Annotated in this window: 55 protein-coding genes and 1 pseudogene (1 of these 56 only partly in view); 40 read left to right on the forward strand and 16 right to left on the reverse strand. The window is 75.2% G+C overall.

What is annotated here, in order from left to right:
• Positions 1-188: 188 nt before the first annotated feature.
• From V9U69_RS03465 to V9U69_RS03475, 3 genes are read left to right on the forward strand one after another with little or no spacing between them, the layout of a single operon-like run.
• Complete coding sequence (locus V9U69_RS03465; RefSeq protein ID WP_337059906.1) at positions 189-1,121, forward strand: carbohydrate ABC transporter permease; 933 nt, start codon at positions 189-191, stop codon at positions 1,119-1,121.
• 7 nt (positions 1,122-1,128) lie between these two features.
• Complete coding sequence (locus V9U69_RS03470; RefSeq protein ID WP_337059907.1) at positions 1,129-2,049, forward strand: carbohydrate ABC transporter permease; 921 nt, start codon at positions 1,129-1,131, stop codon at positions 2,047-2,049.
• Entirely contained in the window at positions 2,046-3,110 is a 1,065-nt protein-coding gene (locus V9U69_RS03475; RefSeq protein ID WP_337059908.1) for a LacI family DNA-binding transcriptional regulator, read from the forward strand. The genes V9U69_RS03470 and V9U69_RS03475 overlap by 4 nt, the downstream gene beginning before the upstream one ends.
• A 70-nt stretch (positions 3,111-3,180) precedes the next feature.
• On the opposite strand, the gene V9U69_RS03480 is transcribed toward V9U69_RS03475, so the two are convergent.
• A complete protein-coding gene (locus tag V9U69_RS03480; RefSeq protein ID WP_337059909.1) occupies positions 3,181-3,750 on the reverse strand; it encodes an ATP-binding protein in 570 nt (189 codons plus the stop codon).
• Positions 3,751-3,935: 185 nt separating this feature from the next.
• Positions 3,936-4,946: a zinc-dependent alcohol dehydrogenase gene (locus V9U69_RS03485; protein ID WP_337059910.1), complete on the reverse strand. Its 1,011-nt coding sequence runs from the start codon at positions 4,944-4,946 to the stop codon at positions 3,936-3,938.
• A 177-nt stretch (positions 4,947-5,123) separates the two neighbouring features.
• Here V9U69_RS03485 and V9U69_RS03490 point away from each other — a divergent pair, with 177 nt between their 5' ends.
• The 7 genes from V9U69_RS03490 to V9U69_RS03520 all read left to right on the forward strand — a co-directional run bounded on the left by V9U69_RS03490 (position 5,124) and on the right by V9U69_RS03520 (position 13,462).
• The gene (locus tag V9U69_RS03490; RefSeq protein WP_337059911.1) at positions 5,124-5,585 is read left to right on the forward strand and encodes a pyridoxamine 5'-phosphate oxidase family protein; all 462 of its coding nucleotides are present in this window, start codon (positions 5,124-5,126) and stop codon (positions 5,583-5,585) included.
• Positions 5,582-6,064 carry a pyridoxamine 5'-phosphate oxidase family protein gene (locus V9U69_RS03495; RefSeq protein WP_337059912.1) on the forward strand — a complete coding sequence of 161 codons (483 nt, stop codon included), beginning with the start codon at positions 5,582-5,584 and terminating at the stop codon, positions 6,062-6,064. Before V9U69_RS03490 ends, V9U69_RS03495 begins: the two co-directional genes overlap by 4 nt.
• 81 nt (positions 6,065-6,145) lie before the next feature.
• Positions 6,146-7,270: a hypothetical protein gene (locus V9U69_RS03500; RefSeq protein WP_337059913.1), complete on the forward strand. Its 1,125-nt coding sequence runs from the start codon at positions 6,146-6,148 to the stop codon at positions 7,268-7,270.
• A gap of 99 nt (positions 7,271-7,369) precedes the next feature.
• Complete coding sequence (locus V9U69_RS03505) at positions 7,370-9,700, forward strand: EAL domain-containing protein (protein WP_337059914.1); 2,331 nt, start codon at positions 7,370-7,372, stop codon at positions 9,698-9,700.
• Positions 9,701-9,874: 174 nt separating this feature from the next.
• Positions 9,875-11,062 carry an L-2-hydroxyglutarate oxidase gene (gene lhgO / locus V9U69_RS03510; protein WP_337059915.1) on the forward strand — a complete coding sequence of 396 codons (1,188 nt, stop codon included), beginning with the start codon at positions 9,875-9,877 and terminating at the stop codon, positions 11,060-11,062.
• A gap of 175 nt (positions 11,063-11,237) precedes the next feature.
• Positions 11,238-11,864, forward strand: coding sequence for a TetR/AcrR family transcriptional regulator (locus V9U69_RS03515; RefSeq protein ID WP_337059916.1), 627 nt, complete (start codon positions 11,238-11,240; stop codon positions 11,862-11,864).
• 56 nt (positions 11,865-11,920) lie between these two features.
• Positions 11,921-13,462 carry a glycoside hydrolase family 43 protein gene (locus tag V9U69_RS03520; protein WP_337059917.1) on the forward strand — a complete coding sequence of 514 codons (1,542 nt, stop codon included), beginning with the start codon at positions 11,921-11,923 and terminating at the stop codon, positions 13,460-13,462.
• Between the two features lie 48 nt (positions 13,463-13,510).
• Here V9U69_RS03520 and V9U69_RS03525 read toward each other — a convergent pair whose 3' ends face one another.
• A complete protein-coding gene (locus V9U69_RS03525) occupies positions 13,511-14,140 on the reverse strand; it encodes a helix-turn-helix domain-containing protein (RefSeq protein WP_337059918.1) in 630 nt (209 codons plus the stop codon).
• A gap of 107 nt (positions 14,141-14,247) precedes the next feature.
• Here V9U69_RS03525 and V9U69_RS03530 point away from each other — a divergent pair, with 107 nt between their 5' ends.
• The 9 genes from V9U69_RS03530 (at position 14,248) to V9U69_RS03570 (ending at position 23,284) form a co-directional block, all read left to right on the forward strand.
• Complete coding sequence (locus tag V9U69_RS03530; RefSeq protein ID WP_337059919.1) at positions 14,248-15,777, forward strand: ABC transporter substrate-binding protein; 1,530 nt, start codon at positions 14,248-14,250, stop codon at positions 15,775-15,777.
• Between the two features lie 62 nt (positions 15,778-15,839).
• Positions 15,840-16,781 (forward strand): ABC transporter permease, encoded by a 942-nt coding sequence (locus V9U69_RS03535; RefSeq protein WP_337059920.1) that lies wholly within the window; start codon positions 15,840-15,842, stop codon positions 16,779-16,781.
• Entirely contained in the window at positions 16,778-18,577 is a 1,800-nt protein-coding gene (locus V9U69_RS03540) for a dipeptide/oligopeptide/nickel ABC transporter permease/ATP-binding protein (RefSeq protein WP_337059921.1), read from the forward strand. Before V9U69_RS03535 ends, V9U69_RS03540 begins: the two co-directional genes overlap by 4 nt.
• Positions 18,574-19,434: an ATP-binding cassette domain-containing protein gene (locus tag V9U69_RS03545; RefSeq protein ID WP_337059922.1), complete on the forward strand. Its 861-nt coding sequence runs from the start codon at positions 18,574-18,576 to the stop codon at positions 19,432-19,434. The genes V9U69_RS03540 and V9U69_RS03545 overlap by 4 nt, the downstream gene beginning before the upstream one ends.
• Positions 19,435-19,473: 39 nt before the next feature.
• Positions 19,474-19,950 (forward strand): J-domain-containing protein, encoded by a 477-nt coding sequence (locus V9U69_RS03550; protein ID WP_337059923.1) that lies wholly within the window; start codon positions 19,474-19,476, stop codon positions 19,948-19,950.
• 58 nt (positions 19,951-20,008) lie between these two features.
• Entirely contained in the window at positions 20,009-20,368 is a 360-nt protein-coding gene (locus V9U69_RS03555; RefSeq protein ID WP_337059924.1) for a PadR family transcriptional regulator, read from the forward strand.
• Positions 20,365-21,228 carry a hypothetical protein gene (locus tag V9U69_RS03560; protein ID WP_337059925.1) on the forward strand — a complete coding sequence of 288 codons (864 nt, stop codon included), beginning with the start codon at positions 20,365-20,367 and terminating at the stop codon, positions 21,226-21,228. The genes V9U69_RS03555 and V9U69_RS03560 overlap by 4 nt, the downstream gene beginning before the upstream one ends.
• A gap of 67 nt (positions 21,229-21,295) precedes the next feature.
• Positions 21,296-22,162: an LLM class flavin-dependent oxidoreductase gene (locus V9U69_RS03565; protein WP_337059926.1), complete on the forward strand. Its 867-nt coding sequence runs from the start codon at positions 21,296-21,298 to the stop codon at positions 22,160-22,162.
• A gap of 120 nt (positions 22,163-22,282) precedes the next feature.
• Positions 22,283-23,284 (forward strand): LLM class flavin-dependent oxidoreductase, encoded by a 1,002-nt coding sequence (locus tag V9U69_RS03570; protein WP_442907570.1) that lies wholly within the window; start codon positions 22,283-22,285, stop codon positions 23,282-23,284.
• Positions 23,285-23,350: 66 nt separating this feature from the next.
• Here the strand turns inward: V9U69_RS03570 and V9U69_RS03575 are convergent, their stop codons facing one another.
• The 3 genes from V9U69_RS03575 to V9U69_RS03585 are packed head-to-tail and all read right to left on the reverse strand — an operon-like array spanning position 23,351 to position 26,496.
• Entirely contained in the window at positions 23,351-24,265 is a 915-nt protein-coding gene (locus V9U69_RS03575) for a carbohydrate ABC transporter permease (protein ID WP_337059928.1), read from the reverse strand.
• 1 nt (position 24,266) lies between these two features.
• Entirely contained in the window at positions 24,267-25,208 is a 942-nt protein-coding gene (locus V9U69_RS03580) for a carbohydrate ABC transporter permease (protein ID WP_337059929.1), read from the reverse strand.
• Positions 25,209-25,251: 43 nt separating this feature from the next.
• On the reverse strand, positions 25,252-26,496 hold the full coding sequence (locus V9U69_RS03585; protein WP_337059930.1) for an extracellular solute-binding protein: 1,245 nt from the start codon (positions 26,494-26,496) through the stop codon (positions 25,252-25,254).
• 284 nt (positions 26,497-26,780) lie between these two features.
• Between V9U69_RS03585 and V9U69_RS03590 the strand changes: the two genes are divergently transcribed.
• Both V9U69_RS03590 and V9U69_RS03595 read left to right on the forward strand, forming a co-directional pair.
• Positions 26,781-28,676: a glycoside hydrolase family 2 protein gene (locus tag V9U69_RS03590; protein WP_337059931.1), complete on the forward strand. Its 1,896-nt coding sequence runs from the start codon at positions 26,781-26,783 to the stop codon at positions 28,674-28,676.
• A 10-nt stretch (positions 28,677-28,686) separates the two neighbouring features.
• Complete coding sequence (locus V9U69_RS03595) at positions 28,687-29,739, forward strand: aldo/keto reductase (RefSeq protein ID WP_337059932.1); 1,053 nt, start codon at positions 28,687-28,689, stop codon at positions 29,737-29,739.
• 30 nt (positions 29,740-29,769) lie between these two features.
• Here the strand turns inward: V9U69_RS03595 and V9U69_RS03600 are convergent, their stop codons facing one another.
• Both V9U69_RS03600 and V9U69_RS03605 read right to left on the reverse strand, forming a co-directional pair.
• Entirely contained in the window at positions 29,770-31,515 is a 1,746-nt protein-coding gene (locus V9U69_RS03600; protein WP_337059933.1) for a diguanylate cyclase domain-containing protein, read from the reverse strand.
• 96 nt (positions 31,516-31,611) lie between these two features.
• Complete coding sequence (locus V9U69_RS03605; RefSeq protein ID WP_337059934.1) at positions 31,612-32,388, reverse strand: endonuclease/exonuclease/phosphatase family protein; 777 nt, start codon at positions 32,386-32,388, stop codon at positions 31,612-31,614.
• A 36-nt stretch (positions 32,389-32,424) separates the two neighbouring features.
• On the opposite strand from V9U69_RS03605, the gene V9U69_RS03610 reads away from it, so the two are divergent.
• Both V9U69_RS03610 and V9U69_RS03615 read left to right on the forward strand, forming a co-directional pair.
• Positions 32,425-33,042: a nucleotidyltransferase gene (locus tag V9U69_RS03610; protein WP_337059935.1), complete on the forward strand. Its 618-nt coding sequence runs from the start codon at positions 32,425-32,427 to the stop codon at positions 33,040-33,042.
• A gap of 93 nt (positions 33,043-33,135) precedes the next feature.
• A pseudogene (locus V9U69_RS03615) lies at positions 33,136-33,870 on the forward strand (sigma-70 family RNA polymerase sigma factor); the annotation flags it as partial.
• A 104-nt stretch (positions 33,871-33,974) separates the two neighbouring features.
• Here the strand turns inward: V9U69_RS03615 and V9U69_RS03620 are convergent.
• Both V9U69_RS03620 and V9U69_RS03625 read right to left on the reverse strand, forming a co-directional pair.
• Complete coding sequence (locus V9U69_RS03620) at positions 33,975-35,039, reverse strand: NAD-dependent epimerase/dehydratase family protein (RefSeq protein WP_337059936.1); 1,065 nt, start codon at positions 35,037-35,039, stop codon at positions 33,975-33,977.
• A 3-nt stretch (positions 35,040-35,042) separates the two neighbouring features.
• The gene (locus V9U69_RS03625; RefSeq protein ID WP_337059937.1) at positions 35,043-36,413 is read right to left on the reverse strand and encodes a cytochrome P450; all 1,371 of its coding nucleotides are present in this window, start codon (positions 36,411-36,413) and stop codon (positions 35,043-35,045) included.
• A gap of 158 nt (positions 36,414-36,571) precedes the next feature.
• Here V9U69_RS03625 and V9U69_RS03630 point away from each other — a divergent pair, with 158 nt between their 5' ends.
• Positions 36,572-37,453, forward strand: coding sequence for a Rieske (2Fe-2S) protein (locus tag V9U69_RS03630; RefSeq protein ID WP_337059938.1), 882 nt, complete (start codon positions 36,572-36,574; stop codon positions 37,451-37,453).
• Between the two features lie 22 nt (positions 37,454-37,475).
• On the opposite strand, the gene V9U69_RS03635 is transcribed toward V9U69_RS03630, so the two are convergent.
• Positions 37,476-37,739, reverse strand: a complete 264-nt coding sequence (locus tag V9U69_RS03635; protein ID WP_337059939.1) for a hypothetical protein — start codon at positions 37,737-37,739, stop codon at positions 37,476-37,478.
• A gap of 198 nt (positions 37,740-37,937) precedes the next feature.
• On the opposite strand from V9U69_RS03635, the gene V9U69_RS03640 reads away from it, so the two are divergent.
• Together V9U69_RS03640 and V9U69_RS03645 are read left to right on the forward strand one after the other, a co-directional pair.
• A complete protein-coding gene (locus tag V9U69_RS03640; protein WP_337059940.1) occupies positions 37,938-38,573 on the forward strand; it encodes a biliverdin-producing heme oxygenase in 636 nt (211 codons plus the stop codon).
• The gene (locus V9U69_RS03645; protein ID WP_337059941.1) at positions 38,570-40,903 is read left to right on the forward strand and encodes a SpoIIE family protein phosphatase; all 2,334 of its coding nucleotides are present in this window, start codon (positions 38,570-38,572) and stop codon (positions 40,901-40,903) included. The genes V9U69_RS03640 and V9U69_RS03645 overlap by 4 nt, the downstream gene beginning before the upstream one ends.
• A 157-nt stretch (positions 40,904-41,060) precedes the next feature.
• On the opposite strand, the gene V9U69_RS03650 is transcribed toward V9U69_RS03645, so the two are convergent.
• A complete protein-coding gene (locus V9U69_RS03650) occupies positions 41,061-42,335 on the reverse strand; it encodes an APC family permease (protein WP_337059942.1) in 1,275 nt (424 codons plus the stop codon).
• A complete protein-coding gene (locus V9U69_RS03655; protein WP_337059943.1) occupies positions 42,332-42,703 on the reverse strand; it encodes an ArsR/SmtB family transcription factor in 372 nt (123 codons plus the stop codon). The genes V9U69_RS03650 and V9U69_RS03655 overlap by 4 nt, the downstream gene beginning before the upstream one ends.
• 104 nt (positions 42,704-42,807) lie before the next feature.
• On the opposite strand from V9U69_RS03655, the gene arsB reads away from it, so the two are divergent.
• The 3 genes from arsB to V9U69_RS03670 are packed head-to-tail and all read left to right on the forward strand — an operon-like array spanning position 42,808 to position 45,740.
• The gene (gene arsB / locus V9U69_RS03660) at positions 42,808-43,923 is read left to right on the forward strand and encodes an ACR3 family arsenite efflux transporter (RefSeq protein ID WP_337059944.1); all 1,116 of its coding nucleotides are present in this window, start codon (positions 42,808-42,810) and stop codon (positions 43,921-43,923) included.
• Positions 43,924-43,936: 13 nt separating this feature from the next.
• The gene (locus tag V9U69_RS03665; protein WP_337059945.1) at positions 43,937-45,310 is read left to right on the forward strand and encodes an FAD-dependent oxidoreductase; all 1,374 of its coding nucleotides are present in this window, start codon (positions 43,937-43,939) and stop codon (positions 45,308-45,310) included.
• Positions 45,311-45,335: 25 nt separating this feature from the next.
• Positions 45,336-45,740, forward strand: a complete 405-nt coding sequence (locus V9U69_RS03670; RefSeq protein ID WP_337059946.1) for an arsenate reductase ArsC — start codon at positions 45,336-45,338, stop codon at positions 45,738-45,740.
• Positions 45,741-45,759: 19 nt separating this feature from the next.
• On the opposite strand, the gene V9U69_RS03675 is transcribed toward V9U69_RS03670, so the two are convergent.
• Complete coding sequence (locus V9U69_RS03675) at positions 45,760-46,809, reverse strand: LacI family DNA-binding transcriptional regulator (RefSeq protein WP_337059947.1); 1,050 nt, start codon at positions 46,807-46,809, stop codon at positions 45,760-45,762.
• A 372-nt stretch (positions 46,810-47,181) separates the two neighbouring features.
• Here V9U69_RS03675 and V9U69_RS03680 point away from each other — a divergent pair, with 372 nt between their 5' ends.
• The 11 genes from V9U69_RS03680 (at position 47,182) to V9U69_RS03730 (ending at position 55,870) form a co-directional block, all read left to right on the forward strand.
• The gene (locus V9U69_RS03680) at positions 47,182-48,471 is read left to right on the forward strand and encodes an extracellular solute-binding protein (protein ID WP_337059948.1); all 1,290 of its coding nucleotides are present in this window, start codon (positions 47,182-47,184) and stop codon (positions 48,469-48,471) included.
• Positions 48,472-48,566: 95 nt separating this feature from the next.
• Positions 48,567-49,412 carry a carbohydrate ABC transporter permease gene (locus V9U69_RS03685; protein ID WP_442907571.1) on the forward strand — a complete coding sequence of 282 codons (846 nt, stop codon included), beginning with the start codon at positions 48,567-48,569 and terminating at the stop codon, positions 49,410-49,412.
• 3 nt (positions 49,413-49,415) lie between these two features.
• Positions 49,416-50,306, forward strand: coding sequence for a carbohydrate ABC transporter permease (locus V9U69_RS03690; RefSeq protein ID WP_337059950.1), 891 nt, complete (start codon positions 49,416-49,418; stop codon positions 50,304-50,306).
• Positions 50,307-50,343: 37 nt separating this feature from the next.
• Positions 50,344-51,039, forward strand: a complete 696-nt coding sequence (locus V9U69_RS03695; RefSeq protein WP_337059951.1) for a ThuA domain-containing protein — start codon at positions 50,344-50,346, stop codon at positions 51,037-51,039.
• A complete protein-coding gene (locus tag V9U69_RS03700) occupies positions 51,024-52,163 on the forward strand; it encodes a Gfo/Idh/MocA family protein (RefSeq protein WP_337059952.1) in 1,140 nt (379 codons plus the stop codon). Before V9U69_RS03695 ends, V9U69_RS03700 begins: the two co-directional genes overlap by 16 nt.
• Positions 52,164-52,216: 53 nt before the next feature.
• A complete protein-coding gene (locus tag V9U69_RS03705) occupies positions 52,217-52,666 on the forward strand; it encodes a RidA family protein (protein ID WP_337059953.1) in 450 nt (149 codons plus the stop codon).
• A complete protein-coding gene (locus V9U69_RS03710; protein WP_337059954.1) occupies positions 52,663-53,712 on the forward strand; it encodes a hypothetical protein in 1,050 nt (349 codons plus the stop codon). The genes V9U69_RS03705 and V9U69_RS03710 overlap by 4 nt, the downstream gene beginning before the upstream one ends.
• A 47-nt stretch (positions 53,713-53,759) precedes the next feature.
• Positions 53,760-54,260 (forward strand): RNA polymerase sigma factor, encoded by a 501-nt coding sequence (locus V9U69_RS03715; protein WP_337059955.1) that lies wholly within the window; start codon positions 53,760-53,762, stop codon positions 54,258-54,260.
• A 17-nt stretch (positions 54,261-54,277) separates the two neighbouring features.
• Complete coding sequence (locus V9U69_RS03720; protein WP_337059956.1) at positions 54,278-54,904, forward strand: methylated-DNA--[protein]-cysteine S-methyltransferase; 627 nt, start codon at positions 54,278-54,280, stop codon at positions 54,902-54,904.
• Complete coding sequence (locus V9U69_RS03725) at positions 54,901-55,113, forward strand: hypothetical protein (RefSeq protein ID WP_337059957.1); 213 nt, start codon at positions 54,901-54,903, stop codon at positions 55,111-55,113. The genes V9U69_RS03720 and V9U69_RS03725 overlap by 4 nt, the downstream gene beginning before the upstream one ends.
• Positions 55,114-55,291: 178 nt before the next feature.
• Positions 55,292-55,870: a DUF6328 family protein gene (locus tag V9U69_RS03730; RefSeq protein WP_337059958.1), complete on the forward strand. Its 579-nt coding sequence runs from the start codon at positions 55,292-55,294 to the stop codon at positions 55,868-55,870.
• On the opposite strand, the gene V9U69_RS03735 is transcribed toward V9U69_RS03730, so the two are convergent.
• Together V9U69_RS03735 and V9U69_RS03740 are read right to left on the reverse strand one after the other, a co-directional pair.
• Complete coding sequence (locus V9U69_RS03735) at positions 55,760-56,626, reverse strand: ABC transporter ATP-binding protein (protein ID WP_337059959.1); 867 nt, start codon at positions 56,624-56,626, stop codon at positions 55,760-55,762. The two genes, V9U69_RS03730 and V9U69_RS03735, sit on opposite strands and share 111 nt — an antisense overlap.
• Positions 56,623-56,925, reverse strand: partial view of an ABC transporter substrate-binding protein gene (locus V9U69_RS03740; RefSeq protein WP_337059960.1) — the 3' portion only. It continues 723 nt past the right edge of the window; only the last 303 of its 1,026 coding nucleotides appear in the window; the start codon falls outside the window, past its right edge — the gene reads right to left on this strand; the stop codon is at positions 56,623-56,625. Before V9U69_RS03740 ends, V9U69_RS03735 begins: the two co-directional genes overlap by 4 nt.

The following is a 56,925-nucleotide window of genomic DNA, read 5'->3' on the forward strand; positions in this document are numbered from 1 at the left end:
CGTTCGGGAAGGCCGCCGAGCAGCGGTCCGCCGAGGCGTTCACGCAGGCCCTGCAGGTCATGCAGGCCACCACCGTCGAGGACCTGGAGAACACCGGCTTCACCGTCGCCGACTGAACCCCGCGGTGCGGCGCGGCCACCTCCCGCGCCGCACCGCCCACCCCCGGAACCCCACCCAGGAGCCCCGACATGGCCGTCCAGACCGCCCCCGCCCCCGTGCGCCGGCCTCGCCGGTCACCGGCGCCCTACGGCTTCCTCGCCCCGGCGGTGCTGTTCTTCACCGCGTTCCTCGCCGCACCCATCGTCTACGCGTTCTACCTCAGCTTCCGCAAGGAGGAGGTGCAGGGCCTCGGTCTCGGGTCGGCCGGCCGCACCGAGGTCTGGGCCGGGCTGGGCAACTACGCCCGCGCCCTGAGCGACCCGGAGTTCCTCGCCAGCGTGGGCCGCGTCGCCCTCTACGGCCTGGTGCTCGTGCCCGTGATGATGGCGCTCGCCCTGACGCTGGCGCTGCTGCTGGACTCCGGGCGCACCCGGGTCGGCGGCTTCGCCCGCACCTCGATCTTCCTGCCCTACGCGGTGCCCGCGGTCGTGGCCTCCCTGCTGTGGGGCTTCCTGTACCTGCCTCGCGTCAGCCCGCTGGTGGACGTGCTGGAGGCCGTGGGCCTGCCCGCACCGGACCTGCTGTCCTCGCGCCTGGTCATCGTCGCCGTGGCGAACATCGCCCTGTGGGGCGGCGTCGGCTTCAACATGATCGTCCTGTACACGGCGCTGCGGTCGGTCCCGCAGGAGATCTACGAGGCCGCCCGCATCGACGGCGCGAGCGACCTGCAGATCGCGTTGCGCATCAAGGTGCCGATCGTGGTGCCCTCCCTGGTCATGACCGTCATCTTCTCGATGATCGCCACCCTGCAGGTGTTCGCGGAACCCACCACGCTCAGCCCGCTGAGCAACTCCATCTCCTCGACGTGGACGCCGCTCATGAAGGTGTACCGCGACGCCTTCGTCCGCAACGACGTCTACTCCGCCGCGGCCACCTCCGTGGTCATCGCCCTCGTGATGCTCGTGCTGTCCTTCGGGTTCCTCAAGCTCGTCGGGAACCGCGCCTTCGACCAGGAGAAGTGAACCTGCCGTGCCCCCCACCTCCCTGATCCCGCCGGCCCCGGTGCGCGCGACGGGTCCCCGCAGCGCCCCGCGGCGCCGCGGCCGTGCCCGCACGACGAGCACCCGCCCCAGCGCGGCCGTCACCGTCCCGCTGCTGCTGGGGGCCGCCTACTGCCTGCTGCCGGTGCTGTGGGTGCTCGTCGCCTCCACCAAGAGCGCCGCGGAACTGTTCTCCACGTTCACCCTGGCGCCCAGCACCCACCTGCTGGACAACGTCGCCGACCTCGCCGCCTACCGCGACGGGCTGTTCTGGCGGTGGATGCTCAACACGGCCGTGTACGCCGGGGTGGGGGCGGCGGCGTCCACGCTGGTCTCGGCGATGGCCGGGTTCGCGCTGGCGAAGTACTCCTTCCCCGGCAAGAAGCTGGTCTTCGACGTGCTGCTGGCCGGTGTGCTGGTGCCCGGTGTCGTGCTGGCCGTCCCGCAGTACCTGCTGCTGGCGCAGGTGGACCTGACGAACACCTACTGGTCGGTGCTCCTGCCCAGCGTCATCAGCCCCTACGGCATCTACCTGGCGCGCATCTTCGCCGCGGCCGCCGTCCCCGACGACGTCGTGGAGGCCGCCCGCGTCGACGGCGCCGGCGACGCGCGCGTGTTCGCGACCATCGCCCTGCCGATGATGCGCACCGGGCTCGTCACCGTGTTCCTGTTCCAGTTCGTGGCGATCTGGAACAACTTCATGCTTCCCTACATCATGCTCGGCAACGACAGGCTCTTCCCCGTCACCGTGGGCCTCAACGGCCTGCTCAACCAGGGCGCGTCCCAGCCCGCCATGTACACCTCCGTGGTGACCGGTTCCCTGCTGTCCATCCTCCCGCTCGTGGCGCTCTTCCTGTGCCTGCAGCGCTACTGGCAGGTCGACCTGTCCAGCGGCGCGGTCAAGGGGTGAGCGTGCCCGACCCCGCCGCCGCCCGCACCCCCGCGCCCCGCGCCCCCGCCGCCCGCAAGCGGCCCACCATCCGCGACGTCGCCCGCGAGGCGGGGGTGTCGTACGCCACCGTCTCGCGGGTGCTCAACGGGCACGAGTGGGTCAGCCCGGAGTCGGCGCGCGCCGTGCGCGAGGCCGTGGCCCGCACCGGGTACACGGCCAACCCGCACGCCCGCTCCCTGGTCACCGGCCGCTCCGGGTCCGTCGCGTTCCTGCTCACCGAGCCGCAGCACCTGCTGTTCGAGGACCCCGTCTTCCCCGTGCTGCTGCGCGGCGTGGCGCAGGCGCTGTCCGAGCGGAGCCTGACGCCCGTCCTCCTCATCGCCGGCACCGCCGACGAGCGCAGCCGCGTGCTCGCGTACCTGCAGGGCGGGCACGTCGACGGCGTGCTGCTGGTCTCCTCCCACGCCGGTGACCCGCTGCCCGGCCAGCTCGCCGCCACCGAGGTGCCCGTGGTGGCCTGCGGGCGGGTGCTGGGCATGGAGGGGCGCATCAGCTCCGTCTCCGCCGACGACCGCGGCGGGGCGCGCGCGGCGGTGGAGCACCTCCTCGCCGCCGGCCGGCGGCGCGTGGCCACCATCACGGGGCCGCTGGACACCCCCGGCGGGGTCGACCGCCTCGAGGGCTACCGGGACGTGCTGCGCAGCGCCGGCGGCGAGCCGGCGCCGTCCCTGGTGCGCCACGGGGACTGGAGCCGGGACAGCGGCGCCGCGGCGATGCGGGCGCTGCTGGAGGTGGAACCGGAGCTCGACGCCGTCTTCGTCGCCTCCGACCTGATGGCTTCCGGGGCGCTGGCGGTGCTGCGCGCGGCGGGGCGCTCGGTCCCCGGTGACGTGGCCGTCGTCGGCTTCGACGACACGGGCCTGGCGGCCACCCTCGACCCGCCGCTGACGAGCGTGCGACAGCCGCTGGACCGCATCGGCCGGGAGATGGTGCGTCTCGTCGTCGACGGCATCGACGGCGCCGAACCGCTCACGGCGAGCGTGCCGACCTCCCTGGTGGTGCGCGACTCCGCCCCCTGAACCCCGCGGGTCACCGCGCGAGCGCCCCGCCCGGCACCGCCGGCGCGGGGCGCCGCCGCGCCCGCCGCCCTCAGGCCGGCCGGGGCGGGCACGCGGCCGCGCCCACGGTGAACCACACCCGCTTGCCCGCGGCGTGCTGCTCGACGCCCCAGTCGCTGGAGAGCAGGTCGACCAGGGCCACGCCGCGCCCGCCCGTGGCCTCCGGCCCGACCGTGCGCCGCACGGGCGGGGTGCTGTCGGCGTCGTCCACGGCGACCCGCACGAGCCCGGGGGTGCAGCGGACGTCCAGGCGCACCGGGGGGCGGCCGTGCAGGACGGCGTTGGCGGTCAGCTCGGCGGTCAGCAGCTCCACGACCGTCAGCGCCGCGGGCGCAACCCGCGCGTCGGCGCAGCGCTGCACGACCCAGTGACGGGCCAGCGGCACCGACGACAGGTGGTGCTCCAGGTCCAGGTGCCACCGGCCAGCGCCGTCCGGGTGCTCGCCACCGGGGGCGGCACCACCGGCCGGAGCGTCGGCCCGCGCGTCGGCCGGAGCGCCGGCCCGCGCGTCGGCCGAGGTGCCGTCGGGGGTGCCGGGAGCACCGCCGGAGGCGCTGTCCGGGCGGCTGGGCTGGGTGCGCTGCTGCGTGCCGTCGTCCATGGTCCCGCGCGTCGTCTCCCCGCTGTCCGTCGCGGTTCCCGTCGTGCTCGGACCCCGCCGTGCCGCTGCCCAGCTTCCCACCCGCCGTGCCCGGACGCTCGGCGGCCCCGGTGCGCGCAGTCGCGCACCGGGGCCGCCGAGGCCCCCGCGGGCCCCGTTCCGGGCCCTCGCCCGGGCCCGCCGTGTCAGGGTTCGAACACCACGCGGGCGGGCACCCGCCCGGCCAGGACGTCGGCGAAGGACTCGTTGACGCTCTCCAGCGGCCGGGACTCCACCACCACCCGGGTGCGGCCCGCGGCGTGCAGGGCGAACACGTCCGCCAGGTCGTTGCGGGTGCCGACGATCGAGCCGATGACCGACTTGCCCTGCAGGACGGTCTCGAAGATCGGCAGGGTGATGGTGCCGTCCGCCGGCAGCGCCACGCACACCAGCCGGCCGCCGGGGCGCAGCGCCCGGTACGCCTGGTCGAAGGAGGCCGGGGAGGCCGCCAGGGCGATGCTCACGTCCGCGCCGCCGAGGGCGCGCACCGCCTCGGCCGGGTCGCTCTCGCGGGCGTTGACCAGGTGGTCGGCGCCCAGCTCCTTCGCCAGCTGCAGCTTGTCCTCCTGCACGTCCACCGCCACCGTGAAGGCGCCGGCGATGCGGGCGTACTGCAGCGCCAGGTGCCCCAGGCCGCCGACGCCGAAGACGGCGACGGTCTCCGCCGGCGCCACCCGGGCGACCTTGACCGCCTTGTAGGTGGTCACGCCCGCGCAGGTCAGCGGTGCGGCCTCCAGCGGGGAGATGCCCTCCGGCACGGGGTTGGCGAACGCCGCCGCGACGACGGCGTGCTCGGCGAAGGCGCCGTCGACGGAGTACCCGGAGTTGCGCTGCTGCGCGCACAGCGTCTCCCACCCGCCCACGCAGTGGCGGCACGTCCCGCACGCCGAGCCCAGCCAGGCGATCGCGACCCGCTCGCCGACGCGGCGGGAGGTGACCTCCGCACCGACGGCCTCGACGACCCCGACGCCCTCGTGGCCGGGCACGAACGGCGGGTTCGGCTTGACCGGCCAGTCGCCGCGCGCGGCGTGGATGTCCGTGTGGCACAGCCCGCTGGCCTCGATGCGCACCAGGACGTCCTGCGGCCCCGGCACGGGCACGGGCACCTCCCGCACCTGCAGCGGGGCGGTGAACTCGGTGACGACGGCTGCTCTCACGGTGTCCTCCCGGACTCGGGGCCGGGGCGACCGACCGCCCCGGGAACACCACCAGCCTCGTGCGCGGCCGGCCGCACCGGCAGGGCCGGACGTCCCCGGCAGCGGGGACCTCCGACGGGACCCCGGGAGGGACCTCCGTCCCTGGTGGGTCGCGCACCGCTCGCGCACCGTGGCGGGATGAGCCACCTCACCGCACTCTCGCCGGCCGAGTGCCGGGCGCTCCTCGGGGACCGGGGCACCGGCCGGGCCGTCTACAGCGAGCACGCCCTGCCCGCGGTCGCGACGCTGAACTACGCCGTCGTCGGCGACCACCTGTACTTCCGCACCGGCGCCGGCACCGCGCTGGCGCGCGCCGTGGGCGACGCGGTCGTCGCCTTCAACGTCGACCACGTCGACGCCGCCGCCCGCAGCGGGTGGAGCGTGACCGCCACCGGCCGCTGCCGCCGCGTCGGCGACCCCGAGCCGACGAGCCTGGCGGGCCGCCTGGACACGTGGGCACCGGGGGTCCGCCAGGAGCTGTTCCGGCTGGACCTGTCGCGCCTGACCGGCCGCCGCCTCGGCCCGCCGCCGGGCGCGGAGCGCGTGGTCGACGTGACGGCGGACCTGACGGGCGACCGCGCGGCGGCGGTGACCCGGTGAGCGCCCCGAGCGGCACCACCGGCGTGCCCGCCCCCGGCGTGGAGCTCCTCGACGAGCCCACCTGCTGGCAGCTGCTGCGCGACGCCGGCCTCGGCCGCTTCGTGGTCGTCGACGCCGACGGGCGCCCGGACGTCTTCCCCGTCAACCACGCCGTCGACCACGGCAGCGTCCTCTTCCGCACCGCCGACGGCAGCAAGCTGGCCGCCGTCGCCTCCGGCTCGCCCGTCGCGTTCGAGGCCGACGGCGTGCACGACGGGGTGGCGTGGAGCGTCGTGCTGCGCGGCGTGGCCCACCAGGTCACGCGCGTGGCGGAGCTGCTGGACACCGCCTCGGTGCACCTGGCGCCGTGGCAGGCCGGCGGCAAGGGCCGCTTCGTGCGGGTGCGCGGCGACGTCACCGGCCGCCGCTTCCCCGTCACCGGTTCCGGCTGGTGGGAGGCGCGTCCCGCTGCGCACGGCGGTGACCGGCCCGCGCGGTGATCACCCGCTCCACCACACGTCCACCGGCGGCCACGCTCGGTAGGGTGCCCAGGGACCGCCCCCGACGCCGAGGTGCCCGCCGTGCCCAAGAAGAAGAAGCCCGCCCGCCGCACCACCGGCCCCCGGCCCGCCCCCGGCCTCTCGCCGCTGCGGGCCGGTGGTCGCGCGCTCGGCGACCTGCAGGTGGAGTACCGCGCCTTCCTGGAGACCGAGGAGGACGAGGCCGTCCTCGAGCCCGGCGACCTCGAGGCGCGCCTGATGGAGTCGCTGGGCTGGCTGCTGCTGGACACCGGTGAACCCGTCGAGCGCAGCTCCGCCACGTACTTCAGCGCCGCCGAGCTGCGCGCGCTGTTCACCGAGCTCGTGCCCGCCGTCGCCGAGCACAACGACCTGGACGCGCAGGAGCTCGTCGACGAGGTGCGCGTGGCGTGGACGACGTACCTGATGTTCCTGGGCGAGTCCGGCGCCTGGCGGGGCGCGCCGGAGGAGCTCGCCGACTGCCTGGACGTCGCCTCCGGCGGCATCGCCGGCACCGCCTCGGACCAGCGCAGCGTCCTGGACGCGCTGGAGGCGGCGGCCCTGGCCGTGCCCGCCGAGGACGAGCTGCGCGACCTGCGGACCGTGCCCGTGGTCACGGGGGCGCTGGAGGCGCTGGACGCCCTGCGCGCCGGGATCCCGGTCGGTGAGGAACCCGTCGTGGACGGGCCCGTCGTCGACGCCCTGCGCGCCGGGGTCGGCGAGGCCCTCGACCCGGTGGCGCTGTGGCTGGACTGGACCGCCTCCGGGGTGGTGGAGGTCGTCGACGGCCGCACCCACGTGCCCGGCCCCGTCGACGCCCTGCACGACGTCGACAACCGCCGCGACGTGGCCGCCGGTGTCCTGTCCACCGCGGTGACGAACGTGCTGGCGGCCTCCTCGACGCCGGCCGCGGTCGTCGGCGGGCTCAGCGTCGTCACGGCCTCCGTGCTGGACCCCATGACGACCCCCCAGCTGCGGGCGGTGCTGGAGTCCACCGGGGACGGCGACGAGCTGCCCGCGGCCCTGGAGACGGTGCGGGCCCTGGGCGAGCTGGGGGTGCTCTCGACGGTGGAGCCGTGGACGGCCCGCCCCGGCGTGGCCGGTGCCGTGCACGACGTGGTGTCGGTGTTCTTCGCCGAGGACCGCGACGACGAGGACGAGGGTGTGGGCGTCGGCGCGCACGCCTGAGCCCGGTGCCCCCGCCCCGGTGGGCGTGGGGCCGGGGGGCGCGGCCTCAAGGAACCCGGCCGTCGTGCCGACCACCGGCGGGTGACGCAGGAGGTGAGCGTGGGGATCCGCGAACTGCTGGACGGCCACGGGGTGCGCAGCGTGTTCCAGCCGATCGTGGACCTGGACAGCGGCGACGTCGTCGCCTACGAGGCGCTGGCCCGCGGCCCGGTCGGGCCGCTGGAGCGCCCCGACCTGCTGTTCGCCGCCGCCCGCGCCGAGGGCCTGCTCGCCGAGCTGGACGAGGCGTGCCGCGCCGCGGCGTTCCGCGGGGCGCTCGCCTCCGGGCTGCTGGCCCCGCTGACGCTGTTCGTCAACGTCGAGCCGGAGGTCCTCGACAGCGCCCCCCTGGACGACCTGCTGGCCCTGGCCGCGGGCGCCCCCGGTGAGCTGCGCGTCGTCGTGGAGATCACCGAGCGGGCCATCGCCGCCCGGCCCGCGGAGCTGCTGCGCACCGTCGCCCGGGTGCGCGAGCTCGGCTGGGGCGTCGCCCTGGACGACGTGGGCGCCGACGCGATGTCGCTGGCGTTCATGCCGCTGCTGCGGCCGGACGTGGTGAAGCTGGACCTGCGGCTGGTGCAGGAGCGTCCCGGCGCCGCCGTCGCCGAGATCATGCACGCCGTCAACGCGTACGCCCAGGAGAGCGGGGCGACCGTGCTGGCCGAGGGCATCGAGGACGAGCGGCACCTGGTGATGGCGCGCGCCCTGGGCGCCCACCTGGGGCAGGGCTGGCTGTTCGGCCGGCCCGGGCCGGCGCCCGTGGCCGGTCTGCGCACCGGTGAGCTGCGCCTGCCCGCCCCGCCGGCCGTCGCCCGGTTCGCGGAGTCCTCGCCGTTCGCGCTGCTGCCGCCGGGCACCGCGCTGCGGCGCTCGCCGAAGTCGCTGCTCATCGAGCTGTCCAAGCAGCTGGAGCGCGAGGCGCTGCGCATCGGCTCCACGTGCGTGGTCGCCGCCACCTTCCAGGAGGCGCGGCACTTCACCCCCGCCACCACCGGCCGCTACCGGGACCTGGTCGAGCGCACCGGGTTCGTGTGCGCGCTGGGGGAGGGGCTGCCCGCCGAGCCGCTGCCGGGGCTGCGCGGGGCGGCGCTCGACCGCCGAGACGCGGTGCGCGGGGAGTGGGACGTGGTCGTCCTCGGCCCGCACTTCGCCGTGGCGCTGCTGGCGCGCGACCTCGGCGACAGCGGGCCGGACGCCCGCCGCACCTTCGAGTACGCCCTGACGTACGAGCGCGCGACGGTCGTGGCCGCCGCCCACTCCCTGCTGTCCCGGGTGGCGCCGCGGGTCGCGGCCCCCGCGTCCCCCGCACTCGCACCGGCACCGGCACCGGCACCGGCACCGGCACCGGCACCGACGGCCGGGGTCGCCGGGGTCGCCGGGGCCGCCGCTCCGGACGTCGCGGCCGCCGTCGGGGCGGCCGCGGTGGCCGCGGGCGTCGCCGGGCCGGGCGCCGACGCCTCCGTCGCCGAGCGCGTCCTGCACCGCGTGCTGGGCACCACCTCGCACGGGGTGACGATCGCCGACGTCACCCGTCCCGACCAGCCGCTGGTGTACGTCAACGCCGCCTTCGAGGCGCTGTCCGGGCTGCGCTCGGAGCAGGTGCTGGGGCGCAACTGCCGCTTCCTGCAGGGGCCGGACACGGACCCGGCGGTGGTGGCGCAGGTGCGGGCGGCGATCGACGCGGGCCGGGAGTGGCGCGGGGTCGTGCTGAACCACCGCGGTCCGGAGCGCACCCCGTGGTGGAACGAGATCCAGCTGGCTCCGGTGCGCGACGCCGACGGGCGCGTGGTGCGCTACGTCGGCCTGCAGAACGACGTCACCGCGCGCGTGGAGGCCCAGCGGGCGCTGGAGGTGGAGCGCGACCGCACCCGCGCGCACCTGCGGCGCATCGAGGACCTGGCCCGCACCGACGCCCTGACGGGGCTGCCGAACCGCCGCCACCTGGCCGACCGGGTGGCCGCCGCGCTGGCCGCGGGGGACGCGGTGGCGCTGCTGTTCTGCGACCTCGACGGCTTCAAGGCCGTCAACGACCGCTTCGGCCACGGCGCGGGCGACGAGCTGCTCGTGGTGGTGGGCGGGCGGCTGCGCGAGGCCCTGCCGCCCGGCGGCCTGGCGGCGCGCCTGGGGGGCGACGAGTTCATCGTCGCGCTCACCGCCCCGGGTGGGCGCGCGGTGCTCGCCGACGCCGGGGAGGTCGCGGCCCGGCTCGCGCGCGCGGTGGCCGACCCGGTCGGCCTGGGTGGGGTCGACGTGTCGATCTCCGCCAGCGTCGGGGTGGCCGTGGCGGCGCCGGGGGACGACGTCGAGGACCTGCTGCGCCGGGCCGACGAGGCGATGTACGAGCGCAAGCGGCTCCACCGCGCGGGCTCCCGCTCCCTGCCGCTGGGCTGACGCCCGGCCCCTCGCCCTGCGTGCCCGCCCGCTCACGCGCAGCCCGCGGCTGACCGGTGTGGAGCAGCGATCCGCCGAGGTGGTCGCCGGGCGCGGCGGTGATGGTGGACACTCCTGCGGGGGTTCCGCGCCCGGGTGCGCGGGAGCACAGCACCAGCAGGGGGAGGAACACGCATGGGTAGCCACGTCGTCGTCGCCGGTGGGGGCATCGTCGGCCTGTCCACGGCCCGCGAGCTCAGCGCGCGCGGCCACCGGGTCACGGTCCTGGAGAAGGAGGACCGGCTCGCCGAGCACCAGACGGGCAACAACTCCGGCGTCATCCACTCCGGTCTCTACTACGCGCCCGGCAGCCTGAAGGCGCAGCTGGGCACCGCCGGCGCCCGCTCGATGCGCGAGTTCGCCGAGGAGCACGGCATCGCCGTCGACATCTGCGGCAAGCTCGTCGTGGCCACCACCCCCAAGCAGGTCCCGGCGCTGCGCCGCCTGCTGGAGCGCGGCCTGGCCAACGGCGTGCCGGTGCGGCTGATCTCCCCGGAGGAGGCGCGCGAGTTCGAGCCGCACGTGAACTGCGTGGCCGCCCTGCGCGTGGAGAGCACCGGCATCGTCGACTACCGCGGCGTGTGCGACACCCTGGCGCAGCTGGTGGAGAAGGACGGCGGTGAGATCCGCACCGGCTCGGAGATCGTCGGCATCTCCTCCACGTTCCGGTCCGTCACCGTGCAGACCACCACCGGCGAGGTCACCGGCGACGTGTTCGTCAACTGCACCGGCCTGCACTCCGACCGCATCGCCCGCCTGGCCGGCCTGGAGCCGGAGGTGCGCATCGTGCCGTTCCGCGGGGAGTACTTCGAGCTCACCCCGCAGCAGTCGCACCTCGTCAAGGGCCTCATCTACCCGGTGCCGGACCCGACCCTGCCGTTCCTCGGCGTGCACCTGACGAAGATGGTCGGCGGCGGCGTGCACGCCGGCCCCAACGCGGTGCTCGCCCTCAAGCGCGAGGGCTACACCTGGGGCGACGTCTCGCCCGCCGACCTGCTCGACACGTTCCGCTGGCCCGGCACCTGGAAGCTGGGGATGCGCTACTGGCGCACCGGCATCGACGAGGTGCTGCGCTCCGCCTCGCGCGCCCGGTTCCTCGCCAGCCTGCGCGAGCTGGTCCCCGCGCTGGCCGACGACGCGCTCGTGCCCACCCACGCCGGGGTGCGCGCGCAGGCCCTGCACCGCAGCGGCGCCCTCGTGGACGACTTCTACTTCGAGCGCGGCATCCGCCAGGTGCACGTCCTCAACGCCCCCTCGCCCGCGGCGACCGCCTCGCTGGAGATCGGCCGGCGCATCGCCGACGAGATCGACACCGAGGTCTGACGGGCACCTCCCGCAGCACCCGCTCGCCCGGTCCCGCACCCGCGGGGCCGGACGCCGCGGCACCACCCACCGCCTGGGCGGTACGACTGCACTGCTCTTCCGGTACAGTCGTACTGGAAGGGGGCGCTGCGCAGCCGGGAGGGCTGCGGACGACGCCGTCCCCGGAGGAGCGGACGTGCCACTCGGCGGCGACACCCCGGTCAAGCGCCGCGCCGGCAAGCGCGACGAGGACGTGGCGCTGCGCCGCCGGTCGATCCTGGACGCCGCGGTGCTCTGCTTCGGTGAGCACGGCTACCACGGGACCTCCCTGCGGGACGTGGCCTCCCGCGCGCAGGTCTCCCTGGGCGGGCTCGTGCACCACTACCCGGAGAAGGCGGCGCTGCTGGAGGCGGTGCTGGACCGGCGCGACGAACGGCGCGCCGACGTCTACGCCTGGGACGTCGTCGACGGCCTCACCTTCCTCCGGAACGTCCTCGCCGTCGCCGAGGACGACCTGACGGACCGGGCGCAGGTGGCGATGAACGCCGTCCTGACCGCTGAGGCCAGCGCCGCCGACCACCCGGCCCACGAGTACATCGCCCGCCGCTACCGCAAGCTGCGCTCCGGCATCGAGCGCGCCCTGCAGGACCTGGCCGAGCGCGGGCTGCTGCGCGACCCCTCGGTCCCCGTCGGCGTGCAGGCCAGCCGCCTGCTCGCCGCCAGCGACGGCTCCCTGCTGCAGTGGCTGCACGAACCCGGGGCCGTGGACCACGTCGCAGCGCTGCGCGCCCACATCGACTCCTACCTCACCACCGCGCTCTGAACCCCCGCACCGGCTCGCCCGCGGCCGCAGTGCCCGCGACGCCAGGAAAGGCACCCGTGACCAGCACCCGCACCGCCTCCAGCGACACCGCTCCGGTCATCGCCGGCTCCTTCCCCGACCCGACCGCCTGCCGGGTGGGGGACGACTACTACCTGGCCGCCTCCAGCTTCGAGCACTTCCCGGGCGCCCCGGTCTTCCACAGCCGCGACCTGGTCTCCTGGCAGCAGATCGGCAACGTCCTCACCACCCGCCGGCAGTTCCCCCGCGGCGACGGCCGCCCCTCCGGAGGCGTCTTCGGTTCCACGCTGCGCCACCACGACGGACGCTTCTGGTTCATCACCACGAACATGAGCACCCTGGGCGCCGGGCACACCATCGTCACCGCCACCGACCCGGCCGGTCCGTGGAGCGAGCCGGTGCACGTCAGCGGCGCCGTCGGACTGGACCCCGACCTCGCGTGGGACCGCGACGGCCAGTGCTACTTGACCTACGTCGGCTTCGGCGGCCCCGGTGGGGCCGCCATCGTGCAGGCCCGCCTGGACCCGGACGCCGGCACGCTGCTGGAGGAGCCGTACCCGGTGTGGCAGGGCACCGGCCTGGCGTTCCCCGAAGGTCCGCACCTGTACCTCGTCGACGACACCTGGTACCTGCTGCTGGCCGAGGGGGGCACCGAACGCGGTCACGCGGTGACCATCGCCCGCGGTCCCTCGCCGGCGGGCCCCTTCGAGGCGTGCCCGGGCAACCCTGTCCTGACCCACCGCAGCACCGCCCACCCGGTGCAGAACGTCGGTCACGCGGACCTCGTCCAGCGCGCCGACGGCACCTGGGTCGCCGTCCACCTCGGCGTGCGACCCCGTGGCACCGCGCCCGGTTTCCACGTCCTGGGACGGGAGACCTTCCTGCGCCCGGTGTCGTGGGAGGACGGCTGGCCGAACCTGCAGGGTCCGCCCCTCGACGTCCCCGTCCGGTCCCACGTCGTGCGGGAGTCCTTCACCACCGCTGCGCTGCACCCGCGCTGGGTCGTGCCCGCCGGCGACGCCGCCGAGTTCACGACCGCCACCCCCGACGGGCTGCTGCTGCGGGCGGCGCCGGACGAGGAGCGGTGGAGCAGCCACCTGCTGTGCAGCCGGGTCACCGACCTGCACTGGTCCGCGACCGCCACGGTGGACGTGGCGCCCGGGTCCGTCGCCCGCTTCGTGCTGCGACTGGACGATCGCCACTGGTACGCCGTGCAGACCGACGGCAGCACGGTCAGCGCCCGTGGGCGGATCGGTGACTTCGTCCACGACGTCCCGAGCCGCCCCGCGCCCGGTGGTGCGGTGCGGCTGCACCTGCGTTCGGAGCCGGATCCCGCTGCGCACCGCCCGGGGGCCAACAGCGGGCCCGATCGAGTGGTCCTGGGGGTGTGGGCACCGGACGGCTCCCTCGTCCGGCTGGCCTCCTGGGACGGGCGCTACCTCTCCGGGGAGGTCGCCGCCGGCTTCAACGGTCGCGTGCTGGGCGTCGCCGCACTGCGGGGCGAGGCGACGCTGCTCGCCTTCGAGTACGACGGGAACGATCTCGAGGGTGCGTCCGGGCACGTGCCCGGCCGGGAGTGAGCGCACCGCCCCGGAACCCGGCCGCGCCCCCTCGTGCGGGGCGGGGCCTCAGAGAGCGGCGGCCACCGGCAGCGGCGAGCCCTGGACGGGCAGCGGCTCGACGAGGTAGCGGTTGATGGAGTTCCTCGTCTGCTCGACGAGGTCGATCTCGTCGAACCCCTGCAACCACAGCAGTTGCAGGCCCTCGGCGAAGGCGGTCGATTCGAGCGCCGCCTGGTGCGGGTCCGTGCCCGGCCGCAGGAGGCCCTTGGCGCGAGCCTGCTCGAAGGCGCGCGAGGTGCCGTCGACGATCATGCGGAAGCGGCGCTCGAAGTACTCGTGCGCCGGGTGGGAGCGGTTGGTCGCCTCGGCGGCGAGGATGGCGTAGAGCTGCACGACACCGCGTTCGCGCTGGTTCCTCCCGGCGATCTCGACGAGCGCGCTGAGGAAGTCGATGTCCGTGCGCGCCCCGATCGTCTCGAGCGCGAACAGGTCGCGGCGCTCCAGGACGGCCTGCAGGAGTGCGAGCTTGCCGTCGAAGTGGTGCAGCAGCCCGGGCTGCGTCATGCCGACCTCGCGGGCGATCTCGCTGACCGAGGTGGCGACGTAACCGCGCTGGGAGAAGACCTTGAACGCGGCGTCCAGGATCGCCTCCCGCCGCTGCGCGGACTTCCTGTACTCGCCCCGTCGCGCTGCCATGGCGGTGAGGTTACCAGGCTGCGATCCGGATACCTTATGCGTCTAAGGATTTCGTGTTAGTGTCCCCCGCACGTCACAGCTGACGCGCACCTAGGAGGACAGCAACGATGCTCCGGACCACCAAGCTCGCCGCTCTGGCGGCCGCTGCCGCGCTCTCGCTCACCGCGTGCTCGTCCTCTCCGGAGGACGCGGGCGGCTCGGGCGGCGGCGCCTCCGACGAGCTGCGCTACGGCGCGGTCGTCGACGTCGCCACCTGGAGCGCCGCCGACGCCTCCTGGGGCAACACGGCGCTCTACTACTCCGCCGTCTACGACACCCTGCTGCGCACCGCGGCGGACGGCACCGTCGAACCCGGTCTCGCCGAGGCGTGGGAGTACGACGAGCCCCGGACCCACCTCACGCTCGACCTGCGCGACGGTGTGACCTTCACCGACGGCACCGAGCTCACGGCGGAGGTGGCGGCCCAGAACCTCGAGCGCTTCCGCGACGGCGCCTCGGAGAACCGCGCGAACCTCTCCTCCGTCACCCAGGTCGAGGCGACGGACGAGGACACCGTCGTCATCACCCTCTCCCAGCCGGACCCGGCCCTGCTCACCTACCTCAGCCAGAACTCCGGCCTCGTCGCATCGCCGGCGACGTTCGACGCGGCCGACGCGCAGGCCACGCCCATCGGGTCCGGCCCCTACGTCCTCGACGCCGCCGCGAGCACACCCGGATCGACCTACCGGTTCACGGCCAACGAGGACTACTGGGACCCGGAGATCCAGCACTACGACGCCATCACCATCAACTACTACGCCGACGCGTCAGCACTGCTCAACGCCCTGCGCGACCAGCAGGTCGACGCCGCCAACCTGAACTCGGTGACCCAGGTGCCCGACGCCGAGGCCGCCGGTTACACCGTCAACAGCCACACGCTGAACTGGAAGGGCCTGATCATCGCCGACCGGTGGGGCGTGAAGAACGAGGCGCTCGCCGACGTCCGCGTCCGGCAGGCGATCAACCACGCCATCGACCGGAAGGGCCTGCTGCAGGCGCTCGAGGACGGTTACGGCGAGCCGACCACCCAGATCTTCGGCCCGGACACCGCGGCCTACGACGCGGACCTGGAGGACGCCTACCCGTACGACCCGGAGCGGGCCAAGGCGCTGCTCGCCGAGGCCGGCTACCCGGACGGCGTGACCATCACCATGCCGCAGACCTCGTTCGTGCCCCCGGCGGAACCGGAACTGATCGCGGGCGTGCTCGCGAAGTCGAACATCTTCGTCGAGTACGAGCAGGCCGGTGAGAGCTTCATCGGGGACCTGCTCGGCGGCGAGTGGGGGATGTTCTCCTTCGGTCTCAACCAGGAACCGCTCGCGTGGATGTCCTACGTGCTCGCCGTGGCGCCGGACTCGGCGTGGAACGTCTACCACCAGAGCGACGAGACCGTCGAGGCGCTGGCGGCCCGGATGCGCCTGGGCGGTGAGGACGGCGACGCCGCCGCGCAGGAGCTCAACGAGCACCTCGTCGAGCAGGCCTGGTTCGCGCCCTTCTACCGGGTGCTCGGAGTCGTCGTCACGCGCGAGGGCACCTCGCTGACCCTCAAGGACGGCCAGGCGCTCCCGAACCTCTGGGACATCACCCCCACCGCCTGACCACCCACCTCGTGGGGGGCGGGTTCCCCCGCCCCCCACCGGCCACCGACTGGAGAGGCACCGTGCTCAAGTTCGTCGGGAAGAGGCTCGCCACGGGTGTCGGCCTGATCGCCGCGCTGAGCGTGCTGACGTTCTTCCTCCTGCAGTTCGGCGCCGCCGGGACCGCCCAGCGCATCGCCGGGCAGTCCGCCTCGCCCGAGGCCGTCGCGGTCGTCGAGGAGCGGCTCGGCCTCGACCGCCCGCCCCTCGAGCGCTTCGGCTCGTGGGTGGCCGACGCGCTCGGCGGCGACCTCGGCCGCTCGTGGTTCGGGGGGCAGCCGGTCGTGGACACCGTGACCAGCCGCATGGCGGTCACCGTCACCCTGGCGGTCGGCTCCGTCGTCCTCACCGCGGTGATCGCCGTCGTCCTGGGGGCGCTCGCGGCCGCCCGCCGCGGCTGGCTGGACCGTCTCGTGCAGCTCCTCGGGGTCATCGGCCAGGCGATCCCCGGCTTCCTCATGGCGCTCGCGCTGGTCCTCGTCTTCGCCATCGAGCTCGACTGGTTCCCGGCGACCGGCTACACGCGCCCCTCGGAGTCCATCGGCGGGTGGCTGCTGTCGATCGCCCTGCCGGTGGTGGCCCTCACGGTCGGATCGATCGGCGGCGTCGCCCAGCAGGTCCGGGGGTCCATGATCGACGCCTTCTCGCGCGACTACGTCCGCACGCTGCGCAGCCGGGGCCTCTCACGCCGCCGGGTGGTGTACCGGCACGTGCTGCGCAACGCGGCGGGGCCGGCGCTGAGCATCCTCGGCCTGCAGTTCGTCATCCTCCTCGGCGGTGCCGTCATCGTCGAGACCCTCTTCTCCATCCCCGGTCTCGGGCCGGCTGCGCTGTCGAGCACGTCGCAGGGCGACATCCCTGTGGTCATGGGCATCGTCGTGGTGACCGGCGTCGTCGTCGTCCTCGTCAACACGCTCGTCGACGTCGCCCAGGCCTGGGTCAACCCGAAGGTCCGTCTCTCATGAGCAGCGCACACCGGCTCCCCGCCTCCACCCCGACCCGCGCGCCGCGCGCCGGCCTGCTCCGGCGCCTCCTCGCCCACCCCCTCGGCGGCGTGTCCCTCGTCCTCCTCGCGGTCATCGGCGCCGTCGCCGTCGCGGCGCCGTGGGTGGCGCCGCACGACCCCACCGCGACGGACCTCCGGATGATCTTCGCCGAGCCGGGTGGCGGGTACGCCCTGGGCGGCGACAGCGCCGGGCGCGACGTCCTGTCCCGGCTGCTCGTCGCCACGGCCTGCTCGATCGCCGGCGGCCTGCTCGTCGCCGGGGTCGCAGCGCTCGTCGGCGTGACCGCGGGTCTGGTCGCCGGCTTCTTCGGCGGGTGGATCGACACGCTCGGGGCGTGGTTCACAGCGCTCACCATGTCGCTCCCGTCGATCATCGTGCTCATCGCGGCGCGCTCCGTCATGGGGCCGTCGATGTGGTGGACCATGGCGATCTTCGGCGCGCTGGTCTCCCCGGTGTACTACCGCGTCGTCTACAACGCGGTCCGTGGCGTCCGCGGCGAGCTGTACATCGACGCCGCGCGCACCTCGGGGCTGTCGAACACCCGGATCATCGGTCGCCACGTCCTGATGGCGGTCCGGGCCCCGGTCGTCCTGCTGACCGCCGGGGTCGTCGCGGCCGGCATCGGCATGCAGGCCGGGTTCGACTTCCTCGGTCTGGGCGACCCGACCACCCCCACCTGGGGGCAGATGCTCAACGAGGGCTTCTACAACATCAACCGCTCGCGGCTCCTGGTGCTCTGGCCGGCGCTCGCGCTCGGCCTGACCACGGTCTTCCTGACGCTCCTCGGCACCGCGCTGCGCGACGAGCTCGAGGGCCCGTCCGACGCCCGGCGCCGCAGGAACCGCGCACCGTGGGCGCCCGACGGGCCGCTGCCCGCCGTCATCGACCACGGGAACGCCCCGGAGGGCGAGCCCCTGCTGGTGGTGCGCGACCTCGCGGTCGCCTACCCCTCCGAGAACGGCTTCGCCACGGTGGTCCGCAACGGCCGGCTCACCGTCCACCGCGGCGAGACCCACGGCCTCGTGGGGGAGTCGGGGTCCGGCAAGAGCCAGACCGCCTTCTCCGTGCTGGGCCTGCTGCCCCGGGGCGGCACGGTGGTGGCCGGCTCCATCGTCTTCGACGGCGACGAGCTCGTCGGCCGCACCGACGAGCAGATGAACCGCCTGCGCGGCAGCCGCATCGCGTACGTGCCGCAGGAACCGATGTCCAACCTCGACCCCTCGTTCACCGTGGGCGACCAGCTCACTGAACCGCTGGTCACGGTGCTCGGCCTGTCCAAGGCCGAGGCCGAGCGCCGGGCGCTCGACCTGCTGGAGCAGGTGGGCATCCCCGACCCCCGGCGGACGTACGCCTCCTACCCGCACCAGCTCTCCGGCGGGATGGCGCAGCGCGTGCTCATCGCCGGCGCGGTGGCCTCCCGCCCCGACCTGCTCATCGCCGACGAGCCCACGACGGCGCTCGACGTGACCGTCCAGGCGGAGGTGCTGGACCTCCTGCGCGACCTGCGCGACGAGCTGGGCATGGCCGTCCTCATCGTCACCCACAACTTCGGGGTGGTCGCGGACCTCTGCGACCGCGTCTCCGTCATGCAGGAGGGCGTCGTGGTGGAGACGGGCACGACCCGTGACGTGTTCGCCGACCCGCGCCACCCCTACACGCGGGCGCTGTTCGCGGCGATCCCCAAGGGCGCCCCGCGCGCACCGCTCGCAGGCGTCACCAGCGCCGGCGCGCTCGGAACCGGGAGGATCGCATGAACGGGTCCCTGCTCACCGTCGACGACCTCGTCGTCGAGTACCCCGGCCGGGGCTTCCGCGCGCCGCCGTTCCGGGCCGTCGAGGGCGTCAGCTTCGACATCCGGCCCGGCGAGACCGTGGGTCTCGTCGGCGAGTCCGGGTCGGGGAAGACCACGATCGGCCGAGCGATCCTCGGGCTGGCCCCGGTGTCCGCCGGCACGGTGACCTTCCGCGGCGAGGACATCAGCCGCCCCACCCCCAGGCGCCGCCGCGAGCTCACGCGTGACCTCCAGGTCGTCTACCAGGACCCCTACTCCTCGCTGAACCCGTCCCTGACGATCGGCGACTCCCTGGCCGAGCCGCTGGTCGTGCGCAGGACGCCGAAGCAGCAGGCGCGGGCGCGGGTCCGGGAGCTGCTCGACACGGTGGGGCTGCCGACGGACGCGGCCGACCGGATGCCGCGCGAGTTCTCCGGGGGCCAGCGGCAGCGCGTCGCGATCGCGCGGGCCCTGGCGCTCGACCCGACCCTCATCGTCTGCGACGAGCCGGTCTCGGCCCTCGACCTGTCGACGCAGGCCCTGGTCCTCGAGCTGTTCCTCGAGATCCAGCAGCGCACCGGGGTCGCCTACCTGTTCATCTCCCACGACCTCGCCGTCGTGCGCGAGATGTCCCACCGGGTCGCCGTGCTGCACCGCGGTGAACTGGTCGAGTGGGGTCCGGGTGACGTCGTCACCTCGGCGCCCGAGCACCCCTACACCCAGCGGCTCCTGCTCGCCTCACCGGTGCCCGACCCGGCCGCGCAGGAGCAGCGGCGTGCCGACCGGCTGCGGCTGCGGGAGCTCCAGGCCGAGCAGGACCTCCAAGCCGGTACCGCCTGAACCGCGCGCCGCTCGGCCGCCGACCGTAGTCTCGCGGGGGTGACGAGCCGGAAACCCGCCGGCCGCTCCTTCGAGAGCTGGGTCGAGCGGCAGGTGCGCGAGGCCGCCGAGCGCGGTGAGTTCGACGGCCTGCGCGGTTCCGGTCAGCCGCTGCGGAACCTCGACCGCCCGTTCTCCGCGGAGGAGTGGGCCGCCGAGAAGGCGCGCCGGGAGGGTTTCGACGTCTCGGCGATGCTGCCGCCGGCGCTCGCGCTGCGCCGCGAGCGGGAGGTCCTGCTGCGGGACCTGGGCGAGCTGCGCTCGGCCGCGGAGGTCGACGCCGTCGTCGCCGACTTCAACGACCGGGTGCGCGAGCTCTACCGGCGCCCCGCCGACGGCCCGCTGGTGGTCGTCGCGCTGCTGGACGCCGCGCAGCTGCGCGAGCGCTGGGGGGCCACCCGCCCCGCACCCGCCGCGCCGCCCGCGGCCGCGGTGCCGGTGCGTCGCCGGTGGTGGCACCGCCGCCCCGCCCCCTGATCGTCCTGTCCGTGTCGGGTGAGCCGCCTGACGTACTAGTTCGTGTTACGTTCTAGTGGTGGAGGGTGAGCGCTGGGCCAGCGACTGGATCCGCGCCGCGCTGCCCCTGGTCGTCCTGTCGGTCCTGCACCGCGGGGAGGCGCACGGGTACGCGCTGCTGCAGAGCCTGCGGGGCCTCGGCCTCGGCTCGCTGCGCGGCAGCACCCTCTACCCCCTCCTCGCCAGGCAGGAGGAGCTGGGGCGGGTGGAGCACCGGTGGGAGCCGGACAGCGGGGGCCCGCCGCGCAAGGTCTTCACGATCACCGAGGCCGGCCGGCGCGACCTGGTGGCTCTGGGCGAGGACTGGACCGGGCTGAACGCGATCGTCACGGCGGCGGTGGCCGCCGCGACGGCGGGCGGAACAGGGGGACAGCAGTGAACTACTACCGTCAGCTCGCCCACCAGTTGCGCCGGCGGCACCTGGCCGAGGACGACGTCACCCGGGTGCTGGCCGAGGTGCGCGACCTCTCCCGCGGGTCCGCCGAGGTGGCGCGGGAGGAGTTCGGGCCCGCGGAGGACTACGCCGGGAACTTCCCCGAGGGCGCCACGCGGTGGACGTGGACCCGCTTCGCGAGCTGGGGGGTGTTCCTGGCCGGCATCGCCTTCCTGATCGTCAGCCAGGAGCTGCGCCGTCGGGGATCGGAGGTGCTGCTGCCCTGGTGGGGTGTGCTCACGGTGTGGCTGGCGACGGTGGTCGCCGGTGACCGGCTGCGCTCCCTGCTCGACCACCGTCTGCCGCGCGGCCACCGCATCGGCGCGGTCCCACCGTCCCGCCCCCGGTCGCTCCCGTCCTCCCCCGCGCCGCCTGAGCGCGGGGGCGGTGAGCCCGCCCGCAGCGACGGCACGGCGAAGCCCTCGGCCTACTACCGCGACCTGGCGTTCCACCTCCGGTCGCGGCAGCTCCCCGAGGCCGAGGTGACGCGCATCCTGGTGGAGGTTCGGGAGCTGGTGCGGGCTTCCGGGTCCGCGCCGGAAGTGGAGTTCGGTCCGGCGCGGGAGTACGCCGAGCAGTTCGCCGGGCAGGAGCGGCGCCACGGCTGGGGGCCGCGCGTGTTCACGGTGTGCGGCCTGCTCGGGTTGGTGATCGGGCTGACGGACGTGGTCGCCGAGCTGCGCGGTCGGGAGTTCCTGCCGCCGGGCTCGCTCCTGCTGGTCTTCGCAGGGCTCATCGTCGGAGGGAGTGTCGTCGCCGTCGTGCACGGGCACCGGTTGCCGCGCGACTTCCGCGAGCCGTCGTGAACCCCGCGGCCCCGCCCGTCGGCGAGCCGGGGCGCGAACCCCCCGCGGCAGGTGCCAGGGTCTCCCCGTGAGCCTGGACCTGTCCGCCGTCGTCCTCAACGACCACGCGCCCGCGGCGTTCGCCGCCGCCGTGCGGGAGGTGGAGGCCGCCGGGCTGCGCACCGCCTGGACCTACGACCACCTGTCCTGGCGGGACATGCGCGAGGGGCCCTGGTTCAACGCCGTGCCGCTGCTGGCCGCGGCGGGCACCGCCACGAGCACCGTGCGGCTGGGCACGCTCGTGGCGTCCCCGAACTTCCGCCACCCGGTCACGTTCGCCTCCGAGGTGATGACGCTGGACCACGTGTGCGGCGGGCGCCTCGAGCTGGGCGTGGGGGCCGGGACCTCCGCCCACGACGCCGCCGTGCTCGGTGCCCCGCCGCTGACGCCGGGGCAGCGCCAGCGCCGGTTCGAGGAGTGGGCGACGCTGCTGACCCGGTTGCTGGCGCAGCGGGTCACCGACGCGAGCGGCGAGCACTACACCGCGCACGACGCCCGCACCGTCCCCGGGCCCGCGCAGCCGGGCGGGGTGCCGCTCACCGTCGCCGCCGCCGGACCGCGCGGGATGGTGTTCGCCGCCCGCACCGCGAGCGCGTGGGTCACCTACGGCGACCCGTCCGCCGCCGGGCCCGACGCCGTCACCGCCGGGTACGTCGAGGCCGCCGAGCGGTTCGAGCGGACCCGCCGCGCGGTCGCCCCCGAGCGCGCGCTGCGCCGCCTGGCCCTGGTGGGCCGCGATGAGACGGGTGTGCTCGAGCGGTACGGCGAGTTCGCCGAGCGCCTGGCCGCGGCCGGTTTCGACGAGGTCGTCGTGCACTGGCCGCGCCCGGACGGCCGCGGGGTTCCGGCGGGCTCCCTGCCGGGGGTGCTGCGCGCCCACGGCCTCGGCGGGTGAGGAGCCGGACGCGCGGGGGACGCCCGCCCGGGTGAGGATGCCGGTCGGGGACGCCTGGCCGGGACCCGTGCCGCAGACGAGGAGGAGCGCGTGCCGCGCGAAGGTGAACCGCTGGAGCGGATGGGGTTCCTCACCATCGGCTCGTTCGACCCCGCCGACCCCGGCCCGGGCCACCGCAGCACCCTGGAGGTGATCGAGCTGGGGGAGCGGCTGGGCTTCGACAGCGCGTGGGTCCGGCACCGGCACCTGCAGCACGGCATCTCCTCCCCGGTGGCGGTGCTGGCCGCCGCGTCCCAGCGCACCCGGCGCATCCGGCTGGGCACCGCGGTGACGCCGCTGGGGTGGGAGAACCCGCTGCGCCTGGCGGAGGACCTGGCGACCGTGGACGTCCTGTCCGGCGGCCGGCTGGAACCCGGCGTCAGCGTCGGGCCGCCGATCCACCTGGAGCACGTGCGCGACGCCCTGTACCCGGGCACCGCGGACGCCGAGGACTTCGGCCACGAGCGGGCGCTGCGGCTGCAGCGCCTGCTGCGCGGCGAGGCCGCCAGCTCCTTCGCCGGCACCGAGGGCACCGAGACGTACTCCGAGCGGGTGCAGCCGCACTCGCCGGGGCTGGCGCAGCGCCTGTGGTACGGGGCCTCGAGCCTGGCCTCGGCCCGCTGGGCGGGTCAGCACGGGCTGAACCTGCTGACCTCCAGCGTCGTGAAGGCCGAGGGGGACGGGCCCTGGGACTTCGGGGAGCTGCAGCGCACCCAGCTGCGAGCGTTCCGCGCCGCGCACCCGGCCGGCGAGGCGGCCCGCGCCTCGCAGGGCCTGGTGGTCATCCCCACCGACGGCGCGAGCCGCGCGCAGCGGGAGCGCTACGCCGCCTACGTGGCCGCGCGCACCCCGCGCACCCGGGAGCCGCAGGGACCGGCCCGCTTGCTGTTCGCCCCGGACCTGCTGGGCGGCAGCGAGGAGATCGCCGCCGCGCTGCGCGCCCACCCGGGGTACCGGCAGGTGCGCGAGGTGGTGTTCGCCCTGCCGTTCGGCTTCGCCCACGAGGACTACGTGCAGATCCTCACCGACACCGCGACCCGGCTCGGGCCCGCGCTGGGGTGGCGGGCGGGCGCTCCCGGCTGAGCGCGGCAGGCCCCCGGCCGAACGGCCGGGGGCCTGCTGGTGGGCGCCTCGAAGGCGGGTGCCGGTTCAGCCCTTCAGGCCGGTACCGGCGACGCCCTCGACGATGCGGCGCTGGAAGAGCAGGAACAGGATCACCAGCGGAAGAGCACCCAGGATGGACGAGGCCTGGATGTCGGAGTAGCGCTGGCCGAACGAGCCCTGCACGGTCGCCAGGCCGACGGGGATGGTCATCAGCTCCGGGTTGGCCACCACGAACAGCGGCAGCAGCAGGTTGTTCCAGACGTTGACGAACGTGAGGATCGCCATCGCCGAGATCACCGGCTTGGACAGCGGCATGATGATCGAGCGGTAGATCCGCCAGAAGCCGGCGCCGTCGATGCGGGCGGACTCCTCGAGCTCCTTGGGCAGGCCGTCGAAGAACTGCTTGAAGACGAAGACCGCGATGACGTACGGCACCTGAGGGAGGATCACCGCCCAGTAGGTGTTGAGCAGCGAGACGGCGTCGAGCATCTGGAAGATCGGCACCACGAGCACCTGGCTGGGGATCATGATCCCGGCGAGCATGAGCAAGAAGACCAGGTTGCGCCCCCGGAACTGCAGCCTGGAGAGGGCGTAACCGCTCATCGAGGCGGTCACCACGGTCAGCAGCGTGGTGACCACCGAGGTGAAGAAGCTGGCCAGGTACCAGTCCCAGATGGCGCCGCCGCGCAGGATGTTGGCGTACGGCTCGAAGGTCAGGCCGCCGTATCGGAGGATCTCCTCGGCGCCGACCGCGGACACGCTGTTCGGGGTCAGCGACGTCTTGATCGCCCAGAAGCTGGGGATCAGCCACAGGATCGCGAAGACCCCCAGGACGACCCCGCAGACGACGTTGAAGGCGCGGGTGCTGTTCTTCGACGAGTCCGCCACCCGCCGGGGCGGCGGGGCCGCTGCGGAGATGCCGGTGCGGCGGGGGCTGCTGCTCGTTCCGGTGGTCGCCATGTCAGGCCCTCCTCTCCTGCGCGCGGTCGATGAGCTGCCGCAGCACTGCGATGATCACGATGACGATGAACAGCAGCACCGAGGCGGCCGAGGCGGCCCCCACCCGGAAGTCGGTGAACGCCGAGGTGGTGATCAGGCCCAGGGCGACCTCTGTCGAGATGCCGGGGCCGCCGCCGGTCATGAGGTACACCTGGTCGAAGATCTTCAGGCTGGCGATGATCTGCAGCAGGATGACGAGCGTCGTCGTGCGGCTGAGCATGGGGATGGTGATCCACCTGATCTGCTGCCACGGCGAGGCGCCGTCCAGCGCGGCCGCCTCGTACAGCTCCCGCGGGATGTCCTGCAGGCCGGCGAGGTAGAGGATGAAGTTGAAGCCGATCGTCCACCACACGGTGGTGATGGCGATGCCGATCATGGCGATGCTCGGCGTGCCGAGGACGGGCGAGGGGGCCTCCACGCCGAACCACCCCTGCACCACCGCCAGCAGGCCGCTGGCCGGGGTGTAGATGAAGTTCCAGATCAGCGCGATGGCGGCGGACGGCAGGATGAACGGGACGAAGAACGCCAGGCGGAAGAGCGCCTGGCCCCTGCGGACCCGGTTGGCGAGGATGGCGAACACGAAGGACAGCACGACCAGCGGCGGCGTCGTGTAGAGCGTGAACTGCAGGGTGTGCCACATCGCCGACCAGAACTCCGGCCGGGTCAGCATCTCCTGGTAGTTGCCGAAGCCGGTGAAGGAGCCGAACCCCTCCTGGACGATGCTGGTGTTGAAGAAGCTGGCGATGACCATGTAGACGGTCGGCCAGATGAGGAACAGCACGTAGAACAGGGCGAAGGGGGCGAGGAACAGCCAGGCGGGCTTGGTGTCGCCCGCGCGCAGCCGGTCCTTCCTCGGTGGCCCGTTGACGGCTGCACCGGGCTTCGTGATGGCCGGAGCGCTCACGGGCGGGCCTCCTGTCGGCGTTGACGGCTCGTGGGTGTGGCGCTCATGACAGAGGGTCCGCCGTCCTGGCGTAGGTGCCCAGCTGCGAGCGCATGCTGGCGATGGCCTCCTCGGGGCTGGCGATGCCCTGCATGACCAGGCCGATCTGTGCCCCGACGATGTTCTCGAAGTTCGACCCCGACCCGGAGTACCACGCGGGGGCGTCGTACACGGCGTAGTCGGCGGCCTCCGCGTAGTCGGACTGCGGCTCCATCGCGGCGTACTCGGGACTGCGCAGCGCGGGCAGGTAGGCCGGGACGTGCCCGCCCTCCGCCCAGGCCAGGCTCTGGTCGAGCATGGACTTCACGAAACCCATCGCCAGCTCGAGCTGCTCGGGGCTGCGCTCCATCGTGGGCAGCACGAACGCGTGGGAGTCGGCCTGGCAGGCCGGCTGGTCGAACAGCGTGGGGACGGGGACCATCCCGAACTCCAGCCCCTCCACGCTCTGCGCGGTGGTGATCTCCCACTCGCCCTGCAGGTAGAACGCCGACTGCCCGGTGAACATGAGCGTCTGCGACCCGGCGTAGTCCGTCGCCTGCGGCATCAGGCCGCTCGCGGTCAGGCTCTGCATGTAGGCCAGCGTGTCCGCGACGAGCGCCTCGTCGAACGTCAGCTCCGTCCCGCCGTCGGAGAGGAAGGGGGTGCTGCCGTTGCGCTGGGAGTACAGCGTCTGGAAGAAGCGCCAGGGCGTCGCCGTCTCGCTGACCGTCGCCACGCTCGCGCCGTAGGCCCCGGTGACCTCCTTCGCCGCCGTCAGGGCGGCCTCCCACTGCTCGGTGCCCTGGATGGGCACCAGTTCGTCGTTCGCGTCGAGCAGGCCGGCGTCGCGGCAGACCGCCTTGTTGTAGAAGAGGACGAACGGGTGGGTGTCCAGCGGGACGGCGTAGGCCTTGCCGTCCATGACGGTGGACTCCCACACCTTGGGCGTGAAGTCGGCCGACGACAGCCCCACCGAGGCGAGCATCTCGTCGGTGATCTCGGTGAGCAGCCCGGCGCGCGCGAGGTTCGTCGCCCGCGTCGCGTGGGCCACGGCCACGTCCGGGGGCTTGTCGCCCAGCGTGGCCAGGGAGACCTTCGTGTAGTACGGGTTGCCCCAGGCGAACGTCGCCGCCTGCAGCGCGTCCGAACCGCCGTGCTGCTGCTCGTACTCCTCGAGCATGAGCTGCAGCCGCGCGCCGTCACCGCCGCCGAAGAGGTTCCAGAAGGTCACGGTCCCGGGCGCGAGCTGGGTGCCTGCGACACCCGCCACGAGGGGCGTTCCGCACCCGGAGGCCGTCGCGGCCAGACCGAGGCCACCGGCGGCGAGGCCGCCGTGGAGGAGGGAGCGCCGGGTCAGCGCCCGGTGCCGTGGTGCAGGTGGAGAACTCGTCACGCCGTCCGTCCCTCGACCGGGCGGGGACTCCGATGTCCCCGCTGGTGCTGCCGGACGCTAGCACCGACCTGCAACGTTGTCAGGGCTCCGGGAGGGTGTTGCCCGAACCGTGACGGCAGCGGCATGCTGCCCGTGATCCAGCCCTCGACGAGGAGGCACCCGTGCCCCAGGCGCCCGGCTCCACCGACCACCCCCGGGACGTCCCCCGGCCCGAGCACCCCCGGCCCTCCGTGCGCCGCCCGGACTGGCTCTGCCTGAACGGCACCTGGGAGTTCGAGGTGGACGCCGGCGACTCGGGGCTGGAGCGGGGCCTGCTGGAGCGACCGCTCACCGGCGCGATCACCGTGCCGTTCGCGCCGGAGTCGGAGCTGTCGGGGGTGGGGGTCACGGACTTCCTGCCGGCCGTCTGGTACCGCCGCCAGGTCGAGCTGCCCGCGCAGTGGGCCGGGCGGCGCACGCTGCTGCACTTCGGTGCCGTCGACCACGACGCGACCGTGTGGGTGGACGGCGAGGAGCTGGCCCGCCACCGCGGCGGCTTCACCCCCTTCACCGTCGACCTCGGTCACCGCCGCGGCACCGTCACGGTGGTCGTCCGGGCCCGCGACAGCCGGTGGGGCCCGCAGGCGCGCGGCAAGCAGTCCACCCGGTACGGCAACTACGAGTGCTTCTACACCCGCACCACCGGCATCTGGCAGACCGTGTGGGCCGAGCCCGTGCCGGACGTCTCCCTGGCCCGCCCCAGGATCACCCCGGACGTCGCCGGGTCCGCGTTCCACCTGGAGCAGCCGCTGCGCCGCTCCGGCACCGGCGCCGCCGGGGACCGCGCCGGCTGGACGCTGCGGGCCACCGTCTCCGACGCGGCCGGCGAGGTGCTGACCGCGGCGGTGCGCGCCGACCTGGACCTCTCGCCGCGCCTGGTGCTCGCGCTGCCGCAGGACCGGGTGCGGCTGTGGTCACCGGAGGACCCGCACCTGTACGACGTGCGGATCGCGCTCCTGGACGCGGACGGCGCCGAGGTCGACGCCGTGGACACCTACGCGGGCCTGCGCTCGGTGTCCATCGACGGCAAGGCGGTCCTGCTCAACGGCCGGCCGGTCTTCCAGCGCCTGGTGCTGGACCAGGGGTACTGGCCCGACGGGCTGATGACCGCGCCCAGCGACGAGGCCCTGGTGCGCGACATCGAGCTGTCGCTGGCCGCCGGCTTCAACGGCGCCCGGCTGCACCAGAAGGTGTTCGAGGAGCGCTTCCTCTTCCACGCCGACCGCCTGGGGTACCTGTGCTGGGGCGAGTTCGGCGACTGGGGCGCCGCCGAGCGCGGCACGCAGCTGGACCACGAGTTCCAGCGGCCCACCGCCTCCTTCATCACCCAGTGGCTGGAGGCCCTGGAGCGCGACCACTCGCACCCCGCGCTGATCGGCTGGTGCGGGCTGAACGAGACCTACCAGCGCCTCACCGACCGGATCACCGTCCTGGACGACGTCACCCGCGCGATGTTCCTGGCGGCGAAGGCGATGGACACCTCCCGCCCCGTCCTGGACGCCTCCGGGTACTCGCACCGGGTCGCCGAGTCCGACGTGTGGGACAGCCACGACTACACCCAGGACCCCGCGGAGTTCGCCCGGGAGGTCGGCGGCCTGGCGCAGGACGCCCCGCACGTCAACCGCGGCGAGGACGGGCGGGAGTGGTCGGTGCCCTACGGGGGGCAACCCTGGTTCTGCAGCGAGTTCGGCGGCATCTGGTGGCGGCCCGACGCCGAGGCCAGCGACTCCTCCGTGGACCGCGGCGCGGAGTCGTCGTGGGGCTACGGGCGGGCTCCGCGCAGCGAGGAGGAGTTCCACGAGCGCTTCGCCGGGCTGACCGGCGTCCTCCTGGACGACCCGTTGATGTTCGGCTACTGCTACACGCAGCTCACCGACGTCTTCCAGGAGCAGAACGGGATCTACTCCTTCGACCGCTCGCAGAAGCTGGACGTCGAGCGGGTCCGCGCCGCGCAGCAGCGCCCCGCCGCGATCGAGGAGGCGTGGCGGGCGCGAGCGCTGCGGGAGGGGCGCGCGTAGGGTCGCCGGCATGGAGTACCGACGACTCGGACGGTCGGGGCTGCGCGTCTCGACGATCACCATGGGCACGATGACGTTCGGCGGGCAGGGCGCCTTCGCGAACGTCGGGAACACCGACGTGGCGCAGGCGCGCCGCCAGGTGGACGTCGCGATCGAGGCGGGGGTCAACCTCTTCGACACCGCGGACATCTACTCCGACGGCGTCAGCGAGGACATCCTCGGCGAGGTGCTGCAGGGCCGGCGCGACGACGTCCTCGTCGCCACCAAGGCCCGCATGGTCGCCGGACCCGGCCCCAACGACGGCGGCGCCTCCCGGCACCACCTCGTGCGCTCGGTGGAGCGCAGCCTGCGCCGGCTGCGCACCGACCACGTCGACCTGTACCAGATCCACGAGTGGGACGGGCAGACGCCGCTGGAGGAGACGCTGGAGGCGCTGGACACCCTGGTGCGCAGCGGCAAGGTCCGCTACGTCGGTGCCTCCAACCACTCCGGCTGGCAGCTGATGAAGGCCCTGGCGGTGGCCGACGCCCGCGGCTACCAGCGCTACGTCTCCCAGCAGATCCACTACACCCTGCAGGCGCGCGACGCCGAGGACGAGCTGGTGCCGCTGACCCTGGACCAGGACCTCGGCATCCTGGTGTGGAGCCCGCTGGCCGGCGGGCTGCTGTCGGGCAAGTACCGCCGCGACCGCTCCGCGCCGGAGGGCTCGCGGCACCTGACGGACTGGAGCGAGCCGCCCGTGCACGACGAGGGCAAGCTGTACGACACCGTCGACGTGCTCGTCGAGGTGGGCGAGGCGCACGGCGTCTCCGCCGCGCAGGTGGCGCTGGCCTGGTTGCTGGGCCGGCCCGGCGTGACCTCCCTGGTGATCGGCGCGCGCACCGAGGAGCAGCTGCGCGACAACCTCGCCGCGGCCGACCTGGTGCTCACCGACGACGAGCGCCGCCGCCTGGACCAGGTGAGCGCGGTCCCGCTGCGGTACCCGCACTGGCACCAGGCCGCCACCGCGAAGGACCGCCTCTCGGCCGCGGACCTGTCGCTGCTGGGCCCGCACCTGGGCTGACGGCCCGGCTCCGGGCGCGGGGTGCGGCGCTCAGCCCGCCGGCGCCACGACCGTGGTGTCCCGCCCGCCGTGCTTGCCGCGGTACAGCGCCTCGTCGGCCCGGGCCAGCACCTCCGCCACCGAGCTGCCCGGCGTCCACTGCGCCACCCCGACGGTGGCGGTCTGCCCGTGCGGCACCACCGCGCGGATGCGGTCGGCCACCCGCACCGCCTCCTCGGCGGTGCACCCGGGCAGCGCCAGCACGAACTCCTCCCCGCCCCAGCGGGCCAGCGTGTCCGCCTCGCGCAGGCACGACCCCGCCGCGGCGGCGAACTCGCGCAGCAGCACGTCGCCCTGCAGGTGCCCGAAGGTGTCGTTGTAGCGCTTGAAGCGGTCCAGGTCGATCAGGGCGAACGTCAGGGGGGCGCCGGTGCGCTGGGCGCGGGCGATCTCCGCCGGCGCGGACTCGTCCCAGCGGTGCCGGTTCGCCAGGCCGGTCAGCGCGTCGCGCTCCGCCGCCCGCGCCAGCCGCGCCAGCAGGTCCGCGCGCTCCACGGCGTGCGCCGCCTCACCGGCGAACGTGCGCAGCAGCGAGGGCAGCCCCGGGGGCATCGCCGCCACCCGGTGGTGCCACACCACGCTGAGCACGCCGATCGGCTCGTCGCCGCGCAGCAGCACCGGCTGCCACACCGCCGAGACCGCGCCCACGGTGCGCGCCAGTTCCGGGTCCGCGCCCCGGGTGGTGCTCACGTCGGGCGCGAACACCTGCTCGCCGTCCAGGAAGGCCGCGGCCGTCAGGCTGGAGCGCGCCTCCACGTCCACCCGCACCCCCAGGCGCCCACCGGCCCCCGCGCACGCGGTGGAGACCAGGGCGCGGGGACCGTCCGGCTGCAGCAGGTGCACCACGTCCGCCCCCGCCAGGTCGCGCACGGCCTCGCACACCGCCCGGCGCGGGTCGTCGGCCGTGGCCACCGCCCGCGACGCGCGCGCCAGCGCCTCGACCTGCTCGGCGTGCTCGGCCAGCTGGGCGTGCGCCGCGGCCAGCGCGGCCTCCCGGGCGCGGGCGGCGGTCACGTCGTGCATCGCGACCACGGCGCCCAGCAGGTGACCGGCCGTCGCGCTCATCGCCCGCGCCGTGCACAGCACCGTGCGCGAGGGGTGCCCGAAGGGGACGATCACCACCTCCGCGTCGACCACGTCCTCCCCGCGCAGCGCGCGCTGCAGCGGGGAGTCGTGCTCGGTGAGCAGCGTGCGGCCGCCGGGGCCGTACAGGCCGTAGTGGGCCGCCTGGTCGCACGGGTCGAGGTCGTCGCGCACCGGCTGCCCCAGCCAGTCGATCGCGGTGTCGTTGCCCATCTGCAGCCGGCCCTCGGGGTCGGCGACGAGGATGCCGACGTCCACGCTGGCCAGCACCGCCTCGGTGAGCTCGCGGCGGTGCTCCACCTCCGCGGCCACCAGCTCGGCCAGGGTGCGCTGCTCGTCGGCGTCCAGCACGTCCGCGGGCCCGTCCGCGCGCCGCTCCAGCAGCGGCACCAGCAGCTGCGCCACGTCCTCCAGGCCGGCCAGGGCGGCCGCGTCCGGCAGCGCCGAGTGCAGGCACAGCGCCCCCAGCGGCTCACCCCGGGAGGTGAGCACGGGCACCCGCGCGCGGGCGGTGCCCGGCCCGAGCGTGCACGCCTCGTCGCCGGTGAGCAGCTCCACGTCCGCGCCGGGCAGCCCGGCCACGGCCGCGGCCAGCCGCACGGCCGCGGCCGCCCCGGCCTCGCGCACGCTCGCGCGGCCCGTGGTCGTCGTCACGTTCCCCTCCGTCCCGAGGCGCGCCGGGTCCTCGCGGCGCACCGGCGTCCCCGGTCCATCGGCGCGGGCGGCGGCGGGGTTGAGGGGGGACGCGCCTCAGGCCAGGTCGACGGTGAGGGCCAGGTGGTCCGACAGCGGCATCCGCCGCGCCCCGCCGCCGCTGACCCGCAGCGGGGTGGCGCCTTCGCCACCCACCACCACGTGGTCGAGCTGGCGCTCGGGCGCGTGCAGGGGGAACGTGCCGGCGCGCACCAGCGGGCGCATCCCGCTGACGCGGTGCACCGCCTCCGGCTCCAGGTTCAGGTCGCCCATGAGGACCACCGGGCCCGGCCGGCGGCGCAGCACGCGCACCAGCCGCCGCAGCTGCCAGGAGTTCCACCCGGGGATGAACGACAGGTGGGTGCCGGCCACCGTCAGGCAGCGGCCCGTGGCGGGGTCCTCCACCTCGGCCACCACCGCGACGCGCGGCTCGTCGCGCACCAGCTTCGGGCGGCGATCGCCGGGGAAGACGACGGGCACCGTCCAGGGCACCGCCGGCAACCGCACCACCTCCCAGGAGCGCACCGGGAACCGGGACAGCAGGGCGATGCCGTAGGCGGCCTCGTCCGGCTGCTCCTGCCCGGTGGCCGCCATCCACGTGGCCCCGGGGGTGCCCGACAGCGCCGCCACGAACCGGTGCTCACCGGCGTCCAGCGCCTCGGCGGCCACCGCGGTCAGGTCCGCGCGCGCGGAGCGCTCCTGCGCGCGGTCGACCTCCTGCAGCGCCACCACGTCCGCGTCGAGGGAGGCGATCGCGGCGGCGTAGCGGCCCACGTCCACCCGGTCGTCCTCGAGCGATCTGCCGTGCAGGATGTTGAAGGTCGCCAGTCGCACCCTCCCAGGGTGCGCCACGAGAGCAGGAGGAGCACGGTGGAGAACACGGGAGACCACGGCGTGGGAGACGGGGAGGTGGACGCGGGCGTCAACGCCACCGCCACGACCGTCGAGCAGCGCCGCACCGCCCTGGTGCGCATCGCGGCCGAGCTCAAGCGCGCCGAGGTGCCGTTCGCCCTGGCCGGCGGGTACGCCGCGTGGGTCCACGGCGCCCCCGAACCCGTGCACGACGTCGACTTCGACCTGCGCGCCGAGGACGCCGAACGGGTGCGCGAGCACTTCCGCGACGCCGGTTTCGAGGTCCTGGCCCCGCCGGAGGACTGGCTGTTCAAGGTCCTCAGCGACGGCGTGGAGGTCGACCTGCTGCACCGCGGTGGCGGCGTCCCCGTCGACGACGACCTGCTCGCGCGCGCGCAGCAGCTGGAGGTGCTGTCGGTTCAGATGCCGGTGATCTCCGCCACCGACGTCGTCGTGCACAAGCTGTGCGCCTTCGACGAGCACACCTGCGACTTCGCCCCCGCGCTGCGGGTGGTGCGCAGCATCCGCGAGGCCGTGGACTGGCAGGACGTGCGCGAGCGCACGCAGCACCGGCCGTTCGCACAGGCGTTCGTGCACCTGCTCGAACTGCTGCAGGTGGTCGAGGCCCGCCCCTGAGGCCGGTGCCGGCTGCGGTTGCCGACCCGGTGCGTCGGTGCTCGACTGTGCCTCGCGGGTGCAGCAGATCGCCTGATCACCGAGCAAGGACTGATGCGGAGGGTTTCCGTGACCGCTCTAGTTCCCGACGTCGACGCTGCCGTCGCCCCGACGGCGCCGCACAGCACCACCGCCCCGGCAGTCGAGGACCTGGTCGTGGAGCACCTCGACCTGGCGCGCGGCCTGGCCTCGCGCTACCGCAACCGCGGCGAGTCCTGGGACGACCTGGTCCAGGTGGCCTTCCTCGGCCTGGTGAAGGCGGCGCGGGGGTACCAGCCGGGCGCCGGTGCGTCGTTCGCCGCGTACGCGACCCCGACGATCACCGGGGAGATCCGCCGCCACTTCCGCGACCACGGCTGGGACGTGCGTCCCCCGCGGCGCCTGCAGGAACTGCGTTCCCGGATGCGGTCGGTGGAGCGCGACCTGGAGCAGGAGAACGCGGCGGGCGCGGACGAGGACGCGCTGGCCGAACGGCTGGGCACCTCGGTGCAGGAGGTCCGCGAAGCCCGTTGCGCCGCAGCGGCCTACTCGGCGGTCTCGCTGGACGCGCGCCTGGGCGCCGACGACGACACCACCGTCGGGGACACGCTCGTCGCCTCCGGCGACCCCACCTCCGTGGTGGACGACCTCGCCTCCCTCGGTCCGGTGCTGGCGGAACTGCCCGACCGCGACCGGCGGATCCTGGCGATGCGGTTCTTCGCCGACGCCACGCAGTCCCAGATCGCCGCGGAACTCGGCATCAGCCAGATGCAGGTCTCCCGGTTGCTCTCGGCGGTGCTGCACCGCCTGCGCGACGCCCTCGCCGGGGAACCGGCCGGGCGGGGGAACCGCCCGGCGGCGTCCCGGCGCGCCGGTTCCCCGGTCCGCGTGGTCCGCGGACCGCGCTCGGCCGGTCACGTGCCCACCCGCGAGCCGGGTTCCGCGGCCGAGCGGCTGCGCAACGGCGGCGAGGCGGTGCCCGCGTGCTCGCGCATCCCGGCCAGCAGTTCGGTGAGGACGTCCGCGGCCGCGTGAGCGGGCTGCCAGCCCAGTTCCGTCCGCGCGCGGTTCGTGTCCATGACGGGGACCGACATGCCCAGGTCGAACCAGCCGGGTTTCACGGGGTGGATGCGGGCGTGGTGACTGGCGGCCACCGCCGCCCGGGCCAGCCCGTGCGGCACGGGGACGAGCGTGCGCGCGTTCAGCGCCCTGCCCAGGTCGCGCCCGCCCAGCACGGGTTCGTCGGCGAGGTTGAACGCGCCGCCGGCGCGCTGCTCCACGATGCGCACCAGCGCGTCGGCCAGGTCGTCGGCGTGCACGACCTGGAACCGCACCCCGTGCGGCAGGGGCAGCACCGGCAGCGGAACCCGGCCCAGCGCGCGGGCCGGGACCAGGGCGCCGGCGAAGTACCGGGCGATCTCGCTGGCCGAGTCGCGCTGGAACACCAGCCCCGGTCGCACCCGGGTCACCGTCAGGCCCGGTGATTCCGGTTCGACGACGTCCAGGTGCGCCTCCACGGCGGCCTTGTCCCGCGAGTACTGCAGGGTGGGGATCCCCGTGGCGGGCCAGTTCTCGTCCACGCGCGAGTCGTCGTCGGGGTGGTGGGCGTACGTCCCGATCGACGACATGTGCACCAGGTGCGGAACCCCCGTCTCGCGCACCGCGCGGACCACCTCGCGGCTGCCGCCGAGGTTCACGCGGGCAAGTTCCGCGGAGTCGCGGGCCGGCTGGATCAGCCAGGCGGCGTGCACCACCGCGTCGGCACCGCGCACCACGTCGTGCAGCTCGCCCCGGCGGGCCGGGTCGGCGATGTCCAGCGACGTCCAGGTCGCGGTGTCGTAGGGGGACCGGTCGGCGGGCGGCAGCCGCCGGCCGATGCCGACGACCTCGTGCCCGGCGCCCTCGGCGTTGCGCTGCGCCAGGCGGCGCAGCAGGGCGGTGCCGACGTTCCCGGCGGCTCCCGTGATGACGATCCGCACTCCTCAGCGCTCCTCTCCGGCCGCCGGGGCGACCTCCGTGACGACGAACCCGTCGGCCGGGCGCGACGGCACCGGCCGCGCCGGCATCCGCGTCTGCTGCGGCGGGACGGTGAACCGCAGAGCCGACAGCACCTCGGCGGCCTGCGCCAGCAGGCGCACCGTGGCGGGTTCCCCCGGGCAGCGGTGACCGGTGCGGGCGTCACCGCCGCCCTGCGGGACGAGACCGTGCGCGACCGGGCACACGCCGGCCCCGTCGAACCGGCCGGGGTCGAACTCCTCGGGGGACGGCCACGCGGCCGGGTCGCGGTGCGTGCCCACGACGTCCAGCACGATCCGGTCGCCGGCGCGCAGCCGGTGCCCGGCCACCTCGGCGTCGCGGCGCAACCGCGTGGCCAGGGCCGGCACGAAGGGGTAGCGCCGGCGCACCTCGTGCGCGACGGCCAGCGCGGTGCCGGACGGTTCCGCCCCGCCCGCCGCGGCCGCGACGGCGTCCCGCCAGCGCGGGTGCTCGTGCAGCGCCACCGCGGCCTGCGCCACCAGCCACGCCACGGCCACCGTGGGGCGCAGCACGTTCAGCAGCTCCACCGCCGCCGTGCGCTCGTCCAGCAGCTGGCCGTCGGGTCCGCGGTGCCCGGCCACCAGCGCCAGCGCGCTGCCGTCGGGAGCCAGGCGCCGGCCGGAGCGCACGTCGCGCACCACCCGCGCCGCCCACCGCTCGCAGCGGCCCCGGGCCCGGCGGGCGCGCAGGAACCGCGGCCCGGCCGAGCCGAACCCGTCGACGATCGTCGCGAGCTCGTGCGCGCGGGCGGTGTCGGCGGCTCCGCCGGCACCGGCCCCCGCCCAGCGCAGGACCGCCCGGCCGAGCACGCCGACCGCCTCGTCGAAGACCACGACCCGCTCGCGGCCCGGCCACTCCCGCACCGCCCGCGCCCACTCCTCACCCGCGGCGGCCACCAGGCCGTCGACGCGCTCGGCGGCCAGCGCGGTGGTGAACAGCTCCTTGCGCACCCGGTGCGCGGCGTCGTCCAGGCCGTGCACGGCGCCGCGGCCGAACAGGACGTGGCTCAGCGGGGCCGGCACGGCGCCGCGCCGCGCCACCAGGGAGCTGTCGTAGAAGGCGCGCACCCCCTCCGCGCCGCGCACGACCACCGCCGGGCGGCCCAGCAGCCGCGAGCGCACCGGGGCACCCGCCGGGGCGTCGCGGTCCGGGCGCAGCCGCGGCAGCCCGTCGAAGCCCCGCGCCACGAGCGTCAGCAGGAGGTCCGGGGTGCGGGTGCGGGTCCGGCCGCGGGCGTCGCGGACGGCGCCCGGCACGCTCGTGCCCCCGGACGCGTCCGCGGCCGCGCCGCGGGGCGGGGCGGTCGTGGTGCTCATGCCGCCCAGGTACCCGGTCCGTCACCGTCCATGCGTTCCCGGTGCACCCGGTGCACCCGGTGCACCCGGTGCACCCGGTGCACCCGGCGCACCCGGCGCACCCGGCGCACCGGGTGCGTCGAGGTGCCGGGGCGCGCGGACCGGAGTAGGCAAGGGCCATGACCCTGATCGGCACCCTGTTCGACGCGCCGTCCCGCCTGACCGCGCTGGACCCGGTGGCCGCGCGCGCGAAGGACCTCGCCGACCGGTTGCTGCCCGGCGGCCGGGTGCGCGGCCTGCTGCACGGTCGCCCGTTCGGGCACCCCGCCCACCCGGCGATGGCGCTGGTCCCGGTGGGCACCTCGATCTCCGCGCTGCTGCTCGACGCGGCCGCCGCCGTCCTGCCGGCCGGTCGCGCCCTGGACCCGGCCGCCCGGTACCTCACCGCCGTCGCGGCGGCCTCCGCGGTGCCCACGGCGGTCGCCGGGTGGGCGGACTACACGGGCCTGCACGTGGACCAGCAGCGCACGGCGCTCGTGCACGCCACCGGCAACGCCGTGGCCGTCACCTGCTGGGGCGCCTCGCTGGTGGCCGGGCGACGCGCGCCGCTGCTGCGCACCGCGGGCACCCTGGCGGCCGGTGCGGCCGGTGCGCTGGGCGGCCACCTGGCCTACCGGTGGGCCGCCGGCCCCAACCACGCCGAGCACCTGCCGCACCTGGCCGGTGACGAGCACGTGGACATCGGCGCGCTGGAGGAGCTGCCCGACGGGGAGCTGACCCTGCGGCACGTGGGGCGGGCCCCGGTGTGCGTGCTGCGTCGCGGCTCGTCGGTGCGGGCGCTGGCCGACACCTGCTCGCACCTGGGCGGCGGCCTGCACGGCGGCGAGGTCCGCGAGGGCGCCGGCGGACCGGAGGTCGTCTGCCCCTGGCACGGCAGCGCCTTCCGCTTCGACGACGGAGAGGTCGTGGACGGCCCCGCCGCCACCCCGCAGCCCACGGTGGACGTGCGCGTCGCCGACGGCCGCGTGCTGGCGCGCGTCGACGGCCCGCCGGCGTCCTGACCGCCGGGGGCGCCGTCGGGGATCAGCCCAGGAAGTTCGCCGGGTCCGGGCCGCTGCGGCGCAGCCGCACGCCCGGCGGGCGCAGCGCCGCCTCCAGCGAGCGCACGAGCTGGGTGTTGCGCGCCAGCTCCTCGGCCGGGGCGCGGGCGGCCAGCAGGGCCAGCCGCTCGGCGTAGGCCTCGCGCAGCGCGTCGAGGGGGAGGGGCTCGCGCAGGTCCACGACGGCGGGCGCCGCGGCGCCGCCGGCGGGTACCCGCCGGGTGAGGGGGGTGCTCAGGGTGTCCACGGGAACTCCGGTGTCCGCGCACGGGCGGCCCGCGACTGGACCGCGCGGGCCCGGGGGCGGGGCCCGAACCTCGATGGCACCACGCCGGCCGCGACCGGGCAACCGGGGTCGTGGCGCGGACGGGTCTGGACGGGGTGCGCGGGTGAGGGGTTACGGTCGGTGCAGAGCGGTGCGCGACCGTTCGGGGAGAGCGGGGACGTGACGACTGACGGCGTGGACGGCGCGCGCCCTGCGAGGGGCCGGCGCGCCGACGGGGCGCTGGCCCACGTGCGGGCCGCCACCGCGCAGGCGCACGAGGAGCTGGACGGCGGCCTGGACGTGCTGCACCGGCCCTGGGACGTGGAGCTCCACCGGCGCTGGCTGGAGCTGACCCTGGGGCTGCTGGACCCCCTGGAGGCGTCCCTGGAGCGCTGGGCGCGCACGGACCCCGCGGCCCTGGACGTCGCCGCGCGCTCGCGCGCCGGCATGGCCCGCGAGGACCTGCGCGCCCTCGGCGCCGACGGGGCGGCCGTGGACGCCGTGCCGCTGTGCCCGGACGCGCCCACCGCCGCGGGCCGGGCGCAGGCCCTGGGGCTGTGCTACGTGCTGGACGGCTCCACGCTCGGCGGCGCGCTCATCCACCGCACCGCGGTCGCCGCGGGCGTGCCGGAGCGGGCGTGCACCTCCCTCGTGGGCCGGCCGGGGGCCGGGCGGCGCTGGCGCGAGACCGCCGCGGCCGTCGACGCCCTGGGCGCGCCGGGGGACGCCGCGGTGGAGGAGATGACCGCCACCGCCCTCGCCGCGTTCGCCGCCTACCGGCGCTGGCTGGCCCCGCTGGCCCGGACCACCGCGTGAGCCGCCCCCAGCGGGCGGCGGCCCCGGCCGAGGCGGGGGTCCGGGCCGAGGTCCAGGCCGAGGTCCGGGGCGAGGTCCAGGTCGAGGCGGGCACCGAGGCGCCCGCCTACGTGCCCGCCTACGGCCCGGTGGACCTGACCAACTGCGACACCGAGCCCATCCACGTGCCCGGCGCCGTGCAGCCGCACGGGTTCCTGCTGGCGGTGGACCGAGGTACCCACGAGGTGGTCGTCGCCTCCGCCAGCACCGCGCGGCTGCTGGGGCGCGAGCCGGGCGAGCTGCTCGGCCGGCCGCTGCGCGAGGCGCTGGGGGAGCGGGCGGCCGCGGAGGTGCTCGCCCGCGACGCCGCCGACCACGTCGCCGAACCGCTGCACACGGTGCTGGACCTGGCCACCGGCGCGGGGACGGACGTCGACGTGGTGCTGCACGTGTCCGGCGAGCGGCTCGTGGTGGAGGTGGAGCCGGCCGGCTCCTCCCCGGCGTTCTCACCGGTCTCGTACCGCTCGGCGCGCGCGGCCGTGGGACGCCTGACGGGGACCGGCTCGACCGCCGAGCTCGCGCAGCAGCTGGCGCACGAGGTGCGCACCCTGACGGGTTTCGACCGCGTCATGGTCTACCGCTTCGACGCCCAGTGGAACGGCGAGGTCGTCGCCGAGGACCGCCGTGACGACCTGAACCCCTTCCACGGCCTGCACTACCCCGCCTCCGACATCCCCGCCCAGGCCCGCCGCCTCTACACCGTGAACTGGACCCGGCTGATCGCCGACGTCCACTACGTCCCCGCACCGCTGGAACCCCTGCTCGACCCGGGCACCGGTTCCCCCCTGGACCTGTCGCACTCGGTGCTGCGCAGCGTCTCCCCGATCCACGTCGAGTACCTGAAGAACATGGGCGTGACGGCGTCCATGTCCGTCTCCCTGGTGCTGGACGGGCGCTTGTGGGGCCTGATCGCCTGCCACCACTACTCCGGCCCGCACCGGCCCAGCCACGACGCCCGCTCCGCGGCGGAGTTCCTCGGCCAGACCGCCTCGCAGCTCATTGCCGAGCGGGAGCGCTCCGACGAGCGCGAGGACGCCCTGCAGGCGCAGGACCTCCTCGCGGGGCTGGTCTCGGAGGCCACCGCCTCCGGGGGCGACCCGTTCGTCAACCTCACCAGCGACCGCCGGCTGCTGGAGCTGCTCGGCGCGGGCGGCGCCGCGCTGACCGTCGCCGGCCGGCTGCTGACCCTGGGCGAGGTCCCGGACGACGAGGCGCTGCACCGGATCTCCGGGCTGCTGGCCCGAGGTGACGGTGCTCCCACCTTCACCGACCACCTGGCCTCCCTGGACCCGGGGCTGTCCGCTCTCGAGCGGGTGGCCGCCGGTGCGCTGCGGGTGGGGCTCGGCGCGGACCGCTGGCTGCTGTGGGTGCGCCCGGAGCAGCAGGAGGTCGTCGACTGGGGCGGCGACCCGCGCAACAAGGAGATCGCCGCCGCGGAGGGGCCGGGTGTCCGGCTCAGCCCGCGCAAGTCGTTCGAGAAGTGGCGCGAGGTGGTGCGCGGGCGCAGCGTGCCGTGGGAGCGGTGGCGGGCCGTGGCCGCGGACCGGCTGCGCAGCCAGCTCACGAGCCTGGTGCTGGGCCGGGTGCGCGACCAGATCGCGGTGGCGGAGTCGCTGCAGCGCGCGGTCGTGCTGGAGGAGCCGCCGCGGTTCGAGGGCCTGGACGTGCTGGCGCGGTACCGCCCGGCCAGCGGCAGCCAGCTCGGCGGCGACTGGTGGGACGCGCTGGAGCTGCCCGCCGGGCGGGTCGCCGTCGTCGTGGGCGACGTCTCCGGCCACGGCGTGCACGCCGCCGCGGCGATGGCGCAGCTGCGCACCGCCTCGCGGGCCTACCTGCTGGAGGGGCACGGCCCGGCCGCCGCGCTGGACCGCCTCGACGCCCTGGTGGCGTCCGTGCTGGGCGAGCACATGGCCACGGCCGTCGTCGCGGTCCTCGACCCCGCCACCGGTACCGGGCACGTGGCCAGCGCCGGGCACCCGCCGCCGCTGCTGCTGCTGGACGGCCGGGCGTCCCTGCTGCCCGTGGCGCCGCGACCGCTGCTGGGGGTGTCCACCGGCCGCGCGCAGGAGGAGCCGGTGCGGCTGCCGCCGGGGGCGGCGCTGGTCCTCTACAGCGACGGTCTGGTGGAGCGGCGGGGCCTGGCGCTGGACGAGACCATCGAGTCGCTGCGCGCCGCCGCGGGCGGTGCGGCGCACCTGCCCCTGCCGGAGCTGGCCGACCACCTCATGACGGTCGTGCCCGATCCCGAGGGGGACGACACGACGCTGCTGGTGGTGCGCAGCACCGGGTGAGCCTGGTGCGCAGCACCGGGTGAGCCTGGTGCGCAGCCCCGGGTGAGCCTGGTGCGCAGCACCGGGTGAGCCTGGTGCGCAGCCCCGGGTGAGCCTGGTGCGCAGCACCGGGTGAGCCTGGTGCGCAGCACCGGGTGAGCGCCTGCCCGTCCCGCCGTCAGGCCCCGCGGCGGGCGCGCAGCCGCCACGCGCGGTACGCGACGCCGACGGCGAGGACGAGCAGGCCGGCCAGGACCGAGCTCACCGGCAGGGTGGCCACCAGCACCACGCAGCCGGCCGCGCCCACGAGCTGCAGCGGGCGGGGGAAGCGGCGCCGGCCGGCCGGCTGGGTCCAGGCGGCGGCGTTGGCGACCAGGTAGTACAGCAGCACGCCGAAGGACGAGAAGCCGATCACCCCGCGCAGGTCGGTGGTCAGCACCAGCACGCACACCACCGCGGCCAGGGCGGTCTCGGCGTGGTGGGGCACCCGGTGGCGCGGGTGCACCGCGGCCAGCCAGCGCGGCAGGTCGTCCTCGCGGGCCATGGCCAGGCCGGTGCGCCCGACCCCGGCGATCAGCGCGAGCAGCGCCCCCAGCGCGGCGGCGGCCCCGCCGACGCGCACGACCGGCTCGGCCCAGTCCCAGCCGGCCGAGCTCACCGCCGCGGCCAGCGGCGCGTCGGAGGCGGCCAGGCCCAGCGGCCCCAGCACGCCGAGCACGCTGACCGCGACGAGCGCGTACACGAGAACCGCACCGGCCAGGGCGAGCTGCACGGCCCGGGGGATGGTGCGCTCCGGGTCGCGCACCTCCTCGCCGAGCGTGGCGATGCGGGCGTAACCGGCGAAGGCGAAGAACAGCAGCCCCGCGGACTGCAGGACCCCGTACCAGCCCCGCGCGCCGTCGGCGGCCGGGTCCGCGACCGCGTCCCACGAGAGCCCGCCGGAACCACCTGCCAGGCCGGCGGCCACCACCACGCCCAGCGCGACCAGGACCACGACCAGCAGGACGCGGGTCAGGCGGGCGGTGCGGGTGATGCCGTGGTGGTTCACCACCGTCAGCGCCACCACCGCGGCCGCGGCGGCCGGGCGCTGCCACGGGCCCGGGGCGACGTGGGCGGCGAAGGTCAGCGCCATCGCCGCGCAGCTGGCGGTCTTGCCCACCACGAAGCCCCAGCCGGCGAGGAAACCCCACCAGGGGCCGAGCTGCTCCCGGCCGTAGACGTAGACGCCGCCGGAGGTGGGGTACGTGGCGGCCAGCTGCGCGGTGGCGGTGGCGTTGCAGTACGCCACCACCGCGGCGATGAGCAGGCCGATCAGCAGCCCGGCCCCGGCGGCCGCGGCGGCGGGGGCGAACGCGGCGAACACCCCGGCGCCCATCATCGAGCCCAGGCCGATGGCGACCGCGTCGCCGGTGCCCAGCCTGCGGTCCAGCCGCTCTCCCGGCTGCGCGCTCACCGCACCGGCCCGGCCGGGGTGGCCAGCACGGCGGAGAGGGCGTTGAGGGTCTCCGGCACCACGGCGTAGTACGCCCACACCCCGCGCTTGTCGCGGGTGAGCAGGCCGGCGTCGACGAGGACCTTCAGGTGGTGCGAGACGGTCGGCTGGCTGAGTCCCAGGGGCTCGACGAGGTCGCACACGCACGCCTCGCCGCCCTCGTGCGCGGCCACCAGCGACAGCAGCCGCAGCCGGGCGGGGTCGGCGATCGCCTTGAGCGTGCGGGCCAGGGTCGCGGCGTCCTGCGCGCTCAGCGGCTCGCGGGTCAGCGGTGCGCAGCACGCCGCGCGCCCGGGCGCGGCGGCGATCGGCAGGGTCGAGGTGGCCACGGCGCCAGCATGCCACCGGGCATTCACCGGTGTCGATATTGACATCTGCCGATGTCTCCTGCCACGGTCAGTCATCGACGGACGTCGATGAAGGGACCTGCCCGATGAGCGACCTGGTCGCCGAGAACCCCCGCCCCACCGGATCCTCGGGCACCGAGACCCCGGTGCTGGCGCGCCTGTCGGTGCTGGACCGCTTCCTGCCCGTGTGGATCATCGCCGCGATGGCCCTCGGCCTGGCGCTGGGGCGCGTCGTGCCCGGCCTGGACGACGCCCTGAGCGCGGTGGAGGTCGGGTCGGTCAGCCTGCCCATCGCGATCGGGCTGCTGCTGATGATGTACCCGGTGCTCGCGAAGGTCCGCTACTCCGAGACCGGGCGCATCGCCGCCGACCGCAGGCTCATGGTCGCCTCGCTGGTGCTGAACTGGCTGGTCGGCCCGGCGCTGATGTTCGCCCTGGCCTGGCTGCTGCTGCCCGACGCCCCCGAGTACCGCACCGGACTGGTCATCGTCGGCCTGGCCCGCTGCATCGCCATGGTGCTGATCTGGAACGACCTCTCCTGCGGTGACCGGGAGGCCGCCGCGGTGCTGGTGGCGATCAACTCGGTGTTCCAGATCCTCGCCTTCGCAGCGCTGGGCTGGTTCTACCTGCAGGTCCTGCCCGGCTGGCTGGGGCTGCCCACCACCTCGGCCGAGTTCTCCGTCGGTGCCATCGTCGTCTCGGTCCTGGTGTTCCTCGGCATCCCGCTGGTGGCGGGGTTCCTCACCCGCACGCTGGGGGAGCGGGCCCGCGGCCGCACCTGGTACGAGGAGCGCTTCCTGCCGAGGATCGGGCCGATCGCCCTGTACGGGTTGCTGTTCACCATCGTCATGCTGTTCGCCCTGCAGGGCGACGCCATCACCTCGCAGCCCGGCGACGTGGCGCGCATCGCGCTGCCGCTGCTGGCCTACTTCGTGCTGATGTTCACCGGCTCGTTCGTCCTCGGGAAGGTGATCGGCCTGAGCTACGCGAAGACCTCCACGCTGAGCTTCACCGCCACCGGCAACAACTTCGAACTGGCCATCGCCGTGGCCATCGGCACCTTCGGCGTCACCTCCGGGCAGGCGCTGGCCGGTGTCGTCGGCCCGCTCATCGAGGTGCCGGTGCTCGTCGCCTTCGTGTACGTGGCGCTGTGGGCCGGGCGCCGCTTCTTCCCGGGCGATGCCACCGTCCCCACCCGCTGAGGAGGCGATCCCCGTGACGATCCCCACGACCGCCGGACCGCCCGTCGTCGTCATCGGCGCCGGCCCCGTCGGCCTGGCCGCCGCCGCCCACCTGCTCGAGCGCGGCCTGGAACCCCTCGTCCTCGAAGCCGGCGAACAGGTCGGCGCCGCGGTCCGCCAGTGGCACCACGTCCGGCTGTTCTCCCCGTGGCGCTACGACGTGGACGCCGCCGCCGCCCGGTTGCTGGAACCCACCGGGTGGCAGCACCCCGAGCCCGCCGGCCTGCCCACCGGTGGCGACCTCGTCGAGCAGTACCTCGAACCCCTGGCCGCCACCGGGGCCCTGGCGCCGCGCATCCGCACCGGTGCCCGCGTCGTGGCCGTCAGCCGGGTCGGGATGGACAAGACCCGCACCCCCGGTCGCGACGAGCGCCCGTTCCTGGTGCGCGCGCAGCACACCGACGAGCAGGGCCGCACGCGCGTCGTCGACCACCGCGCCCGCGCCGTGATCGACGCCTCCGGCACCTGGGAGCAGCGCAACCCCCTGGGCGTCTCCGGGCTGCCCGCCCTCGGTGAGGCCGAGGCCGCGCCGTTCCTGGCCGGTCCGCTGCCCGACGTCCTCGGTGCCGAGCGCGACCGCTTCGCCGGCCGCCGCGTCCTCGTCGTCGGGGCCGGGCACTCCGCGACCAACACGCTGCTGAACCTCGTGCAGCTGGCCGAGCAGGGCCCCACCGGCGGGCCCACCACCCGCATCGCGTGGGCGGTGCGCGGCGCCTCGGTGCAGCGCACCTACGGCGGCGGGGACCGCGACGGGCTGCCCGCCCGCGGGGCCCTCGGTTCGCGACTGCGCCGGGCCGTGGAGTCCGGGCACGTCGAGCTGCGCACCGAGGTCACCGTCCACGCCCTCGAACCGTCCGCCGACGGCACGGAGGTCACCGTGGTGGCGAAGACCCCGGCCGGCGAGCAGCGCCTGACCGTCGACGTCATCGCCGCGGCCACCGGTTTCCGTCCCGAGCTGGGGATGCTGCGCGAGCTGCGCCTGGACCTCGACCCCGGCGTCGAGGCACCGTCCCGCCTCGCGCCGCTGATCGACCCGGAGCTCCACTCCTGCGGCACCGTCCCGCCGCACGGCGCCGACGTCCTGGCCCACCCCGAGACCGGCTTCTTCACCGCCGGGACGAAGAGCTACGGACGGGCGCCGACGTTCCTGCTGGCCACCGGCTACGAGCAGGTGCGCTCCGTCGCCGCGCACCTGGCCGGTGACGCCGAGGCCGCAGCCGACGTCCGGCTCGACCTGCCCGAGACCGGCGTGTGCTCGGCCACCGGCCCGGCGCGGGGGTTCGCCACCGGCTCCGCCGGCGGTCGTGCCGCTGCGGAACCCGCCCCCACCACGACGACCTGCTGCTGACCCACCAGAGCCCCGGAGGAACCCCGTGACCGACAAGCCCAGTGTGATCTTCGTCTGCGTGCACAACGCCGGCCGTTCCCAGATGGCCGCCGGCTTCGCCACCGCCCTGTCGGGCGGCGCGGTCGAGGTCCGCTCGGCCGGGTCGGTGCCCGCCGAGCAGATCAACCCCGTCGCCGTCGAGGCCATGCGCGAGGTCGGCATCGACATCACCGGCGAGCAGCCGAAGGTCCTCACCCCCGAGGCGGTGCAGGCCTCCGACGCCGTGATCACCATGGGGTGCGGAGACACCTGCCCGATCTACCCGGGCAAGCGCTACGAGGACTGGGAGCTGACCGACCCCGCCGGGCAGGGGATCGAGGTCGTGCGGCAGGTGCGCGACGAGGTCCGCGCCCGCGTCGAGGCGCTGCTCGCCGACCTGCTGCCCGCCTGACCCCGCTCGGGGCGGCCCGTCAGGCGGGCGGGGGAGCGGTGGTCTCGCGCACGACCAGCTCGGTCGCGAGCTCCACGTGGTGCGAGTCCAGCTCCTCGCCCGCCGACATCCGCAGCACGGTCTTCAGCGCCACCCGCCCCATCTCCCGCAGCGGCTGGCGGATCGTCGTCAGCGGCGGCGTGGCGACCTCGGCGAGCTCGGTGTCGTCGAAGCCCACCACGGACAGGTCGTCGGGCACGCGCAGCCCGCGCACCCGGGCGGCCTCCATGACGCCCAGGGCGATGGAGTCGCACCCGGCGACCACGGCCGTGGGGCGGCGCGCGCGGTCCAGCACCTGCTCACCGGCGCGACGGCCCGGCTCGTAGGCGAAGTTCTCCGTGTCCAGCGCGGCCTCCGGCGGCACCGCCAGGCCCGCGGCCTCCATGGCCGCGCGGAAGCCGTGCTCGCGGGCCCGGTTGCAGGAGGAGGTGCCGGGGCCGCCGATGTAGACGATCTCGCGGTGCCCCAGCTGCAGCAGGTGCTGGGTGGCGGTCATGCCGCCGGTGAAGTTCGTCGAGCCGACGCTGGTGACCTCGCGGCGCGGCAGGTTCAGCGGGTCGATGACCACCAGCGGCAGGCCCACCTGCCCCAGCGCGTCCACGTGCTCGGCGGTCAGCTGCCCGGTGACGACGACGACACCGCAGCGACCCAGCGCCGCCAGGTCCCGCGCCCACGTGCGCGCCGGCGGCCCCTGGGTGAGGTCGTCGGCCAGGCGGCCCACGGCCACGGACACCCCCGCCTCGTCGGCGCCGCTCAGCACCCCCTCGATGACCTGCGTGGAGTACGCCCGCAGCTCCCCGTGGACGAAGAACTGCACCACGCCCGGCCCGGGCTGCGCCCGGCGCGCGGACGGCGGGGCGTAGTCGTGGCGGCGCAGCAGGTCCTCGACCAGGGCCCGGGTGTCCGCGGCGACGTCGTCGCGGCCGTTGACCACCTTGGACACGGTGGCGATGGAGACGCCGGCCGACTGCGCGATCGTCGCGAGCGTGGGGCGCCGCCCGCTCCTGGTGCGCTGGGTGCGTTCGAGCACGGCGGCCCTCCTCGGCTGGGTGTGCTGGGACTGTAACCGGGTCGGGCGCCGTCGCCCGCGGTGTGCAGCGTTGTACCGAAGTTCTATCGAAAACTTTACCCCGCTTCTCGGTGTCGCGGCGGCCACCAGGTCACGGAGGGACGACGAAAGAGGTGGACGGCTTGACCGTCGTCCGCGGGGATGCCTATGGTCTCGCTCAGACGCCGCTGTCGAAAGGTTTCGCCAGCGGTGAGAGGTCCAGGGACCCGCGGGTCCCCGGGGGTGGCAGTCGCCGCTCCCGCACAGAGAGCAGCCGCAGGGAAGCGGCTCGGCGCATCGGAGATCACAGTGGATCAGAACCGCACGTCCCGACGGTCCTTCCTCACCCTCGCCATGGCGACCCCCCTGGCCGCCGGCGCGCTGGCGGCGTGCGGCGGGTCCTCCGGGCCCGGCCAGGCCGCCGAGGGCGACGCGACCATCTGGTTCCTGACCGGGGAGCCCAAGGAGGCCATCCGCCGCCAGACGGTGGAGCTCTTCAACGAGCGCTCCGAGGTCGGCGACCTGGCGGTCACCGCCTTCCAGAACGACGCCTACAAGACCAAGATCCGCACCTCCATCGGCGCCGGACAGGCCCCCACCCTGATCTTCAGCTGGGGCGGCGGCAGCGTGCGCGACTGGGCCGAGGCCGGCCAGATCGAGGACCTCACCAGCTGGATCGAGGAGAACCCCGAGGTCAAGGAGCGCCTCTTCGACGCCGCCTGGACCCCCGGCATCGTCGACGAGAAGGTCTACGCGGTGCCGCACGAGACGGTGCAGCCGGTCGTCCTCTACTACAACAAGAAGCTGTTCGACCAGGTCGGCGCGCAGCCGCCCGCCACCTGGGACGACCTGATGGCCCTGGTGCCCGTCTTCAACGCCGCGGGCATCGCCCCCATCTCCCTGGCCGGCCAGTCCCGCTGGACCACGATGATGTGGCTGGAGTTCCTCGTCGAGCGCGTCGGTGGCCAGGAGGCCTTCCTCGCCATCAACGAGAACCAGCCGAACCCCTGGTCCAACCCGGACGTCATCCAGGCGCTCACCATGGCGCAGGACCTCGTCAAGGCCGGCGGCTTCGTCGACGGCTTCACCTCCGTCGTCGCCGACCAGAACGCCGACCAGGCCCTGCTCTACACCGACAAGGCCGCCATGCTGCTGCAGGGCAGCTGGGTCTACGGCTCCATGAAGGCCGACGGCGGCGACTTCGTCCCCGGCGGCAACCTGGGCTACCAGTCCTTCCCCGTCGTCACCGGCGGCAAGGGCGACCCGACCAGCACCGTCGGCAACCCGGCGCAGTACTACTCGATCTCCGCCGACGCCACCGAGGAGCAGAAGGAGATCGCCCGCGCCTACCTCGCCGACGGCGCCCTGAACGACGAGATCGCCACCGCGTTCATCCAGGAGGCCGGCGAGGTCCCCGTCCTCAAGGGGATCGTGGACCAGCTCTCCGAGTCCCCCGACCCGGAGTGGATGCAGTTCGTCTACGACGTCGCCAGCAACGCGGCCTTCTTCGGGCAGTCCTGGGACCAGGCCATCAGCCCGACCGCCGCCGAGGAGCTGCTGAACAACATCGCGCAGCTCTTCCTGCTGGAGATCGACCCGCAGACCTTCGCGAACAACATGAACGCGGCTCAGGCGGCGCAGTGAGCAATGCCCCCGTGGGTACCGTCGCGGTCGGACCGGCCGCGGCGGGCTCCGCCCCCGCGTCGTCCTCGGGGCGGCGCACCGGCTCCCTCACGTGGCTGGTGCTGCCCGCCCTCGGGTTCTTCATCGCCTTCGGCATCGTGCCGCTGGTCGGGGTCCTGGTCCTGAGCTTCACCTCCTGGGACGGCATCGGGGACGTCCGCTACGCCGGGCTCGACAGCTGGCGCTCGGTCCTCACCGATCCCGGCCTGCCGCACGCGCTGCTGGTGACGTTCCTCATCATGGCGCTCTCGTGGGCGTTCCAGACCCCGATCAGCCTGCTCATCGGCGTCTTCATCGCCGGCAACCAGCGCTACCGGGCGGTGCTGGCGGTGCTGTACTTCATCCCGCTGCTGCTGAGCTCGGCGGCCGTCGCCATCGTGTTCAAGGCGCTGCTGGACCCCAACTTCGGCATCGGGCCCGGTCTGGGCCTGGGCTTCCTCGCGCAGGACTGGCTGGGCCGGCCGTGGCTGGCGCTGTTCGTCGTCGTCTTCGTCGTGTCCTGGCAGTTCGTGCCGTTCCACTCGCTGATCTACCAAGGCGGGGTGCGGCAGATCCCGGCCTCGATGTACGAGGCGGCGCAGCTGGACGGCGCGGGGCGCGTCAAGCAGTTCTTCCACATCACGATCCCGCAGCTGAAGTACACGATCATCACGTCCTCGACGCTGATGGTCGTGGGGTCGCTGACCTTCTTCGACCTCATCTTCGTCCTCACCCAGGGCGGCCCGGGCGACGCCACCCGCTCGCTCGCCCTGGACATGTACCTGCGCGGCTTCCGGGCCAACCTCATGGGCCCGGCCAGCGCGATCGCCGTCATCCTGGTGCTCGTCGGCCTCGCCCTGGCACTGCTGCTGCAGCGCCTGGGCGGCAAGGACTCGAACACCAGCCAGCTGGAAGGGGCCTGAGACATGGCAACCGCGGTCTCCACGCCCCGCGAGGACCGGACCGGGAACTCCGGCGGCGGCCGCCGCCGCCGGGGTTCCGGCCACCGCAACTACCTCGGTGGCCTCGCCGGCTGGATCTGGCTGGCGATCATCATCGTCCCGATCTACTGGATCGTCGTCACCAGCTTCAAGCCCCAGGCGGAGTACTTCCGCAGCAACCCGCTGGCCCTGCCCTCCGAGCCCACCCTGGCCGCCTACCAGCAGGTCATCGAGTCGGACATCGCCCGGTACTTCCTCAACAGCGTCATCGTCACCGTCGGCTCCGTGGTGCCCGCGGTCCTGATGTCCTTCATGGCCGCCTTCGCCATCGTGCGCGGCGGCGGGGGGAAGTTCCTCAAGGCGGTCAACGGCGTCTTCCTCATGGGCCTGGCCATCCCGCTGCAGGCGACGATCATCCCCGTCTACCTGATCATCATCAAGATGGAGCTGTACGACACGCTCACGGCGCTGATCCTGCCGTCGATCGCCTTCGCGATCCCGCTGACGGTGCTGCTGCTGAGCAACTTCGTGCGCGACGTGCCCAACGAGCTGTTCGAGTCCATGCGGCTGGACGGCTCCAGCGAGTGGGGCACCATGTGGCGCCTGGCGTTCCCGCTGACGCGCCCGGCCATCGTCACCGTCTCCATCTACAACGCCCTGCAGGTGTGGAACGGCTTCCTGCTGCCCCTGGTCCTCACCCAGAGCCCGGACCTGCGCGTGCTGCCCCTGGCGCTGTGGACGTTCCAGGGCCAGTACACCGTCAACATCCCCGCCGTCCTCGCCGCGGTGATCCTGTCGACCCTGCCGATCCTCGTGCTCTACGTCGTCGGCCGCCGCCAGCTCATCGCGGGCCTGACCGCCGGCTTCAGCAAGTGACGCACCACCGCACCACGACCCCGGGAGGGTTCTGCTCGTGAGCGAACGCCGAGCGCTCGTCGTCCGAGGCGGCTGGGACGGGCACCAGCCCGTCGAGGCCACCGACCTGTTCATCCCGCACCTTCAGGCGAACGGCTTCACCGTCCGCGTCGAGGACTCGCCGAAGGTCTACGCCGACGGTGAGCACATGGCGGGCGTCGACCTGATCGTGCAGTGCAACACCATGAGCACCATCGAGAAGGACGAGCTGGCCGGTCTGATGACGGCCGTCGAGAACGGCACCGGCCTGGCCGGCTGGCACGGCGGCATCGCGGACTCCTACCGGAACTCGTCCGACTACCTGCACCTCATCGGCGCGCAGTTCGCCTGTCACCCCGGCAAGGCGCCCGAGGAGCGCGTCGGCGAGCAGTCGGACAACTACGTGCCCTACCGGGTCGAGATGCTGCCCGCCGCGGCCGAGCACCCCATCACGCGGGGGATCGGGGACTTCGACCTCGTCACCGAGCAGTACTGGGTGCTCGCCGACGACTACCTCGACGTGCTGGCCACCACCACCCAGGCCGTGCGCGCCTGGGACCCCTGGAACCGCCCGGTCACCTCCCCGGCGATCTGGACGCGCCAGTGGGGGAAGGGCCGCATCTTCGTCGCCACGCCCGGGCACGACGTCGAGGTGCTGCGCGACCCCAACGTCAAGACCATCATCGAGAGGGGCCTGCTGTGGGCGGCACGGTGAACCCGCTGCGCGTCGGCGTCGTCGGCGCCGGCACGATCAGCGCGCAGTACTCCGCGTGCCTGCAGCGGCTCCCGCAGCTGCGGGTCACCGCGGTGTCGGACCTGAACACCGAGCGGGCCGGCGCCCTGGCCGCCGAGCACGACGGCGCCCGGGTCCTCGCCCTGCCGGAGCTGCTGGCCGCCGACGACGTCGACGTGGTGCTGAACCTCACGCTGCCGTCCACGCACGCCGACATCGCCCTGCAGGCCATCGCCGCCGGCAAGCACGTCTACGGCGAGAAGCCGCTGGCGATGGACGTGGCCGAGGGCCGCGAGGTCGTCAAGGCCGCCGCCGCGGCGGACCTGCGGGTCGGCTGCGCCCCCGACACGGTGCTCGGCACCGGTGTGCAGACCGCCCGCGCGCTCGTGGACGCCGGCGAGATCGGCGTGCCGCACTCGGCGACGGCGTTCATGACCACGCCCGGGCACGAGCGCTGGCACCACTTCCCGGACTTCTACTACCAGCCCGGCGGCGGCCCGCTGCTGGACATGGGCCCGTACTACGTCACCTCCCTGGTGCAGCTGCTCGGGCCCGTCGAGCGCGTCGTCGGCGTGTCCTGGCGGCCGTCGGCCACCCGCACGATCGGGCAGGGCCCGCGGGCGGGGGAGAGCTTCGACGTCACGATCGACAGCTCCGTCGCCGGCATCCTCGTGCACGCCTCCGGAGCCGTCTCCACCCTGGTGATGAGCTTCGACACCTGGGCGGCGCGCCTGCCGCGCATCGAGGTGCACGGCACCGGCGGCTCCCTGTCCGTGCCGGACCCGAACCACTTCGACGGCACCGTGGAGGTCTACTCCGCGGCCAGCGCCCCCGCACCCGGCCCGGGCGCCGACCACGACGCGAACTGGCGCGACGCCGGCGTGCGCGCCGGGTACGTCGGTGCCGGTCGCGGGTACGGGCTGGCCGACCTGGCGATCGCCCTCGGCGAGGGGCGCCCGCACCGGGCCAACGACGAGGTCGCCCTGCACGTCCTGGACGTCATGGAGTCCGTGCAGCGCGCCGCCGACACCCGCAGCACCGTGGAGCTGACCACGACCTGCGAGCGGCCCGCGCCCGTCGAGACCCCCGTGGACCTCACCGCCTGAACCCCGGCGGACCTCCACGACCCGAGGACCCGCCCGTCCGGCACACTGCCCGCGTGAGCGAGCAGCGGCCTGGCGGGCGGGTCCTCGTGTCGTCGGGGGCACCGTGGGAACCCCTCGTGGGGTACTCGCGCGCCGTGCGCGTGGGCGACCGCGTGTGGGTGGCCGGCACGACCGCCGCCGGCCCGGACGGGCGCGCCACCGGGGACTGCGCCGGGGACGCCGCCGAGCAGACCCGCGAGGCCCTGCGCCGGGTCGAGGCGGCCCTGGAGGCCGCCGGTGCCCACCTGGCCGACGTGGTGCGCACCCGACTGCTGGTCACCGACATCTCCCGCTGGGAGGAGGTCGGCCGCGCCCACGGGGAGTTCTTCGCCGACGTGCGCCCGGCCGCCACGATGGTCCAGGTGGCCGCCCTCATCGACCCCACCCTGCTCGTGGAGGTCGAGGCGGAGGCCGTCGCGGGCAGCGGCACGAGCACCGTCCCGGCGCCGGGGACCGCCCCGTGACGGACGTGCGCGCCGCTGGCGTGCCGGAGGCGGTGCTGGCGCGCCTGGCGGCCTCGGCCGCGGCGGTCGACGCGGGCGAGCGCGACGCGCGCGAGGGCCTGCGGCTGCTCGGCACCGCGGGGCTCCTCGCACCGCCCGGCGTGCCCGGGGACCGGCTCCCGGCGGCGGTGGACCTGCTGCGGGCCGTGGCCTCGGTCAGCCTGGCCGACGCCTTCTGCGCCTGGTCGCAGACGATGGTCGTGGAGTACCTGGAGCGCTTCCCGCCCGCGGGGCAGGAGACGGCCCCGTCCACCGGGCTGCGCGCCGGCGCGGTGCCCGGCGCCACCGCGCTCGCGCCGGCCCTCACCGACCTGGCCGGCGGGCCGCCGGTGCCTGTGCTGGCCGAGCCCGCCGGTGACGGCGCCTGGCGGCTGAGCGGTGCGGTGCCGTGGGCGTCGAACCTCTTCGACGGGGCCGTCGTCGTCCTGCCCGCCCGCACCGCCGCCGACGGGCGCCTCGTGGTGCTCGTGCGGGTCGGCGAGCCGGGTGTGCGGGTGCGCCCGGCCGGTCCGCTGCTCGCCCTGGGCGGCACCGGCACCGGCGCCGTCGAGCTCGACGGGGCGGTCACCGCGGCCGTGCTCGGCGACGACCTCGCCGCGTTCGTCGGCGCCTGCCGCCCCGTGATGCTGCTGACCCAGGCGGCGATGGCCCTCGGCGTCGCCGACGCTGCCCTCGCCGGTGCCGCCGGCCGCCTCACCGGCCCCGGCGCCCTGCTGGCCGCGGAGCACCGCGCCCTGGGCGCCGGGCGCGACGACCTCGCCGCCCGCCTCGGCCGGCTCGCCGCCGACCCCGCGGCCGAGGGCCCCACCGGGCCCGCCGCCGCGCGCGTCGCGGTGCTCGACCTGCTGGCCCGCGCCGTGCACGCCGAGGGCCTGCTCACCGGCGGCACCGGCTACCGCCGCGACCACCCCGCCGCCCGGCGCCGCCGCGAGGCCGCGTTCCTGCCCGTGCAGGCCCCCACCGAGCTGCAGCTGCGCGCCGCCCTGGCCGCGGCCGCCGCGGGGTGAGCGGGCCGGCGACCTCACGCGGGCACCCCGCCGAGCGTCCACCGGGTGTGGAGGCACGCACCGCGGGGGAGCTGGAGCCGTTCGAGGCCGTCGTGGAGCGGCACGGCGCGCTGGTGCTGCGCGTGTGCCGCGCCGTCGTCGGCCCCGACGCCGCCGACGACGCCTGGTCCGAGACGTTCCTGGCCGCGCTGCGCGCCTACCCCGCGCTGCCGCCCGGCAGCGACGTGCGCGCGTGGCTGGTGACGATCGCGCACCGCAAGGCGCTCGACGCCCACCGCGCCGCCCGCCGGCGGCCGGTGCCGGCCGAACGGCTGCCCGAGGCCGCCGCGCCGGAGGAGCCGGTGCCCGACCCGGTGCGCGATGCGCGGCTGTGGGCCGCGGTGGCGGCGCTGCCGCCCAAGCAGCGCCGGTGCGTGGCCTACCACCACCTGGCCGGGCTGCCGCACGCCGAGGTCGCCGCCCTCGTGGGCGGCACGCCGGAGGCGGCGCGGCGCGCCGCGGCCGACGGGATCGCCGCGCTGCGCAGGACGTGGGGCGGGGAACGGTGACGAGAGGAGGGGCAGTGGTGGACCAGGACCTGTTCGCGACCGCTGACGAGGGGGCCGAGCTGACCGCGCTGCGGGCGTCCCTGGCCCGGCGCGCCGAGGCCGCGGGCCTGCTGGACGTCGCCTACCGCACGGTGGACTCCCCGGTGGGTCCGCTGCTGCTGGCCGCCACCGGGCGCGGCGTGGTGCGGGTGGCGTTCGCCCGCGAGGACCACGACGCGGTGCTCGCGCAGCTCGCCGCGCGGCTGAGCCCGCGCGTGCTGCACGCCCCCGACCGGCTGGAGGCGGCCGCGCGCCAGGTGGGGGAGTACTTCGAGGGCCGGCGGCGCGACTTCGCCGTGCCGCTGGACCTGTCGCTGGCGTCCGGGTTCCGCCGCGACGTCCTCGGCGTGCTGCGCGGGCTGGGCTACGGCACCACCGCCTCGTACGCCCGCGTCGCGGGACTGGCCGGCAACCCGCGCGCGGTGCGGGCCGTCGGCACCGCCTGCGCGCGCAACCCGCTGCCCCTGCTGGTGCCCTGCCACCGCGTGGTGCGCAGCGACGGCGGCACCGGCGAGTACCTCGGCGGTGCCGCCGCCAAGCGCCTGCTGCTGGCGGTGGAGGCCGGCTCGACGGCGGCCGGGGAGCGCGGCATGGTGGGCCCGTGACCGAGATCAGCGCAGCCGACTTCCCGCCCGAGGACTTCCAGCCCGAGACCGCCGCCCGCCCCGACGACGCCGAGGCCGTGGAGGACGCCGCCGAGCGCGAGCGGCTGAGCCGGGCGGCCGAGCGGCCCGAACCGGCCGACGCCGACGAGCGCGAGGAACCGGCCCTGGTCGACGACCCGGACGACCCCGAGGACGCCGCCGCGCTCTGACCCCGCCGGAGCAGCCCCGCCGGAGCAGCCCCGCCGGAGCAGCCCCGCTGGAGCAGTCCCGCCGGAGCAGCCCCGCTGGAGCAGTCCCGCCGGAGCAGCCCCGCCGGAGCAGCCCCGCCGGAGCAGCCCTCGCCGGACCGGCGGGCACGGCGGGGCGGGGGTGCCTACGGTGGGGCGGGTGAGCACCGTGCCCCTCGCCGAGCCGGGCGACCCGTACGCCGGCCTGCGCAACGAGACGCCCACCGAGCGGCTGGACCGCAACTGGGTGGAGCTGCTGCAGGAGCTGCGCGTGGTGCAGACCGGGGTGCAGCTGCTGGCCGGCTTCCTCATGACCCTGCCGTTCCAGTCCCGCTTCGACACCCTGGACACCTTCCAGCGCACCGTGTACGTCGTCGTGCTGATGCTGGCCGTGACCGCGATCGTGCTGTTCGTGGCGCCCGTGGGCTACCACCGGGCCCTGTTCCAGCGCCGCTCCAAGGCGCGGCTGGTGCGGGCGGGCACCCGCTACGCCAAGGCGGGGCTGGCCGCGGTGGGGCTCGTCGTCGCCGGCGGTGTCCTGCTGGTCGTCGACGTCGTCGGCGGCCGGGTGGCCGGTGCCGTCGCCGGCGGCGGCGTCGCGGTGCTCGTGGCGCTGTGCTGGTGGCTGCTACCGGTGCTCGCCGTGCGCGCCGCGCGCGCCGAGCAGGCCCGGGGGCAGGAGCGCAGCGGGCAGGACGGGCCCGGCGCCGGAGGCGCCCCCCGCGACGCGACCCGCTGAGGGCGAGCGCCGCAGCAGCAGCTGGAAGCCGTCCTCCACCTCCACCCGGCGCGCCTGGACGCCGTACACCGCCTCCACCCGGCGCGGGGTGAGCACGTGCCCGGGGTCCCCGGCGGCCACGACGCGGCCGGCGTCCAGCAGGAGCACCTCGTCGCAGTGCGCGGCGGCCAGGTTCAGGTCGTGCAGCACCACCACGACGGTGCGGCCCAGCCCGCGCAGCAGCGCCAGCACGTCGTGCTGGTGACGCACGTCCAGGTGGTTCGTCGGCTCGTCCAGCAGCAGGTTCGGCGCGTCCTGGGCGAGCGCGCGGGCGATCAGCACCCGCCGGCGCTCCCCGCCGGACAGCTCCGGGAAGGGCCGGCCCGCCAGGTGCAGCGCCCCCACCCGCTCCAGCGCGGCCGCCGCGCCCTCCTCGTCGGCGGCGCTGGTTCGGGAGAACGCCCCGCGGTGCGGGGTGCGCCCCAGCAGCACCACGTCCGCCACCGTCAGCGGCGGCACCCCCTCGTCCTCCTGCGCCACCACCGCCACCCGGCGGGCGACCTCGCGGGCGGACAGCGAGGCGACGTCCTCGCCGTCGACCTCCACGCGCCCGGCGGCCGGGCGCAGCGAGCCGTGCAGGGTGCGCAGCAGCGTCGTCTTGCCGCTGCCGTTGGGGCCGACGACCCCCAGCACCCGCCCCGGGGCGGCGTCGAGGTCCACCCCGTGCAGCACGGGCCGGCGGCGGTGCGCGAACCGCACGCCGCGGGCGCGGATCACGGGGCGGCCGCCGGCGCGGCCGGGCCGAGGGCGCCGGCGATGCGCTCCAGGCCCTCCACGGCCAGCGGCGTCGCCGGCTCCGTGAAGTTGAACAGCTGCACCAGGACCTCGCCGTCGCGCACCGCGCTGAGCGCCTGCGCGCCGGGCAGCGCCGTCACCGCCGAGCGCACCGCGGCCGGGTCGCCGTCGCTGTGCAGCAGCACCAGCACCTGCGGGTCGCGGGCCAGCAGCTCCTCGGGCGTGACCTCGAAGACGCGCTCGCCGACGTCGGCGAACACGTTGGTCAGCCCCGCCGCCTC

The organism is Kineococcus sp. G2, from assembly GCF_037154035.1.
Taxonomy (GTDB): domain Bacteria; phylum Actinomycetota; class Actinomycetes; order Actinomycetales; family Kineococcaceae; genus Kineococcus.

What these genes read in the sequence shown, in the direction of transcription:
- V9U69_RS03465 (WP_337059906.1), top strand. Translation starts at nt 189, where the DNA reads ATGGCCGTCCAGACCGCCCCCGCCCCCGTGCGCCGGCCTCGCCGGTCA.
- V9U69_RS03480 (WP_337059909.1), bottom strand. Translation starts at nt 3,750, where the DNA reads ATGGACGACGGCACGCAGCAGCGCACCCAGCCCAGCCGCCCGGACAGC.
- V9U69_RS03490 (WP_337059911.1), top strand. Translation starts at nt 5,124, where the DNA reads ATGAGCCACCTCACCGCACTCTCGCCGGCCGAGTGCCGGGCGCTCCTC.
- lhgO (WP_337059915.1), top strand. Translation starts at nt 9,875, where the DNA reads ATGGGTAGCCACGTCGTCGTCGCCGGTGGGGGCATCGTCGGCCTGTCC.
- V9U69_RS03525 (WP_337059918.1), bottom strand. Translation starts at nt 14,140, where the DNA reads ATGGCAGCGCGACGGGGCGAGTACAGGAAGTCCGCGCAGCGGCGGGAG.
- V9U69_RS03530 (WP_337059919.1), top strand. Translation starts at nt 14,248, where the DNA reads ATGCTCCGGACCACCAAGCTCGCCGCTCTGGCGGCCGCTGCCGCGCTC.
- V9U69_RS03540 (WP_337059921.1), top strand. Translation starts at nt 16,778, where the DNA reads ATGAGCAGCGCACACCGGCTCCCCGCCTCCACCCCGACCCGCGCGCCG.
- V9U69_RS03545 (WP_337059922.1), top strand. Translation starts at nt 18,574, where the DNA reads ATGAACGGGTCCCTGCTCACCGTCGACGACCTCGTCGTCGAGTACCCC.
- V9U69_RS03570 (WP_442907570.1), top strand. Translation starts at nt 22,283, where the DNA reads ATGGGGTTCCTCACCATCGGCTCGTTCGACCCCGCCGACCCCGGCCCG.
- V9U69_RS03575 (WP_337059928.1), bottom strand. Translation starts at nt 24,265, where the DNA reads ATGGCGACCACCGGAACGAGCAGCAGCCCCCGCCGCACCGGCATCTCC.
- V9U69_RS03595 (WP_337059932.1), top strand. Translation starts at nt 28,687, where the DNA reads ATGGAGTACCGACGACTCGGACGGTCGGGGCTGCGCGTCTCGACGATC.
- V9U69_RS03625 (WP_337059937.1), bottom strand. Translation starts at nt 36,413, where the DNA reads ATGAGCACCACGACCGCCCCGCCCCGCGGCGCGGCCGCGGACGCGTCC.
- V9U69_RS03630 (WP_337059938.1), top strand. Translation starts at nt 36,572, where the DNA reads ATGACCCTGATCGGCACCCTGTTCGACGCGCCGTCCCGCCTGACCGCG.
- arsB (WP_337059944.1), top strand. Translation starts at nt 42,808, where the DNA reads ATGAGCGACCTGGTCGCCGAGAACCCCCGCCCCACCGGATCCTCGGGC.
- V9U69_RS03680 (WP_337059948.1), top strand. Translation starts at nt 47,182, where the DNA reads ATGGCGACCCCCCTGGCCGCCGGCGCGCTGGCGGCGTGCGGCGGGTCC.
- V9U69_RS03690 (WP_337059950.1), top strand. Translation starts at nt 49,416, where the DNA reads ATGGCAACCGCGGTCTCCACGCCCCGCGAGGACCGGACCGGGAACTCC.